The following is a 57671-nucleotide window of genomic DNA, read 5'->3' on the forward strand; positions in this document are numbered from 1 at the left end:
CAATTGAGAGGCTAGGACTTTTGTCCCAGCCTACTTCTTCACATATTGTTCAACTGGATAATCCGCTGGATCTAAGCGCAGGTTTCCTCCTACCACGAGTTGGGCTAGGTGCCAACCAATAAGCGGCCCTGTTGTAAGGCCAGACGAACCAAGTCCACTGGCGACATAGAGGCCTGCTTGATCAGGAACAACTCCCCAAAATGGTGAAAAGTCACTGGTGTAGGCCCGGGTTCCCACGCGCTCTCCGATAACTTCGGCTTGAGCTAGTTCTGGATAGTAGGCCAAGGCTTCTATTTCCATCTGATTTAGCAGAGCTTGATCCACTGTCAGGTCAAAGCCCATCTCATTTTCATGAGTGGCTCCCATACTGATCTTGCCTTGCTGGAAGGGAATGATATCCAGCTCTCCTTCTGGCATGACCACAGGAAAGTCATCAGTATCTCGGTCTAGCTGATAATCCCGTAGTTGACCCTTTTGCGGACGGACATCGACTTGGTAACCAAGTGGCTCGAGGATTTGCCCCAACCAGGCTCCTGTTGCTAGGATAACTTGGTCATAGCTCTCTCCTGCTATCTGATAGCCATGATCCGAGACTGATAGAGCAACCTCTTCCTTGATCACTCTAGCGCCACTGGCTTTAAGAAGGGTTTCCGTCAGAAGAGCTCCTTCTACATGGGCTCCACCTGATGCATAGAGCAACTTCTCAAAACCTTGCAGCCCTGGGAATTGCTGGGCCACTTCTTCCTTAGTCAAAATCGCCAAGTCTCCAATCAAGGGAGATTCTTCCCGACGGCTCAGCGCCAACTGATAGAGTTCGTCTAATTTCTCCTCCTTTTTCTTGAGGAGATAGACGCCGGTCTGCTGGTAAAAATCTGTTTTAATTCCGTCCTTGGCCAGGTCTGCTACCAATTCTTGGTAAAAATCAGCTCCCAGACGAGCCAGGCGATACCAGGCCTTATTCCGTCGTTTGGAAAACCAAGGGCTAATAATGCCTGCCGCTGCCTTGGTTGCTTGGCCGACTCCATGGTCATAGACGGTCACATCCACTTGTGCTTCTTTGGATAAATAATAGGCGGCAGTGGATCCCACGATCCCTGCACCGATAATGGCAACTTTCATCATGACCCCTTAGATATGATAAAAAGGATTGGTACTGGCTTGACTGCCAATCACCTCAATATCCCACGCTTCTTCAGCCTTCCACTGATTGAGCTTTTCTACTAATTTTGACACAAAAAGAACCTCGATATGGTGTCCTGGATCTAAGGCCAAGAGCCCATCGCTCAGCATGTCCTGAGCCGTGTGGTAGTAGATATCTCCTGTGATATAGACCTCTGCTCCCTTGGCGAGAGCATCCTTGTAAAAGGACTGACCACTTCCTCCACAGATGGCGACACGCTTGATGACCCGTTCCAAATCCGCCTGATCATAGCTAACCAAGCGCAAAGCATCTAAGCCAAAGGTTTCTTTGACCTTGTCAGCCAACTGGCCAAAAGTTTGGGCGGGCACCTGACCAATGCGACCGATTCCGAATCCTTCCCCAGTCAAACTGAGGGGCTCTGTATCTTCAATGTCCAAGAGCTGGCAGAACCAATCGTTGAGACCATCTGGGACAATGTCAATATTGGTATGGCTGACGTAGACTGCGATATCATGCTTGATCAAGTCGATATAGATCTGATTTTGGGCCCGATCAGCTACCAAATCCTTGATGGGACGGAAAATCGGCGCGTGCTTGACGATGATCAAGTCCACCCCATGGGCGATAGCTTCTGCCACCGTCTGCTCGCGGATATCCAGAGCCACCATGACCTTTTGGATGTCTTTTTGTAGCGTGCCGACCTGTAGGCCACAGACATCTCCCTCCATAGACAATTCCTGTGGACAGTAGGCTTCATAGCGTTTGATGACTTCACTTGCTAACATGTAGAACCTCCTTGATGTGTGCGATGCGCTCTTCTAACGATGCTCTGGCAGATTGATTCTCAACTGGGACCTGCTCCAAGGCAAAGGTCAATTTCTCCACTTCCTTGAACCACTTTTGGACAAAGGCTGGAGCTTGTTCCTGCATCAAATAGGGACCAAAGCGCAGTTCCTTGGCTGACAACTCTTGAGAACCCTGTTCCACCACAAGGATCTCATAGAACTTCTCATTCTCTTCCAAGATCGCTTCATCAACAATGCGGAAATCATGGTCGACTAACCAAGCCCGCAGTTCATCTTCACGATTATTGGGCTGTAGGACCAAGCGAGAGACATTGGCTAATTTCTCAAGACCTGCGGCTAGGATGTCTGCAATCAAGCGTCCTCCCATACCAGCAATGGTGATACAGGAAATGCCGTCTGCTGGTTCAAAGGCAGCCAAACCATTGGCCAGGCGGACCTCAATCTTGTCCTCTAAACCATTATCGGCGACATTTTGGAGGGCAGATTGATAAGGCCCCTCTACCACTTCACCAGCAATAGCAGCCTCAATCTTGCCTTCTTGTAAGAGGGCGATTGGCAGATAAGCATGGTCACTCCCCACGTCCAACAGACGAGCTCCAGCTGGGACGAAGCTAGCCACCAAGTCCAATCGATTTGATAATTTTGTAAATTCCATGTGCTACTTTCTATACTTTTATTCCACCCTTTAGTATACCATGTTTGCACCATTAAAAAAAGGCGCAACGGCGCCTTGTCTATTATGGAAAGGTATTACTTTAGACTTTCCTTAGGTGAGTCCGGACGTCAGCGAACTTCTTCAAAGTTCCATGACTAAGTTTTGAGTCTAATGTCTCAAAACTTCCGGGCACATGAAACTTATACGTTTCATGTGCTATACTCACGGCGGAAACTCTCGCTATCATCCTCAACAAGCCGATATTAGACTTTAGTCAATTTCCTTATAGTCTACTTCCAAGCCTCGTTGCACTGCTGGGCGATTGGCAATTTTCTCTGTCCAAGCTTGCAGATGCTTATATTCCTTCACATCTAAGAAAATTCCTGCACGGTCCCAGACCTTGTCTTGAGCTAGACGGCCATACCAAGACCAGATGGCAATATCTGCAATGGTATAGTCATCCCCTGCGATATAAGGTTTAGTGGCCAATTCTTTGTCCAGTAAGTCCAATTGACGTTTGGCTTCCATGGCAAAACGGTTGATGGCATACTCGATTTTTTCAGGAGCATAATGGAAGAAATGGCCAAATCCTCCGCCTAAAAAAGGTGCCGCACCCGTCTGCCAGAAGAGCCAGTTGAGCACTTCTGTCCGCTTAGCCCGATCTGTCGGGATCAATTTGCCAAATTTCTCTGCTAGATACAAGAGAATATTGGCCGATTCAAAGACCCGAATCGCTTCCTCTCCTGATTGATCCAACATAGCTGGAATTTTCGAGTTTGGATTGATGGCTACAAAGTCACTACCAAACTGATCTCCCTCGCCAATCTTAATCCGATAAGCATCATAACCAGCTTCCACTCCAAGCTCTTTCAATTCTTCCAGCATAATGGTCACCTTAATCCCATTTGGTGTCGGAAGGGTATAGAGTTGGAAAGGATGATCCCCTTTTGGAAGAGTTTGTTCAAAGCGGGCACCTGCTGTTGGTTGGTTCAAGCCACCCCAGGCTCCTCCCATCTGGCTCGGTGCTTCCCATACTTCTGGTAATTGATAGTCTGACATCTCTTTTCTCCTTTGTCTATGTTACTACTAGCATATCAAATCCAGTCGCTAGTTTCAAAAATCTGCTACGCTAGCTTTACTTGACTTTTCTTGCCAAAATGATAGTATAGAAAAAATACATTTTTGAAGGAGAAAAAACATGTCCACGATCGACTTTCATAGTTTGGCAAAGACAGAACTACACTGCCACTTAGACGGTTCCTTGTCGCTTCCGACCATTCGCCAATTGGCAGCCATGGCCAATATTGACCTCCCTGCTAGTGATGAAGAGCTCAAGCACCATGTCACTGCACCTGCCCACTGTGAGAATCTTTTGGACTATTTGGAGGCCTTCGACTACATTCGCCCTCTTCTTCAGACCAAGGAAGCCTTGACCCTTGCTGCTTATGATGTGGCCAAGCAAGCTGCTCTCGAAAATGTCGTCTACATTGAGGTTCGTTTTGCCCCAGAATTGTCCATGGACCAAGGCCTCACCGTTCCAGAAACAATCGATGCTGTCTGTGAAGGACTGCGCCAAGCCCAGGATGAATTTGGCATTGTTGCAAAAGCCTTAGTCTGTGGCATGCGCCAGTCAGACCAAGAACTCACCTCTCGCATTCTAGCAGAAGCCAACCAAGTTAGCGATCAGGATTTTGTCGGTTTTGACTTTGCCGGAGATGAGCACAACTACTCTCCAGAAGATATTCGACCTTTAATCGAGCAAGTCAAGAGTTACCATCGGCCCATGACGCTTCATGCAGGTGAGTGTCATTGCCCACACTTTGTAGCCCAATCGATTGCATTTGGCATCAAACGCAATGGCCACGTGACGGCTCTATCTCATGAACCGGCCTTACTCCAATCCTTTATTGACAACGGGGTCACCGGAGAGCTCTGCTTGACCAGCAACCTTCAAACAAAAGCAGCACCGACTATAGAAGATTTCCCTTATCTGAAGATGAAGGCAGCCGGTGCTCGCATTAGTATCAATACCGATAACCGAACAGTATCTGATACCGACCTCACCAAGGAATACACCCTCTACCATCAACATTTCCAAACCAAGGAAGCTGACTTTTACCAGCACAATGTCCATGCCATCCAGGCTTCCTTTGCTAGTGACGAGGAAAAACAAGAACTCCTTAGTAAACTAGAAAAAGCCTATGCTGATTATTTATAAACATTTTAGCTAGCATTTGAGCTTAAGATTGAAGACAGAAACTTATTAAAAACTTTCCTTAGGTGAGTACGGACGTCAGCGAACTTCTACGAAGTTCCATGACTAATTATTGAGCCTAAGGTCTCAATAATTCCGAGCATCTGAAACAATAGTGTTTCAGATGCTTTTCTCACAGCGGAAAGTTCCAATATTCGCTTGTCTGATGCTAAAATCACCCTTATATTTTTGTGCCATTTAATTCTAAAAAAGTTTGTTTACATTCAAAGAGGCTGGGACAAAAGTCCTAGCCTCTCAATTATTTTTGGTTTGTCGAGCAAGACGCAGTGGTTGAGCGAGCTCTACTACACTGGTTTCATCAGCTTTTACAGCCCTACTCAACTGTGCGGAGGTGTGACGACGAAATCGAATTCTAACGAATGACCAATTTCTGTCCCACTCTCTATTTCTATTTAGAAACTGATTCATACAAGGCTACATCTCCAGGAGTCAACAAGCCAGTATAAAAACCGTCAACATTTACATTCGCATACTTAGTTAAATCATCATAAGTATGGATAGTATGAATGTAAATACGTTTTCCAAGTCGATGAACTGCATTTATAAAGTCTGGATTAAAGCGAGGATCAGCAAATGAAATCGTTACTGCCTCGATTTCATCATGTTTTGAAATGAAATCGATAACCTCTTCTGCACTATCTGGTGAAGCATACAAGGTATAGATAACATGCTGGAAAGGATAAATAGCTTCAATTTCTCCAAACATATCTTGATTATAGACTTGTGGAATCACACGATCCAATAGTTCCTTGTCTCGCTTTTTCGCTTCTGAAACAATGTCTTGAAATTGAATGATCATATCTTCTTTGGGAATTTCCATAGATTTAGTATCTGTGATCAAAACCATATCTTTATTGATCACCATTTGATCCAAGACATCTCCCACCAACATCGTCGTGAAACGACTTGGTGTTTCTGGAGAACCATAAGCCTTAAATTTTTTCCATTCATCAGAAGAAAGAGCAACATCATCTTTGTTTCCAAACTGATTCCAATCATGAACAGCAGCCAATTTTTTATCACTTGTCAGATAAAAATCCATTTCGAACAAGCGATGACCTAAACTATAATTCTGTTGCAAAGCTTCTAAGGAATTAGTATAAAAGGTGTTGTATTCTTTTTCTCGAATCGCACCACCCGCATGGGCTACCAATCTAGGAGAATCCTTTAGCCACTCCTTCTTTTTAGATTTTGTGTAATGAACAAAGCCAAATTGATTCGATAATTGACCATTTGTTAGTGTTTCAAGTACTTCCTTATCAACATAATCTTTCGATAAGAAAGTCGTATCCTTGTCTACTTTAAAATGATAGTGATTCTTATCAAATTCTTTTGTTTTTTTATTCCATTTTATCTGGATCGTCACGTCAGCTTCTTTTTTTGTATAGCCATCTTTTGTTTTTGAATAGCCTGCCTGTACTAGGCTATCTTCAACCGGATACAGACCTGATGACAATATACTTGTACGCGCAAAATAATAGCTGACGACACTAAATAGTAAAATCAGCCCAACTACAAGTATCGTAGGATATAACCATCTATATTTTCTTTTTTTATCTCCCCGTTTCATCCTTTAAGACATCTCCTCCTAATCCTTCCACAAATCCATGGCCTTCAAGAAATCGTCTGAAACCGTTACATTGCGTGGGTTGGCTTGCTCGCGTTCTTGTAGTTTCGCTTCTACTTGGGCCAGGCTGTTGATGCCTTCACTGCGCCAGTTGCGTAAAATGGCTTGGATATATTTCCAGTGAGGCTTGCCGTTAAAGACAGCTTCTCGTAATGCTGCCTTGATCACATCTGGATCTGTCTGATCCTCGCGCACAGTCTTGGTCAGGTCTTCAATCTCAAAAGGTGTCAAGAGTCGTCCCAGTTCTTGTTGGAAGGTTTCCACCAAATCCTTGATGACATTTCCCTTAGCGGGCGCGCTCTGTGCCTTCCCTTGTAATTGGGATTCTAAAATCTCATCCAAGCGCTCCAGGGCAATGGTCGCATCAAAGATGGCTTCAATCTCGCCATTGAGCTCAATAGTCCGGTACTGAAGGAGTCCCTTGGTGGTCAGATTGGACATAATCCGATTGACCTCTGTCACCGTTTTTCCTAGATGACTAGCAATCTGATTGGGAGTTAAGGCCTCTTGGCCAGTCGTATTTTGAAGGAAGAAAAACTGCCAAACCAAGTAGTCATCTGCTTGGTCAAATAACTCATGATAATGAAAAAGTAAGGCACTTGGAAGAACCAAGTTGCCATACTTAAATGCTTGTGAATATGTCATAATTCCCCTTTATAGGTAACCATAAAATGAAATATCTTTTTCCAATTCTTCCAAGCGGTAAGGTGTTTCTTGATAAACCGCATAGTTGATCCAATTACTAAAGAAGGTCGTCGCAGCAAGATTCCAACGAATGCGAGGTTCTGTATTGGCATCATTCTCATCAAAGTAATTTTTTGGAAGGGCTGGATCCAAGCCTGCCTTGACATCTCGGTGGTATTCTTTCGCCAGCGTATCGCGATCATACTCCAGATGGCCAAAGCTATACACCTCACGCATGTCCGGACTAGCAATGATGGACAACCCAACCTCATTTCCCTGAGCGATCACCTGAAGATTGCTCTTTTCAAGGACTTCCTTCAAAGGAATATCTGTATAACGAGAATGAGGGGCAAGGAAACGGTCGTCAAAGCCTCTCATGAGAAGACTCTCAGGACGCACCACTACCTGGTCATAGATGCCAGATAATTTGTCACAGAGCTCAACTTTTTGAATCCCGTAACGGTGGTACAGACCAGCCTGGGCTCCCCAACAGAGGTGCAGGGTAGAAAAAACATGACGCTTGGCCCATTCAAAGACCTGGGTCAACTCTTCCCAGTAGTCCACTTCCTCAAAGTCCATCTTTTCGACAGGCGCCCCCGTCACAATCAAGCCGTCATAGTAATTATCCTTGATATCCTCAAAAGTCTTGTAAAAACTCTCCATATGCTCGGCCGCTGTATTTTTAGACTTATGGCTCGCCATATAGAGGAAATCTACATTGATCTGCAAGGGCGTATTGGCCAGGAGGCGTAGCAGTTGAGTCTCAGTTGCTTCCTTAGTCGGCATGAGATTCAAAATCAGAACATTTATAGGACGAATATCCTGGTGAGTTGCTCGAACATCATCCATGACAAAAATATTTTCTGAACGAAGAATATCTACTGCAGGTAATTTTTTATCTAGTGTAATTGGCATAAAAATCTCCCATCGTGCAAGTTCTTAACTAACATTATATGATAGGAGCTTATAGTTTTCAATTATGGTTTTTCTGTATCCAGTTATAGTATTAGGCTATATTAGTAATGCATCAAGACTTTGTAGTCGTAATCGCCGATCGCTTCGCGACCTTTCAATTCATCCAACTCGATCAAGAAGGCACACCCTGCAACGACGCCACCGAGTTTTTCGATCATTTCGATGGTTGCTTTAACGGTACCACCCGTAGCCAAAAGGTCATCAACGATGAGGACGCGTTGGCCTGGTTTGATGGCATCTGCGTGCATGGTTAAGGTATCTACACCGTATTCTTTTTCGTAGTCAGCAGAGATGACTTCGCGTGGCAATTTGCCAGGCTTACGAACAGGTGCAAAACCAATTCCCAACTCAAAAGCGACTGGGCATCCAACGATGAAACCACGCGCTTCAGGGCCGACGATCATATCGATCTTCTTATCGGTCGCGTATTGAACGATTTCACGAATCGCGTAACTATAAGCATTGCCATCTGCCATCAAAGGGCTGATATCACGGAAGGTAATTCCTTCTTGTGGATAGTTTTCAATGCTTGCAATGTAATCTTTTAAATTCATGGTTAACTTTCTTTCATAAAAAATTTTTTACATTCCATTATATCATGAATTCCACTAACTTGCATCATTTTTTGCCAAATCATTTTCCCAAGCTCCCGCGTCAAAAGCAAAAATCCCACATTCAAAAAAGATGTGGGATTGGGTTCGAAAAAAATCTCTTACTTCTCTTCTAACAATTCATTGTACTGGATTTTCATATCACCTAAGTTTTTCAGGGAATATCGGGAGCTTCCATTTTTGAACCAGGTGCCAAGAATGTATTGTTCGGCGACCTTCTTACTTTGTATTTTCAACCAAGCACGGTCTTTGCCATAGGTGGCAAGCTGCTCAAGGAGTTGCTGGTCTTTGTAGCTTGTCTCATTGATTGTCAGATAGAGGTCACTTTGGTAAAAAATCTTTTTAGAGGCCTTATATTCAAATATCAGATTAACTGAGGTACTTTCATCTAATTTGTATTTGTACAGATAGAACCAATCTGCAGTCCCTCTAAACATAGTAACAGCTAGATGCTCCTTTCCACCAACGATTTTATCAGAATAGGGAAAAGTCTGAAATCCTTCATCTTCCTTACAAGGAGCTTCACTTCCGATTGTTTGAGTGTAGGACTTGACAATCATATTTCTCATCATCCCACCATTTTCAGAGTAAACGATCTCTTCCATGGGGTTTTTGAGACTCAGGTAGATTCCCAACCAATAAAGAGCAACAAGCAGGAAGGGGCTGAGCCAGAGGAATTTTTTTAGGTGTTTTTTCATGAGGCCTGTCCTGTCAGATAGTCGTAGATTTCACGAACCGTTCCAAGGGCCATCAACTCCTGCTCTTTCACCGTTTGTCTGAGGTTTTGGTAGATGCTACTTTCTGCGATTTCGCGTTTTTCTGCTTCTTTATTAACCTTCATGATGCCATTTTCAATGGTCACAAAGCCCAGCTCTTGGAAGATCTGAATCATTTTGACCAGGAGGATCTGCTGGATCTTGAGATAGGCTGCTAGGTCTTTGAGTTTATAGCGGACATCAAACTCTGGGTACTGGTAGATGGTTTTATAGAGTTTGGCATACTGGTCCCTGCTACCGTATCCTGTCAGATAGTAGGCTTTGGCGATCTCATTTTTGAAATAGACAGCCTGGAAATCATGCTCTTGGAAAATTTTCCGTAATTCCTCTAAATTCTCAGGGATATTTCCAACCACTACAGCAGATGCCCCAGATAGATCTGGCAATTCTTTAGTAAAATCCAGAACGGGAACACCTGCGGGGAGGCTGACATTTTTAGAGCGGATATTAAAGAGCTGCACGCCGTCCACACGCGCATCAACCAACATGAGCTGAAGGGTTGTTTGGCCATTCCATTGGTTGACCGACAACTGCACGGCTAGCTCTAGGTCTTGCGCTTGCGCAAACTCTGCCTCTAAACTTCCCAAGCCAAAGGCAACCACCTCAAAGGTCGCATCTTCTTGAGAGATCTTGAGTTTCAAGTGGGTATTGCCAGCTCCCATCGAGCGTGCCCCTTCTACCTTGAAATTACGGAGCAGAAAGACTGGTTTTTTATTGTCCATGCCAAAAGGACTCAAGCGATCAAAGCTTTTCAAGGTCTCAAGCGTTAGTTCTGTTAGATGCAGTTCCTCGTCGATCGCTAGGGTGGATTTGCTGCTGAGATCAATCTCTTGTTCTGCAATGTAATCCGTAAGAGCCTGAGACAAGGCAGGAAGTTGGTCCACCTCCAGCGTCATCCCTGCTGCTCCGGCATGTCCTCCAAAGGCGACAAAGAGCGACCGGTAGGGATCGAGGGCTTCAAAGATATTGACCGACTCAGGACTCCGAGCGCTCCCCTTAGCTCGTCCATCTTCGATGCTTAAAACAACGACCGGCTGATGAAGCTCTTCCAACAAACGACCAGCGACAATACCAAGGACCCCTGGATTCCAGCCTTCTTTGGCCAAGACCTGGGCTGACAAACTTGGATCCACCATGGTTTTAGCTTCGTCATAGATAGCTTGGACAATTTCTTTACGTTCTTCATTCTTCTGATGAATCATGAGGGCAATCTCGTGCGCCTCTTCATCGTCAAATCCTGTCAGTAGTTCGATAGCTGGATTAGGGTCATCAAGGCGGCCAAGAGCATTGAGACGAGGAGCAATCTGAAAACCAACCGTTTCTTCATTGACATCCTCCGGACGAATCCCTGCGATCTCCAAGAGCTCCTGCAAGCCCATGCGCTGGGTATGTTGGAGAACACCCAGACCGTATTTGACCAAGATCCGATTCTCGTCCGTCAGACTGACCATGTCTGCAATAGTCCCAATGGCTACCAAGTCTAAGAGATCGACTGGTACTTCCTCAAGGAGGGCACAAGCCAACTTAAAGGCCACACCACATCCTGCTAGATAATGGAAGGGATAATCCGCATCAGGATGCTCCGGATGAATGATCGCATAAGCATCAGGCAAAACCTCTGGCATAGAGTGGTGGTCGGTCACGATAACATCAACCCCCATCGCTTGGGCCATGGCAATGGCTTGATTGCCCGCTACCCCATTGTCCACCGTGACAATCAGGGAAATGCCTTGTTGCTCGATAAAGTATTTGTAGACACTCTCATTGGGACCATAGCCGTCTGTGAAGCGGTTGGGTAGGTAGACTTGCACCTCTGCTCCCATCTGCTCCAAGGTTTCCTTCATAATGGAGGCTGAGGTCATCCCGTCCGCATCATAGTCTCCGTAGATGAGGATCTGCTCATAATCTTCGATAGCCCGTCGGATGCGCCCCACTGCCTTGTCCATATCATGGAGCAAATAAGGGTCATGTAGCTTCTCCAACTTGGGTTCTAAAAAGTCTTCTAAATCCTCTTTGGTTTGAATGCCACGCTCATACAGCAAGGTTGCTACGGACGCTTCCAGGCCTGCTTTTTTGGCAAGGGCTAAAAAGGCCTCATCTGCACTTGGCGAAGCTAACTGCCAATCGTATTTTGAAGTGATCATCTAGCTTTTGGTCTCCTCTTTTTCTTATCTGAATATTATATCATGAAAGGTTAAAATGGCGGGAAATAAAGGGTTAGGTAATAGTTGGAACAAAATGAACAATATCCTCTATTTTTGTTGCATTTAGCTTGACTTATCACACTAAAAGAATATAATAAGTATGATAATAATCTTTTAAAAATGTAATGGGATGATTATTCTGTTAAGTTTGCACTGCTTATTATCATTTTATATTATGAAGCGTAAATTTCTTCCGTTTTTCTATCGAATCATTGTTTTTAGAAAGTTTGTTTCAGGTCCAACCAATCCTCTAGTATGGACAGACTAAAGATAGGATATTGAGGTATGCTCCCATATTTTCTCTATAGAGGTAAGGTCCTTCTTCTCTAAATACATGTTCAAATAAAGCAACTGATTGTATGGAGCAAAGATCAGGAGTTTTTCAGTTTTAGGAGATATCACTATATAGAAAAACTTTACGAAATTTATGCAAAAGAAAGGAAATGAGGCCAATTGAAATTTCTATATAAAAAGATAGTTGCATTTGTAGCTATCATCGCCGTGGTAGCCTTAGGCTTGTCTGTGATCAAACCTGTTAGCGCGGCTACTGTTTCACCAACTGTTACCAATTTAAAGGCTCAGGCAAGTGGACAAAAAGTTACCTTTTCATTTGACTGGGATTTAACTGGGAAGTCAGTTAAAGAAGGCGATACGTTTACCATTGATGCTCCAGAAGGTGTCAATATCACTGAAGTTGCAACTCAATCACTCCAAGCAAATGGAGCTGAAGTCGCAACCATTTCGATGACAAACAAAAAGATTACTTTTACTTTTAAAAAAGCAATCGAATCCATGAACCAAAACGTTAAAGGGGGCTTCTCATACAAAGCAGAATGGGACAACACTCCTGGAAATCCCGGCAACAAGACTGCCACTTCTAAGGTTGGTTCCGAATCCGTTGTCATCACACGTCCTGATGGTCCTGGAGTATTTGAATCTGTGTTGAACAAGTACAACCTTACTGGTGACTATGTAGCTAAGCAATTCAAACTTGACGCTTCTGAAAACTATGCCTGGATGAATGTTGGAGATGACTACTATCTGACAAAATGGTTCATCCGTATCAACGGAGATGGTAAGAAACAAGCCATCACAAACCCTGTTGTGTCAGATAAAATCCAAGCTCCAGCAGTCGATTACTCAAAAATCACTTTTGCTCCTGCTGCTAACCACGCTGCAAATGAATTCTTTGTGGGAACTTACTTGAAACCTTCCTTTACTTTGAGAAAAGGTGGACAAGTGGTTGCTTCTGGTTGGGACTTCTGGAAACATGTGAAATTCGATGCTGACGGCAATGGATTTACCGTGAATTTATCAGATGTCAGTGATGTCTTTAAAACAGCATCAAGCGATGAATTGATCGTTGAATACCAAACATTAATTCCTAAGACAACCATTCGCGTTGACAACAATGCAACCTTGACAGCTGATGAAATTACAACACCTCAAACTGACCCAGCATTCTGGAACAACAATGAGTTGAAATTCTGGGTATCTGGTGACAAGACTGTTACAGTTCAAAAAGAATGGGTTGGCGATAGCGAATCTGATCGTAAAGACATTACTGTTCAATTATTGGCCAATGGTCAAAAATTAGATGGAATGACTAAAACATTAACAAAAGATTCTGGTTGGTCTGCTGAATTTTCTAAATTACCAGGGATTAAAGATGGAAAACCTATTGTTTATACGGTAGAAGAAACGAATACACCTGATGGTTATACTTCAAAAGTTGAACCAATCAATGAATCGAATGTTATTAAAGTTGTAAACACTTCAAACAAACCAAAAGTTACTGAAACTACTGCAAATCTTGTTGTTAAGAAAGCTTTCGAAGTAGCCGGTGATCAGGAACATACACAACTTCCGATTACAGAAGGTCAATTCGAATTTGTCTTGAAAGACGAAAACAACAAAGTAGTCGAAACTGCCAAGAACCAAGCAGACGGCACTGTTAAATTTAAGTCACTGACCTTCAATAAGGAAGGTAGCTATACATACGCTATCACTGAAAACAAGGGTACTGATGCTACTATCAACTATAGTACTCAAGCCGTTAAAGCTACTGTTGATGTGAAAAAAGAAAACGACAAACTCGTCGCTACTGTCACTTACTCAGGTGGAGATGGTGAACAAAAAAATACGATCACCAATACTCAAAACAAACCAAAAGTTTCAAATGCTAAGGTGACCTTAAAACTTAAAAAAGCATTTGAAGGTGGCGAACTCAAGGGTGATGACTTTGAGTTTGTTGCGAAAGATTCAAACGATCAAGTTGTTGGTACAGCTAAGAACAACAAAGATGGTTCGATAACTTTTGATAACATCACTGTAGACAAAGCAGGGACATTCAACTATACCATCACTGAAACAAAAGGTAGTGACAAGACCATTACCTACAGTGATAAAACCATCACGGCTACAGTTGTAGTGGTTGAAAAAGACAAGGCCTTGGTTGTAGAACAAATCAGCTACTCTGATGGTCAAACTGAGACAAATACGTTCACCAACAAAAAAGAAGCTCCTAAAACAGAAAGTGTAACAGCTACACTTCAAGTGAAAAAGCTCCTTAAAGAAGGTGAAACAACCTTACCGTTGACAAACGATCAATTTGAATTTGTCTTGAAAGAAGGAAACAATACCCTTGAAACGGCTAAAAACAAAGCAAATGGTACTGTAAGCTTTAAAGAACTTTCTTATACTGAAGAAGGAACACATACATACACCATTACCGAAAACAAAGGTACGGATGCTTCTATCAACTATAGCACACAAACCATCACTGCTACAGTTGATGTGAAGAAAGCAAACGATAAACTCGTCGCTACTGTGACTTACTCAGGTGGAGATACTGAGAATGGTGATATGTTTACAAATACGAAGACACCTCCAACTCCTGTTCCTCCAACAGTGAAACCAACGACAGCTCAATTCAAGGCTAAAAAAGTATTGGCGATCAATGGTTCGAGCGATCGTACATTGAAAGCCAATGAGTTTACTTTCCTTCTCAAGGATCAAGCTGGTACGCTCGTTGACACCAAGACAAATGGTGAGAATGGGGATATTCTCTTCAATCCAGTAAGCTTTAATGAAGCTGGTACGTTCACCTACACAATTGTTGAACAAAAACCAGCTACACCAGAATCAGCTATTACCTATGATGAAATGGTTCATACTGTAACAGTAACTGTTACAAAAGACGAAAATGGACAATTGAATGCGGATGTGCAATACGACGGTAAAAAGGATACTCCTACTTTCACCAACACGTACACACCTCCAACACCTCCAACTCCAAGTGAAAAACAAATTACCACAAGCAAGATTTTAGAAGGTCGTGACCTTCAAGGTGGTGAATTTAGCTTTAACCTCTTGGACGAAAATGGAACTGTTCTTCAAACAAAACAAAATGCTGCAGATGGTACAGTGACATTTGATGCGATCGCCTACACGGAAGCGATGATTGGTACTCATAAATATACCATTAAAGAAGTCCTACCAGCTGATCAGGCAAATATCCAATATGACGAAGGTCAAGTGGATGTCACAGTGACCGTCACAAAAGATGAAGCATCAAACGCTATCCAAGCAGTTGTTTCATACGGTGCGAAGAAAACCTTTATCAATAAGGTCATCCCACCAACTCCACCAACAGTGAATAATCCTGAATTGAAACTTTACACCCTTAGAGTTCGTAAGGTAGATGAAAAGGGTGATTACCTTGCCGGTGCGGTATTTGGACTCTTTGAAGCGGATGGTGTGACACCTGTTGCAAATCCTTATGGTCAAGGCCAAGCACAAGCGATTTCTGGTCAAGACGGACTTGCAAGCTTCGTTGGATTTGAAGCTAAAGAGTATGTCATCAAAGAGCTCTCAGCTCCAAGTGGTTACCAACTTTCAGATACAACCATCAAGGTCTCTGCAAGCGACTTTGCTTCTGCAACAAACCTTGTCGTTGATAAAGGAAACGTGGTGAATAAACTTCTTCCACCTCCACCATCAACAGATATTCCAAATATACCAACACCAAGTAATAGCAAACCTAAAACTCCATCACCAAATGGAGATAAGCCTAAGCCTAGTGACAAACCTAAATCTAGTGAAACTCCTAAATCTAGTGACAAGCCTAAAGAAGGTAAACGATCTCTTCCTTCAACAGGAACTGCAGATCATTTAGGACTTCTTGTAACTGGTTTGACATTCGTCGCTACAGCTATTGCTTCTATGACACTTAAGAAGAAGGAAGACTTCTAAGCAACATGAAAGATCTAGTCAAACACGACTAGATCTTTTTTTGTATCTGCTTCTCTTATTCTGGTTTGTTTTGATCTTCATAAAAAAACAACTTTCCCATCTTTAACCTTGAATGAGTAACTAGTGGAATCGGCGTAACAGCCTTTGGAATAGTAGAAATCATAGGCACCATCCGGTAGTTTGCTAGCGTCTAATTTTTTGGCTGCTGCTTTTAAGTCTTGTTCCTTAACGGATACACCATCCTTTATATAAATAGTCATACGGATTAACTCTTGATCGATTAAGGTCTGAAAAGGGATTTGATAGTAACCAGCAAAGTCCTTTTTCCCTTCTTTGAGATTTTGACTTGCGATACTATCTAGAATTTGCTCCTTCTCATCACGGTTGGAGTTAGATAAAAAACCAAAGAAACTAATATGAAGACCTAGAGATTGCTTCTTTAATTGTCCCTCAATTTTCTTCTCCTTCTTTTGGACAGATTGCTGCTTCAAGTACGCTTCCTTATACTCTGGAAGATGGTCACTAGTTGTATCTGTCCAATCATTATGAAACACCGTATCCGTTTCTAATGTCACTGTTTGTCCATCATAGGTTTTCTCAGAGTAGGTATAAGACACATGATAAGTTGGGATTTCCAAAGCAGTCCAATCCAGTTTGTTTATGGTCACATCCCCATGCAGACCAACCTTAGCAAGCTCACTGCTGACTACTTCCTTCGCCTTTTTATAATCACTCGGTTTCATGATCTTGCAACTGGAAAGAAGAAAGAAACAAAGAATAAGTGGAATTCCTGCGAATAGTTTGAAATAGTTGGGCTTCATAGCCTGACCTCCTTGCGAAATTCAACCTAATCGATTAATTTTTTACAGCAGTCATATCTGAACAACCTATGAACCGATTGAAAATTCTAATGATAATTGAGAAGTTCCTATTATATGACATGACTATTTTTGAACGACCCATTTTGCATCACCATAAACAACCGTAAATGGTCCATCCCCATCTGTTAAATAATTAATTTTATATTTACCCGACTCTCCTGCCTCAAGGACTGTTGGCTGTTTGTAATTTAAAGTATTATTCAACATATAAGCAGATTTGCCATGGCCATCATAGAGATCTACATTTGTATAATCCGGAGTATTTTCAATACTGAGAGGTGTTGTATTCGATATGGTGAATTCGACGATCAATCGATGTTGTTTTTTCCTTGTATCGATACGGTCTTGATCATCCTGAACATCCAAATTTGGATCGTCTGTTACACTATTCAGTGTAACTTCTAAGCCATTAGCAAATACAACTGGCTCTCCAATTGCATAACTTTTAACAGGATTTTTGGGATTAAAATTCTTTAATTTTTCTTTTATCTTTTGTCCGTCATTATTATTTCCAGATGGGATGGTCCAAAAGATATTATTCTCATCTTGCTTACCATACTGATTATCCCCCTTCATTTGTTGAGGGATTTGTAAGAGAATAGCCAAGTTTTTTAAATCAATTCGAACATCACCTTGATTTGTCACTTCCATTTCAACCGTGAATTCCGTAGGCGAAGTTTTACTATAAGCATAACCGGATAATGAGGTTGCCTCGAAATTTTTGTTAACTAACTGTTGTAAAACTGTTGAAAGCATGATATAGGAAATATGATCATCTCGATTTATTTCTTTTTCAGCATACCTTTGATGGAATTCATCGAGCCAATCATAGAAGGCTTGATTGAAATCTGACTCATTAGGATTTTTATAATATTTATTCCCTCTCGGTAAAAGCTCTGGGAAGTACGTTGGTACCTGAATGCGAATAAATACTTTGTTTCCCTTAACTGCATAGCCCTTTAATTCATATTTTTTTCCAAAGCTCAATGCATTCGTCATGAGCTTCAAATACATGGGACCATATATTTTGAGGGGGTACTTCTCACCAAGATATTCCACATAAGTATTTGGATCAAAAGTACTACTGTTTTTTTCAATTTTAGGGATAATATAATCGTTCCAGAGTCGAGTATACATATCCTCTTGATTTTTTGCCCCATTGGCCTTGATTACTGTGTCTATTCCCCTTGGATCTACATAGATTCCTTCAACGACCTGCAAAGCTTTTTGAACTCTTCCTTCCTCAGATAGAGAGACTTCATTCGGTTGCTGTCCATATATTGAAATACCATCGCTATCATCTGACCTCATATATTGTGGAAGTTTTTCAAACGTTATGTATCTGATACTGTTCTTTGCATCCCAATCAAATGTTGCTGCAGGTCCTGTCTTGTCAAAATGAATGTTTTTTCGATCGATTTTCTTCTGTACTTCTTTATTCGAAGAACCTTGTTTTTCTACAGTTCCTTGTTTGCAGGCACTCAAACATACTGGTATAAGTACCGAACATAAGAAAAGGCCCCATTTTATTTTCTTCTTCATTCCATCTCCTCCTAATCTCATCCTCATTTTACCATCAATCACCCCTTTTGTCAGTCAAATAGATAAGAGGCTGGGACAAAAGTCCTAGCCTCTCAATTATTTTTGGTTTGTCGAGCAAGACGCAGTGGTTGAGCGAGCTCTACTACACTGGTTTCATCAGCTTTTACAGCCCTACTCAACTGTGAGGAGGTGGGACGACGAAATCGAATTCTAACGAATGACCAATTTCTGTCCCACTCTCTATATTTCATATAGATCATCCCTGTACAGGCTTGCTCTGAAAGTTCAACAAAGCCCAGGGATTGGTAAAAGGCTAGATTTTTCTCGCTACGTTCAGTGACTAGGAGCCGTTGATAGACAGTGGGGAAGGTCGCTAAAGCCTCTTCTAAGAGTTTCCTTCCGATGCCTTGGCGCTGGTGATCTGGTCGTACCAAAAGGTCCTGCACCAAAAGGACAGAGTGGCCATCTCCTACTAAGCGGATATAGGCGACGAGCTCTTTCTCATCATAGACAGCCAACTGCCAGAGACTGGCTTTGACAGCCTTTTCTAGCATAGCTGGGTTGTTGGTATAATTGGTCCAGCCAACCGAGCCGTAGAGTGCGAGTAGGTCTGTCATCGCTGGAATTTCTTTTTTATAATGTAACATCTTAACTCCTTTTTAATCTATAGTGCTGGAAAAAGGCGATATCCCGGTAAGGGGACTCTTGGCAAACAGCTAGCTCCATCTTGAGCATAGACTCTCGCCAGCCTTCTTGGCCCTTGAAGTGGTTGTCCTGCAAGGCATAAAAGACACGGATTCCTTGGTAGTCCTGAACTTCGAGGGCTAGATCGTCTACTGCTCTATCTAGATCATAGGCCTGAGCCAAGCCCATGGAGTGAGTTTCCAAGTCCTGACCTGCTAGGAGATCAAGCGCCTTCTGAGTATCATTTTCAAAGACCACCGTCTGCAGAACGCGGCCAACCTCATTGTGCTTGACGATAGAGAGCAGGCCTCCTGGTTTCAAAAGACGGGTGAATGCCTTGAGAACCACCTTGCGATCCTCTACATACTCCAAGACATTGTGACAGAGGATGACATCAAAACTAGCATCTTCAAAGCTCTCTATCTGGTCCAGACTTCCGACGAGTTGCTGGTAAGGATGACCCTGGACCCGCAAGGCTACCATTTCCTCATTAGGCTCCACAGCAAGGACTTCATTGTCTTGTGCCAGGTGGTTGGCCACGAGACCGAAGCCACTGCCAAAATCAAGCACTCGCTTGCCTTTGATGTCTTTCAATTGTTCAAAAAGGATATCATAATAGATCTGTCCCCAGGGTTGCTGGAGGTTTTCTAAATAGGCTTGAATATTCGCCGCCATCTATCTCCTCCTATTTGAAATTGAACATCTTGCAGGCTAGCTTGTCTGAGATGCGAGGGAAAAGGGTATAGAGCTTGTGGGTCAGGTTCAAGAGCCAAGGAAGATTGAGCTCGCGTTTTGCTTTTCCAAAGTTCTTCACGATTTTCTTGGCCACAAAGTCCGGTTCCAAAATATAGCGATCCACAGCTTTGACATAGCTTCCGTCAGGGTCTGCCTGATCAAAGAAAGTGGTCCGGATGGGGCCTGGATTGACCGTCGTCACATGAATACCAAAGGGCATCAGTTCTAACCGCAAGGAATTGGAGAAGCCGATGGCTGCAAACTTAGTAGCTGAATAAAGGCTGGATTTGGCTGTTGCGACGAGACCCGCCATGCTGACGATGTTGACGATGTGCCCCTTGCCTGCTTCCTTCATGCGGGCACCCATCAAGCGTGAAAACTGCATGAGGGCAAAGGTATTGACCTCAAACATCTCCTGCACCTGCTGGTCAGAAATGCGATCAAAGGCCTCAAAAATCCCATAGCCTGCGTTGTTGACCAAGATATCAATCTGCCCGTAGCGCTGATAGAGCTCTTCTACCAAATCTTGGACGGCTGAGGAATCAGTGATATCGATCCCGATGCATTCAGCTTGGGGATGACTGGCATAGAGCTTTTCCAGTTTTTCTTGATTTCTACCTAGGAGAATCAGCCGATCTTCAGGGAGGAGCTTGACCATTTCTTGGGCCAAGCCTCCACTTGCTCCTGTTATGAGAATAGTTCGCATCTTAGATCTCCACTTCTTCCAAATCTTTGACGACATAGACATTTTCAAAAATGGTGGACGCATCCTTGCGCAATTGGCTGATGTCTTTTGATAAGAAGCGAGCACTGATGTGGTTTAAAAGAAGGCGCTTGGCTCCAGCTTCACGCGCCACTTCTGCTGCCTGCATATTGGTCGAGTGGCCGTGTTTACGAGCAATCTTCTCATCGCCCTTGCCATAGGTAGACTCATGGACCAAGACATCCGCATTGACCCCGAGGCGGACGCTGGCATCAGTCTTTCTGGTATCTCCAAGGATCGTGATAATCTTACCAGGCCGAGGGGCTGAAATATAATCCGCTGCAATGATCTTAGTCCCATCTTCCAGGGTGACATCTTGGCCATTTTTGACCTGACCAAAGAGCGGTCCAAAGGGAACACCCGCTGCCTTCAGCTTATCTGCGTCCAGCGTCCCTTCGAGGTCTTTTTGCATGATCCGGTAACCCACACAGAAAATGGTGTGGTCCAAAGCCTCCGCATAAACCGTGAATTTATCAGTTTCTAAAATCTTACCTAGAGAATGTTCATCGAATTCATGAAAATGGATGCGGTAAGGTAGCCGAGAGCCTGATACACGAAGACTAGTCATCACAAAGGATTTGATCCCTACTGGTCCATAGATATCCAGATCCGTCTGCTCTTCATTGGCCTGAAAGGCCCGACTAGAGAGGAAACCTGGCAAACCAAAAATATGGTCTCCGTGTAGGTGAGTGATAAAGATCTTGCTAACCTTTCGCGGACGAATGGTCGTTTCTAAAATTTGATTCTGTGTCGCTTCGCCACAATCAAAGAGCCAGACTTCATTAATCTCGTCCAGCAATTTGAGCGCTAGGCTCGATACATTACGGGCTTTTGAGGGTTGCCCAGCTCCCGTTCCTAAAAATTGAATGTCCATTGTCTACTTTCTATCTATATAAATCATGGCCGTCCGGTTCTCTGAACGGAAAGAAAGGTTGCCTGGGTAGGCTTGCGCTAGCTCGAGAAGCTCCTCTTGGTTATATCCTGACAGTTTCAAGCGTCCATCTTCCAAGGTCATCAAGTCAGTTAGGGCTGAGAGGGCTTCTGTTTTAGTGACCCCTTCTGGTTCAGCCTCTTGCAAGCAGATCTTGCCATCTTTTTCAAAGACCAAACAATGTGGAAAGATCTCTGCAATTTGGAATAAAATGGCAGGGGTGATATCCTCTGTTGGATGTTCAGCAAAGACACAGGCTAGCTCTTCATTTACGTAAGCCAAGCCATAAGACTTACCCGACAAGTTGAGGCGAATAAAGGGCTTTCGTTCATCAAAGGTTTGCTGAACTGTGAATAAGTCAAATGCCCGGCTCAGGTCCAAGAAATAATCCATTGCCTCCTTGGGGCTCTTCTTTTGGTAGAGCTCTGCAAAATAGGCGTTGATCACACTTGGGGGAGGCGTAATCACACGGAGACGCAATTCCTCAGGGATCGTGCTTAAAAGATTGGTCAGATAGACCCGATCGAGGCTGGTATAGCCTCCATATTTTATTGCTAAATCAACGTAATCCGTCATAAAATTCTTCCAACTTCCACTTATTTTTCTCTGCGATATAGCCTTGAATGACCTCGACATCCTCTTCAAATTCGCGCTGGTCAATGATCACAACCGTCTCTAGGTCATGGGTCCGATAGGATTTTGAAAAGGGAACGCGAATGGTAAAGGGAACAAAGAGTTCTCTCAATTTTTCTAGAAGCAAAGCCTGGAGATCTTCACGGGCTGTCTCAGAGCGCGCTGAAATCAGGCTAAAAGGTGTCTGGGTTAGTGTAAAGTCTGCAACTTTATCTGCTTTGTTGTAAAGCGTCAAGCGAGGGATCTCCAGCATATCCAGGTCCTTCATGATCGAAAGCACGGTCTTTTCATGCTCTTCATGATTAGGATCAGACGCATCGATGACATGGACCAGGAGGTCTACATTCTTACTTTCTTCCAAGGTCGACTTAAAGCTCGATACCAACTCTGTTGGTAGATCTTGGATAAAGCCAACCGTATCGGTCAGCGTCACTTGCAGATTGCCTGTTAGATGGATGCTCTTGGTTGTGGCGTCCAAGGTCGCAAAGAGTTCATCGGCTTCATACTGGCTCTTACTGGTCAACTGATTCATAATAGTCGACTTTCCTGCATTGGTATAGCCGATCAGACCAATCTTGAAGACAGGTGATTCCAAGCGTTTTTCACGAAGGGTTTCCCGGTTCTTTTCAACTGCCTTGAGCTGACGCTCGATATCGGTGATTTGATTGCGAACGCTCCGGCGGTTCAACTCCAACTGACTTTCCCCTGGTCCACGAGAACCAATTCCCCCAGCCTGACGGCTGAGCATGATCCCTTGACCGACAAGGCGTGGCAAAAGGTATTTGAGCTGGGCCAAGTGCACCTGCAACTTCCCTTCATGACTCCTAGCCCGCATGGCAAAGATATCTAAAATCAGCTGCATCCGGTCAATGACCTTGACCCCAAGGATTTCTTCTAAATTGACATTTTGACGGGGGGTTAGGCGGTTATTGACCACTACCGTCGTGATCTCATCTGCTTCGACCATTTGAGCGATTTCTTCGAGTTTTCCTGAGCCGACAAAGGTCTTGGTGTCGTATTTCTCCCGCTTTTGTGTATAGGAGCCCCGGACATCTCCACCGGCTGTTTTAGCCAGGCTCGCCAACTCCTCCATAGACATATCAAAATTGTCCATGCCTTGAAGTTCCACACCGACCAAAAGGATGCGTTCTTGTTTTTTTTCTGTTTCAATCATGCTGTAAAAACTCCTTTACATCTGCAAGAACCTGCTCCTTGAAGTGGGGGGCAGAAATGGCATAAAATTTTACTTCCATCCGATTTCGAAACCAGGTCAGCTGCCGTTTGGCAAAACGACGCGTATTGCGCTTGAGGATCTCACTGGCTTCCTCAAGGCTCTGTTCTCCCTTAAAGTAAGGAAAGAGTTCCTTGTAACCAATGCCTTTAGCTGCCTGAACTTCCGGATGGTCATCATAGAGCCACCGAGCTTCATCCAGCAAGCCCTCCTCTAGCATGCGATCTACTCGGCGATTGATGCGATCATAGATCAAGGACCGTTCATCATCTAGACAGATGAGATAGGGTTCATAATCGGTCTCTTCGTTTGCGAGGTCCTGCCCAAAATGCGCAATTTCAAGAGCCCGCATGGCCCGACGTCGATTGAGTTGAGGAATCACAAGTCCTTGCTCCGCCACTCTTTGGTACAAGTCTTCGTCCGACAGCAAGTCCAATTGAGCGCGATAGGCCAGAATCTCTTCATGAGGAACTTCACCACCTAGATGATAACCTTCGAGCAGACTTTGGATGTAAAGACCCGTCCCACCTGCAATGATAGGAAGCTTGCCTCGAGCTGTGATATCCTCAATCGCAGCCTTAGCTTCTCTTACAAAATCAAAAGCCGAGTAAGACTCGGTCACCTCCCGGACATCGATCAAATGATGGGGAGCTGCAGCTTGCTCTTCTGGTGTCGCCTTGGCTGTTCCAATATCCAGCTTGCGATAGACTTGTTGACTATCGCCACTGATAATTTCACCATTGAGAGCTTGTGCCAAATCGATCGCAAGAGCTGTTTTTCCAACAGCAGTCGGTCCCACAATCACAATTATCTTGGTTTTCATCGTTTTTCCTTGCAAAATTCACGTTTTTTCGTTACCATATATTATAACATAAATATTTAAAGTTCAGAAAAGGAGAAATTCTCATGGCTAAAGGATTTGGTAAAGGTTTTGTTACTGGTGTTGCTGGTACAGTTGCTGCTGTCGCAGGTGCAGTTTACACATTCAAGAAAAAAGTAATCGAACCAGAAGAACAAAAAGCAGCTTTCATCGAAGAAAACCGCAAAAAAGCAGCACGTCGCCGTGTCTCACACTAATCATTCAAAAAGCTCCGGAAAACCGGAGCTTTTTTTGCTGAAGAAAAAGTCCATTTTGGAAAATTTTCTTTTACTGGTAGGATTTGTTACGATATGCTAACACAAGTAATACTAAAAAAATTAGAATGATATATATTATGTTTGATTCAAACATATACTGAAACTTTCCGCCGTGAGAAAAGTGCTAGAAACACTTTTGTTTCTAGCACTCGGGAGTTTTGAAACTTTAGGTTCAAAACTAAGTCATGGAACTTCGTAGAAGTTCGCTGACGTCCGTACTCACCTGAGGAAAGTTTCTTTGTTGATGTTTATCTTCAATTTGAAAGCTCCGGAAAACCGGAGCTTTTTTGTGTGGTTCAAAGAAGTTTAGATTGAAATTTCACCGTTCTTTGATCATCTTCGTTGCGATCTCCAAGAGTTCCACTCCCATCTGAAAATGCTCGTCTAACAAATCATAGACGGCATCTTCGGACAAGACACCACAAGGAAGATCGGCTGGAAAGTCAGCCTGATTGGACAAGTCCAAGTCATCAAAATAGGCCTGACTACTATAATAATCGCGCAGTTGGATATAGCTATCTTGATGCTCTCTTAGCTGATCCACTGCTTTTTTGGTTTCTTCCAAAGTCTTGGCATAGTCATTCAAATAACCTTCCATTCTTTGGATCCGTTCGATGTTTTCCTGTGCAATTGCCATGATTTACTCCACTTTCACCACTTCTAGATGGGGGCCACCTAGAAGCACGAGATATTTTTCTACTTGCTCTTTGCCATAAGAACGACGAAGAGCTTCTGCATAGAGATCGAGCTGATCCCGGTAGCGTTCGACCAATTGGCTAGGAACCTTGTAGTGATCCGTCTTGTAATCAAAGAGCAGAATCCGGTCTTCTAGCACCAAATAACCATCCAAGATCCCCCGCACGACAAAGTCCTCTCCACTTGCAGGATCTTTCTTCAGCATGGCAAAGGGAGCTTCGCGACGGACTCGAGAGGCTTCTTTTTGAAGCAAGGTCCCCAAAGGCGTCTCATAGAAAGCAAGGATGGCCTCTAGTTTGATACGGGCTTTGACCGCTGGCTCTGCTTGAACTTGCTCTAAGGCTTGATGCAACGTATCCAGCGTGATTTCTTCTCCAAGAGGCACGCGCTGCATGAGTTCATGGACAGCACTACCTACCTGGGCTCCTGTCACAGCTTTTTCTTGCCCAAAAGTTGGAAGCTCAAACTTAGGCGCAACTAGCTTTGCATCCATGATCTGGACGCCATTGGCATCCATGACCGGCTCGTAGAATTTCTTGATCTGACTAGGTGTACGGACACTTGGTAAATGAATAGCCGGAGCATAGAGCTGATTGAGCCGATCAACATTTTCCAAGATATCCAAGGCCCGACGAATATCCTCTGACTGACGGATATCCTTGAGCTGATCGAAGCGGGAATCCTTCTCCTTCTCTAGTGGCTCAAGCTGGTCTGGTGTCAGGTCTTCGTCTGTCACAAAACGTGTGTCATAGGCCAGGGTATTCTTGGTAAACACATCTTGAATAGCAAAGAGCCAGTCCTGATAAGAGGTCCATTCTTTTCGTTTTTCCGGATCCAATTTGCCATTGCGACTAGTCCCCCAATCGGTATCACGCAGTTTGTCTTCACGGCCTTTTCCGACCAGATAGAGCTTGAGCTCAGCCCGTGTCATAGCGACATAAAGAAGACGCATCTGCTCCGAAATCGTGGCCAATTTTGTTTCTTCCACATTGCGTTGGTAGCAAGGCGTTTCGATCTGCAGGCGAATGGTTTCTGGAGCAGCAGGATTTTCTGTCTCAACTGGCAGATTCGCAACATATTTAAAGCCAATCCCTTTTTGACGACTGAGAATGATTGGCCCCGATTGATCCTTACGGTTAAAGGCCTTATCCATATTGAGTATAAAGACATACTTGAATTCCAGCCCCTTACTCTTATGGACGGTCATGAGCTGGACGGCATCTTTTGGCGCCGCAAGAGGGACGCTGGCCAAATCGTGTTCATTTTCGATCACCTTGTCAATCATGGCAATGAAGCGCGACAAGCCCTTAAAGCTGGCTTTTTCATAATCATTGGCCCGAAGCGTCAATGCATAGAGGTTGGCCTGGCGCTGGGCGCCATTTGGAAGGGCGCCGACATAGTCATAGTAATAGCGATCCTCATAGATTTTCCATAGCAAATCATAGAGCGAAGAGGTCTTGGCAGCAGCGCGCCAAGTAGATAACACTTTGAGGAAGTTCTCGATTTTAGCTAGGAGCTTGGCATCAATCAGATTTGCATGCTCTGCAGTCTTTTCAAGGGCTAACTGGACCTTGTGGTAGAAGGCCATTTGCTTTTTCTCTGGAAGGGTCTGCAAGGAAATCCGTGCCAATTCATCTTCATCAAAGTCAAACATGGGGGATTTCATAAGGGCCACTAAGGCATAATCATGCAAGGGATTGTTAATGGTCCGCAAGGTATCCAACATGACCATCACTTCCAGCGACTCAAGATAATGCGCCTGTCCGCTATCTGCCACAATCGGGATACGATACTGGTCAAAGGCTTCCAGAATCGCGTCATTTCGAGTTCGAGTCGCGGTCAAGAGAGTGATCTCTTTAAAGGGCACTTTTTCTACCCGATGAAGGCGTAAAATTTCTTTGATGACAAGGAGAATTTCTCCCTTGGAAACCGTCTCGAGTCCAGAAGCAGCTTCCTCGTCTTCGTTCTTTTCTTCCTGGTCTTGGGTGCCATCATAAAGCAAAAATTCTGCTCGATGTTGTGGCAAGGCCATCCGCTGCTTGTCGCTTCCTGCAACTAGATAGTGGGTTTGATTGTAGTCAATCTCGCCCACCTCTTCGTCCATCAAATGGCGAAAGACATCATTGGTCGCGTCCAATACCTCCACATGACTCCGGAAATTTTCCTTGAGGAGGATCAACCGCCCTTTCGCCCCTTCTTCTTGGAAGGCTTTAAATTTATCATTGAAAATCTGTGGATCTGCCTGACGGAAGCGGTAAATGGATTGCTTGATATCCCCCACCATAAAGCGATTGTGGCCATTTGACAGCAAATCCAACATCCGCTCTTGGGTGTGGTTGGTATCCTGGTACTCATCGACCATGACCTCATGATAGCGCTCTTGATAGGCTTGTCTCACCTCTGGGAATTGCTCTAAAATTTGAATGGCAAAATGACTGATATCCCCAAATTCATAAGCTTTTTCTTGGATTTTTCGTTCCAGATAAGCGTGAGAAAAGTCTCTGATAAAGTCCCGGAGCAAGGAGAGCATGGGGCCTTCTTCTTGGTGGTAGGCTTGTTGAAATTCCAGCTGATAGAGCTGATTTTCCAAGTCTCTGAGGCGGTTGATATGTATGGTTTTATCCTGGTTATAAGCCGTGACTAACTCTTTCAACTCTTCTTTTCGGGCTCTGTTGGTCAAGGCTCCCCCATTTGAAGCCCGACTAATCGCCACGACCGCCTTTAGGACAGAGGTCAATTGCTCTTTATTGGTGCGACCTGTCAGGCTTCCAATCTGATCGAGCACCTCTTCGACAGCTTCCAAATATTTGGCCTTGCCAAATGCTTGACCTTCATTGGACAAATGAAAGGCAAAAAAGCTCTCTGCCTCATAAAGGGCCTGCTGGATGCTCTCCATCAGAGTAGCTTCCACCTGGTCAAAATCGGTCTCTTCATAACCTTTTAGGAAATGCTCTTCCAGCCATTTCTCCGGATCACTGGTCGACTGAAGAAAGTCATAGATCTGGTAGATCTGTTCTTTAAACAAGGATAAATTTTTGCGCTGTCCCGTGAAATTCTTGACCATCTGGACAAAGGCCTCTTGATTTTCCCCCTGGTAATAGCGGTCAAAAACAGCTTGAAAGACTTCATTTTGTAAGAGGCGCTGCTCACTAGAATTTTGTAAAATGCGAAACTGAGGCGCCAACCCAAGCAAATAGCCATAGCGCGTTAGGACCTTTTGGGTAAAAGAGTCCATGGTTCCGATATCGCTGGTGGCGACATCTGCGATTTGACGGGCCAGGTGTTTCTTGAGCTCTGGGTCATCGCTCGCTTGCAGGGCTTTTCCAAGTTCACTTTCCAAACGCTCCTTGAGCTCTCCTGCTGCCTTGACCGTAAAGGTCGAGATAAAGAGCTCCTTAATCGAAATGCCACGCTGCATCTGATCCAGTATCCGCTGCACCATGACAAAGGTCTTTCCTGATCCCGCAGAGGCCGACACCAAGATATTGGTTCCTGAACTATAGATGGCATCGATCTGTTCTGGTGTCCGCTTTTGTTCTTTGGTAGAAGCTGCCTCTTGGGCCTGAAGGGCCTTGATTTCTTCTCTTGTCAAAAATGCTTGTTTGATCATTTGTTCAAGACCTCCTTCATCTTCTCGATCCAAGCGGCTTTCACTTTTTCACCGCGTATGCCTTTTTGGTCTAGTTTGGTCAAGAACCGTGCCTGACCTAGGTGACGATCGGCTTCAAATCCTGTGATAGATTTAAACTGCTCCACGAATGGTGCGATATTGCGCCCATTTTCACTATAGGGATTGATGGCAAATTGTCCCTTGAGAATCCCTTCTGCTGCTGTTTTATAGAGATAAGCGTTGTACAAGAGGAGCAAGTCCAGTTCTTCCTTACTCAGCATCATGGCCTTGTTTTTATCATAGGCCTCGCCCAGATAAGGCGCCTGATCTGCCATAAAGAGTCCCTTGTACTGTTGACTTTTCATGGTTTGGTTAATGGCATCCTCTACTGTCTTGCTCTTTTTCAGATCCACTACAGGATCTCCCATTTCCAAATACATGGCCCCGAAAATCCCCTGCTCCTCTTGGTATTCCTTCAAATCCTGAATCGCAGAAAGATAGGTCGGCAATTGAGAATTCAGGCCATTAAAGAACTTGTCATAGTGGAACTGCGTCAGACTGGACTTGTAGTCCACGACTCCGAGGGCTCCCCGATCCCTCAATTGATCAATGCGATCCACCTTGCCTCGTAGCTGCAGGAGACGGCCATCGGACAATGGATAAGAGGTGTGGGTACTTCCACCAAAGAGGGTCTCCTCACCGATGGTCTCGATACCATTTTGCTGGGCGAGGACACGCCCTGTTGTTTTCGCGGTATCAAGAAGCAAGTTGCGAATAAACTCGGTCTCTCCATTTTCTCCATACAATTGCTGGAACTCTGCTTCTTGGCTGGTTTCTCGAATCGCCTCGTTTAAACGCCGATCAAACGCTTGATCGGAGCTATCTTTTAAGACTTTTTCAAAGATCCGGTGCAAGAAATTCCCATGACTGCGGGCATCTGGCCGGATGGTTTCATCCTCTTGTAAGCCCAAGACATAGCGCAGATAAAAGGCATACTGGTGCTTGTAGTATTCATTCAAGGCAGAAGCGGATAAGGTCAAGGCTTTGCCCTCTGGATAGAGCGCTTGAAGCGTATCCGACTGAAGCTGACGGCTCTTTAATTCTGTTGAAATCTGAGGAATCTGGATGCCTTCAGCGGCTAATTTCTTGCGCAAGACCCGTACCGCCACACCCCAAAAGCTGGCTTCTTCAGGAGACAGCTCACTCGTGATCTCCTCTTGGTGGAGTTCGATCACGCGCGCTAAGAGGGCTCGGTAGGTCCCGATGTCATCACTCGAAGCTTGGGCTTGTTTGGTTGTCCACTCGATAGCAATGGGCTCCTTGGCCAATTCGACAAGGTAAGGAGAGACACTATCTTCCATTTCATTGACCAAGCTAGGGGCCGATAGGACCAGTTGGTTGGTCGCCGCATTGAGAAGCGAAACTGCCACAAAGCGATTTTTCTTGAGATTTTCGCTGGTCACCACCTGGAGCTCTGCTCCTTCTTGGGTGGCCTCATTCAGTTGCTGGCGCTCTTCTTCACTGAGCAGAGAGGTGTTCTGAGCAATTTTTGGAAAACGCTCCTGGGTCAGCCCGATCGCGTAGACATAAGGCGCTGTCAAGGGTTCAATCAAGTCATAGGACTGAACGGTCACCACATCAACAGTAGCAGGAACTGTCCGGTATTGAGACAATTGCATCCCCGATAAGAGGAGAGCTAGAAAGTCATCCACTGTCAGCTCTTGGTCCTCAAAGACCACATTCAACTCTTCTAAGACATGGAGGAAGGCCTTCCAGACCTGGTCATAGCGCTCCTGCTCCTCCAAGGCTAGATCCTTGATCAAAGCTTGTAGATTCTGAGAAAGTTGAGCCTCTTGCAGAAACTCTGTAAAGGCGGTTAAGAGATGGGTCACCTTTTGTTTGCGCTGTGAAAAGAAAGGGACTAGAGGTTCTACGACGCGTTCTCGGAGAGTATTGAGCTCTTCCAAATTAAACTTGCTCCGACGATTGCTGGTAAAAGGCTTGTGAAATTTTGTAGCACCCTTTACTTCCGCAAAGCGAAGGTACTGCTCAAAAGCATCGACTTCTGCTTGCGTCAGATCACTATACAGACCCGTTTTCAACAGATTGATGACGTCTTCTGTCTGATAATTGAACTGCTTGATCCGCCCTAGCGATTCAATGACCTGAATCAAGGGATGGTGGACCATGGCCTCACTTCGTCCCAAGTAAAAGGGAATCTGATACTGATCAAAAATGGTCTTGAGTTGCAGTTGATAAGCTTCCACATCGCCTAACAAGACCCGAATATCCCGATAGCGGGCCCCATCATGAAGACGCTGACGGATGGATTTGGCAACAAATTCCAACTCTTCTTTTTGCGTATTGGTCTGCCAGAGTTGGATAGCTGTTCGATCTTGGTCCTCCAGCTCATTTTCCACTTGTGAAAAATCGTAGCGCGCTTCTAGCATGCGGGTAATGCGACTAAAAGAGTCTTCGATCGCTTGCCCACAATACTGAGGCTGTACCTCAAAAGTCTTTGCCAGCTGGAGGAGAAAGTCAACACTGGCCTGGTAAAGATTGCCCTCTCTAAAACTTGCCCGATAGGCTTTTTCACTGGCATAGACCCCGATGACAATCTCCACTCCTTTTCGGTGAAGGAGATTAATCAAAGCCTCTTCTTCTGCAGAAAAACGCGTGAAGCCATCGACGACGATCGCCACATCCTGTAATTGCTCTTCCAGCTGCCCTTCTTCGACCTGATTGAGGAAAAAGGCCATCTTGGACTGGGATTCATACTGGTGCTGGACCAGCATCTCAGAGACCGCTTCAAAAATCGCCAAGAGGTCCTCTCTTTTTTCAGCTTCCTCGAGCAACTCCAAATCTGTAAAATCCATCTGGGCCGTCTGCAATTCATGACAGAGCTGGACCAGTTGCTGGATAAACTGTGGATCCTTACGCAGGGCCCCGTAAACTTTAAGATCCTGCTCCTTCATCTTGGAAAGAGCTTTAAAAAATAGCATGCCTAGACCGATGTCATCTAAAGGTTGCTCCTCAAAAACCTGATTCAGGATGAAATAACGGGCCATTTGCGCAAAGCGCGTGACGGTAATGGCAAAAGAAGCCTGACCTTCTAAATAGGATAAGACCTTGGCTTCTTTTTCAAAGGAAAGAGAGTTGGGCGCAATGTAAAACACACGCTTGCCATCTTCTACTAACCCTACGGCTTCTTGTGTCAGGACCTGGGTCAAGGGGGTCCGAACATCCGTATAGAGTAATTTCATCCGATCCGTTCTCCTTTTGACATTTTCTTGAGAGCTTGTTATCTTCTTATTATATCATTTTCACAGGAGGGACTAAAGCAAGAAGTCATGCTCCTCTTGGCCCAATATTAGGAGATTTGTGCTACAATAAAAGCTGAAGAGACAGAAAGGATACCACCTATGAACAGCATTTATGATTTTTCTTTAGAAAACCAGAATGGGGAAGAGATTCCACTTTCTCACTACCAAGGTAAGGTCCTCATCGTGGTCAATACAGCAACAGGCTGTGGCTTGACCCCGCAATACCAAGGACTGCAAGATCTCTACCTGCGCTACCAGGAAAAGGGGCTGGAAATCCTAGACATTCCCTGTAACCAATTCATGGGGCAGGCACCAGGAACTGCAGAAGAAATCAATAGCTTCTGTAGCCTCAACTACCAGACCACCTTCCCACGATTCGCTAAAGCCAAGGTCAATGGTAAAGAAGCCCTTCCTCTTTATGACTGGCTCAAAAGCCAAGCAGCTGGGCCACTGGGCAAACGCATCGAATGGAACTTCGCAAAATTTGTCATCGACCGACAAGGCCACGTCGCCCAACGCTTCTCCTCAAAAACAGAACCAGCTGCCATGGAAGACTTGATCCAAGAATTACTTGAGAAATAAGCAAAAAAAGCCTGAGCCAACGCTCAAGCTTTTTTTCTTTAATCAATTTCAAGTCCACCGGTGTACAAGCGGTAATAGGTGCCACGTTCTGCCATCAAGGAAGTATGGTTGCCTCGCTCGATGATGCGTCCGTGGTCCATCACCATGATGACATCGGAATTGACAATTGTCGATAGACGGTGGGCAATGACAAAGACTGTCCGACCTTCCATCAAGCGGTCCATCCCTTCTTGCACCATCTTCTCTGTCCGTGAGTCAATAGAAGACGTCGCTTCGTCCAGGATCAAGACAGGCGCATTGGCAAGGGCTGCACGGGCAATGGCGATCAATTGTCGTTGACCATTTGATAGACCAGCCCCATCATCCGTCAAGACTGTCTCATAGCCCTGATCCAAGTGCTTGACAAAGGAATCCACATTGGCAATCCGAGCTGCTTCAAGGATTTCTTCCCGTGTTGCATCAGCACGGCCGTAAGCGATGTTTTCTGCAATCGTACCAGTAAATAAGTGGGTATCTTGAAGAACGATTCCAAGGGAACGACGCAGAGAATCTTTCTCAATCAATTTAATATCGATCCCATCATAAGTAATCATTCCGGATTGGATATCATAGAATCGGTTGATCAAGTTGGTAATGGTTGTCTTTCCTGCACCAGTCGCTCCGACAAAGGCCACTTTTTGCCCCTTATCCGCGTACAAGTTGATGCCATGAAGGATTTGTTTCTTCCCATCATAAGAGAAATCAACATCATCAAAGACCACATTTCCGACCATCTTGACAAGCTGGTAATCCCCATTTGGACGTGGGTGTTTCCAAGCCCATTTGTTGGTTTTCTGATCAGTTTCGACCATTTCTCCATCGACCAGTTCATAATTGACCAGCGTCACTTTTCCTTGGTCGACTTCTTCTTCTTCGTCCAAAAGATCAAAGACACGATCTCCACCAGCCAAGGCCATGAGGACAAAGTTCAATTGTTGAGAGACCTGGGCAATGGGACCTGTGAAGGAACGGTTCAATTGCAGAAAGGCCATAAGACCACCAATGGTTAAACCACCGACGCCGTTTAGCGCAAAGAGGCCACCGATCAAGGCTGTTAGAACAAAGGAAACATTTCCCAAGTTCCCAAGAATCGGCATGAGGACATTGGCATAGCGGTTAGCCTGGTAGGAAGACTCAAAGAGTTGATCATTGATGCGGTCAAAATCCTCAATGCTTTCTCTTTCATGCACAAAGGCCTTGACCACTTTTTGACCAGACATCATTTCTTCAATAAAGCCGTTCTCAATCCCCAAGTTCTTTTGTTGTGCCCCGAAGTAACGACCTGACTTGCCAGAGACATCCTTGATGATAAAGACCATGACGATGACCATGATAAGAACAATCAAGAACAAGAGCGGACTAACCGTCAGCATGGTAATCGTTACCCCAAGAATGGTAATCGCTGAGGATAAGAGTTGAGGAATGGATTGTTCAATCGCTTGGCGAAGGGCATCAATATCATTGGTATAGATAGACATGATGTCCCCATGTTGGTGGGTATCAAAGTAACGTACCGGCAGTTTTTGCATGCGGGCAAACAACTGATTTCGAAGACTTCTAAGTGAGTCTTGTGAAACAGTCGCCATGATCAAGGTAAAGCCATAGTTGGCAAGTACCCCGATCAAACAGATCAAACCAACCCGTGTCAAGAAGGACAAGAGCGGTCCGAAATCATGGCTGTTTGACGTTAACATGGGCTCCACATAGACGTCGACCAAGGACTGAATCGAAGCTGTTACATTGACCGTCGCAAGAGACGATAGAATGATTAAGATAAAGGAAACAATCAAGGATACCTTGTAGTTTTTCCAAAGGAAGTCGAGCAGGCGAAGGATAGAGCCTAGATTTGCTTTTTTCTTAGTTTTCATCTGCTTCTCCTTTCCCTTGTGTTTGCATTTCATATACTTCTTGGTAGATGGCATTGGTCGCAAGCAATTCCTCGTGACGACCGATCGCATCGATTTGGCCATCATTCATCACAATGATGCGATCCGCATCTTGAATAGAGGAAATCCGTTGACCAATGATGATTTTGGTCGTCTCTTTCAAACTGGTTGCCAATCCTTGACGGATTAAACTATCCGTCTTGGTATCGACCGCCGAAGTCGAATCATCCAAGATCAAGATCTTCGGATTCATGAGAAGGGCACGCGCGATACAGAGACGCTGGCGTTGGCCACCGGAGACATTGGATCCCCCACGCTCAATCATAGTGTCATAGCCATCTTTGAAATCTTGAATAAATTCATCGGCTTGGGCAATCTTACAAGCTGCGATGATCTCTTCATCTGTCGCATCCTTATTTCCCCAGCGCATATTTTCTTTAATCGTACCAGAGAAAAGGACATTGGTCTGAAGAACCATGGCCACTTGCTTACGAAGGGAATCCAGATCGTATTCTTTGACATCGTGGCCTGCTACTGTCACCCGACCAGACTCGACATCATAGAGACGAGGAATCAACTGCACCAAGCTTGATTTCCCTGATCCTGTTCCTCCCAAGATACCAATCACTTCTCCTGAACGAATGGAAAGATTAATCCCTTGTAAGACATGGGTCTTGTCCCCATTTTCATCAGTATAAGCAAAGGTCACATCCTCAAAGTTGATGGATCCATCAGCGACTTCTTTGATCCCATTTTCTGGAGAGTCAATCGTCGTTTTGGTCGTTAAGACTTCATTGATCCGCTCGACAGAGGCCATGGAAATCGACAACATGACAAAGATCATCATAAACATCATGAGCGACATAAGAATGGTCATGGTGTAGCTAAACATAGAAGTCAAATTCCCAGTAGAGAGTTGACCACCAACGATCAGATGAGCCCCGATCCAAGAGATCAAAAGGAAAGAAGCATACATGGAAAGCATCATAGCTGGGCTACTCAAGACAACGACACGGATAGCCTTCATAAACATGTTATAAATCAAACGTGAAGCCTTCTTGAATTTAACGGTTTCATCTGCTTCCTTAACGTAAGACTTGACCACCCGCATATTGGTGATGTTTTCTTGGATACTGTTGTTGAGATTGTCATAAGCTTCAAATACTTCTGTGAAGAGCGGATACACAATCTTCATGATGATGCTTAAGACAGCTGCCAAAAAGATGGTCACATAGACAAAGATCATGGCCATTTCCGCATTGATCATGAAACAAGCCACAATGGCAAAGATCAAATTGAGTGGTGCCCGTACACAGATCCGGATCACCATTTGATAGGCATTTTGCACATTGGTCACGTCCGTCATCATCCGAGTGACTAACCCACCTGATGAGAACTGATCAATATTCTCAAATGAGAAGGTTTGAACCTTTTTGAAAATGGCCCGACGAAGGTTTTTGGCAAAACCAGCCGATGCATAGGCGCCATAACGGGCAGACTGCATCCCACAAAAGAGGGAGAGAAAGGCACAGACCAGCATGAGCCCACCGTAAAACAAAATATTGTTCATGTTTCTTTGTTGAACACCTTGGTCCAAAAGACTCGCCATGACAAAGGGAATCGAAATCTCAAACATGACTTCAAAGACCATGAACAAGGAAGCCAAAATCGAGGGCTTCTTGAATTCTTTGATCTCGGAAATTAAGGATCGAATCATTATTACCTCCAATGTTATTCATACTTTTTCCTGCGGTAGAAGCAAAGCTTCTTTCCATCGAAAATAGGTCAAAACACACAAAATTCCCTGAGGGAAAGACCCTAGGGATTACGCGTTTTTTATAGTCTTCATTGTAACCTAAATTGCAAAAAAATGCAAGATTTTTAGACAGCATCCGTTTTTCTGTTGATCTAGTACAAAAGAGGCTGGGACAAAAGTCCTAGCCTCTCAATTATTTTTGGTTTGTCGAGCAAGACGCAGTGGCTGAGCGAGCTCTACTACGCTGATTTTATCAGCTTTTACAGCCCTACTCAACTGTGCGGAGGTGTGACGACGAAATCGAATTCTAACGAATGACCAATTTCTGTCCCACTCTCTTTTCTATTTATTCAGCTAAGAGCACTTCTTTGATGGTTTGCTTTTGGAGTTTTCTGTTGGATAGATAAAAGAGACTTTCATAAACCACAGCAAAAGCAAGCAAGGTCCAGAAGCACACATTCCCATCAAAGTGATGCTCAATCTTTTCAGGAACCGTATCTTTGATCACACCGATCAAGATTTCCATGATGCCGTATTGATAAGCCGTCCCAAGAACAAATCCTAGATAGGCCCAGAAACGATAGGGAGCTAGAATATGCCCTTGGCATTCACGATCGGTATAGCCAAAAGCCTTCATAAGAGCCAAGGTTTCGCGACTTTCAGAGACCACAATCCCCAATGACAAAAAGAGAATCGAGAAAGAAAGGATCAAGCCAATCATGATCATCATGGTTTGGATGATATCATCTGTGTAATCCCTGAGGCCAAAGGACAATTGAACCATGGCCGCAAAACACATGGATCCAAAGACCACAAAAAACAAGATCGATTTTCTCCCCCAAATCAGCGATGAGGACAGTTCTTTTAGGAAGTCCTTCTCTTTCTTGGGAGCCCTCTTTCTCCTTTTGACCTTGATCGGACTTGGAGACTTTTTCAATAAGCGAAGTGCCGGCGTTTGTAATTGTCTTCTAGCATAGCCAATCGCGAGAAGCATAAAAAATGTCGTTGGCAGGATCACCAAAGCAAGCAAGAGCTGCCAGTGAAGGTGAATGGTAATTTCTGGCAAAATCCCCTTCTCATTACGGAAGTCGTAAAAATGTCCCATCATGAGAAATGAAGCGAAATAGCCAAGAAGCGCTCCAGCTCCAAAACTAAGTCCAAAGGCCCAAAATCGTTTCGCCAACTGGCCATTGCTGTAGCCCAAAGCCTTTAAAATTCCTAATTGTTCCTTGTGGTCATCGACAAATTGTTTGATATAAAAACACATGAGAAGGACCGACGTCAAAGACAAGACGACTCCACTGACCATGGCCACCATCCAGGAAAGCGAAACCTGGGCATTATAGTAGGTCTGAATCATCGGATTGGTTTTCGAAATCTCCAACTGCTCGATATCCAGGTAAAAATTCAAGAAGAGATTGGCCACAAAGACCGCACAAGCCCCAATGATACTAACGACAACTAATTTTCGAATATCTTTTACTGAAAACATGGCTTACCATCCAATCTCATAGGCAGTCTGAGGTTGATCATTGGTCACAACTTCGGTAATCTTGCCACTATTGACACGAATGATGGTTCTAGCCATATCCGCAATATTTTGGTTGTGCGTCACCATGATCAAGGTAAAGCCTAGCTTTTCCTTTAATTTCCAGATATAGTCGAGAATCTTGCGCCCTGTTTCTTCATCCAGGGCTCCCGTCGGCTCATCTAAGAAGAGAATCTCTGGCTTTTTGGCCAAGGCCCGAGCAATAGACACTCTCTGCTGTTCCCCACCCGACAATTCACTCGGATACTTGTCCAGCTTATCGCCAAGCCCCAAATCCTCGATAATCTGCAAAAAATCATGATTGTTTGCCAAATCAGCTCCCATCTTTACATTTTGTCTGACCGTCAGATTCGGCAATAGATAATACTGCTGGAAAATAAAGGCAATCTTCTCACGTCTAAAGGCTGTTAATTGAGCATCCGTGAGTTGCGATAAATCCTGTCCTTGAATGAGGATATGTCCCTCATCAACCTTTTCTAAGCCTGATAACACGTTTAAGAGAGTTGATTTCCCCGATCCAGAAGGGCCAAGGATAACCACATCATCCTGGTCTTGAATCTGCAAATCAATCCCCTTTAAAACCTTAGTTTGGCCGTAACTTTTGTGCACATTTTCTAGTTGAATCATTTCTTTCCTACCATTTCTTTGATGAGAGATTGACAAACCTCTGTCAGTAATCCAATCACTTCTTCCATGCTGAACTGATAAATACCAGAAGCAACCATAGAGGCCATCCCGTGTGAGTAGATAAATAGATGCTGGTACAAGCGACTAGCCTCCTCTATAGTCAAAGGATAGTCTGTGACAATCGAATCCAGAACCAATTGGTAACTATGATCCTTCATGGGAAGAAAATCCTGAAAGCGACGAATCGGATCTTTGCTAGGATTTTGGAAAAGCAACTGAAAGAGTTGGGGCTCTTTTGAGGCGAAAAGGATATAAGCAACCCCGACAGATCGAAAAGGTTTCTCATCTTCTAAGGCCTTGCGAATATACTCCACCACGACCATCTCCGCAGCACCAATAACCTCTGCTTGTAACTCGGACATATTAGCAAATTGCCCAAAAATGACTCTCGGTGTGGCTCCCAGTTTCTCCGCTAATGCTCTAGCAGTTAAACTAGCCATTCCCTCTTCTCTCACCAATTGTAAAGCTGTCCCAATGATAGCCTCTTTACTAAATTTAACCTTGGGTGGCATAAGACTCCTTTCACGCAACATTCGTTGCGCAACACTTGTTGCATAAAAGAATACCATAAAAATGAAAGACTTGTCAAGAAAAATCTGAAAACCACAAAACAAAAAACCAGACCACTGATAAGAGTGGAGTCTGGTTTGACCACAAGATTCTAAGGCAAATCATTTCCCGCCGCCAAGTAGATTTGGTACCATTCCTTGCGTGTCAAAGTGACTGTTGCTGCTTTCCCCGCTTCAAGGACATGCTGGGGTTTGGTCGTTCCAATGACAGCCTGCATCTTACCTGGATAGCGAAGGACCCAAGCAAGGGCGATAGCTGTCGGTGTGACCTGGTATTTTTTCGCCAAGTCATTGAGGACATGATTGAGGGCTGCAAACTCTTCTTTGCCGACAAAATTCCCCTTGAAATAGCCATGCTGGAGGACAGACCATGCCTGAATCACCGTATCAGTTAAGCGACAATACTCAAAGACACTGCCATCTCGCACGGCTGCTTTTGGGCCTTCCATATTGACATGAAAACCAGCTTCAAAGCTCGGTGTAAAGGCGGCACTCAACTGCAGCTGGTTGACCTTGAGAGGTTGTTTGACAGCCGTCTTAAGCAATTCCATCATCATGGGATTTTGATTGGATACCCCAAAATGACGGACCTTGCCAGCTTGCTCCATGTGATCAAAAGCTTCCGCCACTTCTTCAGGCTCCATGAGGGCATCCGGTCGGTGAAGAAGGAGACTATCTAGACGCTCGATCTGCAGACGTTCAAGGATACCGTCGACAGAGTCTAAAATATAGTCCTTAGAAAAGTCAAAATAGGTAAAGCCGTCTTTGCGAATCCCGCACTTGGACTGGATCCACATCTGGTCCCGAAGATCCGGACGGCGCTTGAGGACCTTACCCAGCAGGACCTCACACTGGCCATCGCCATAGATATCTGCCAGATCAAAAGTGTTGATCCCAATCGACAAGGCCGCCTCCACCAAGGCCTCCACCTCATCTTCACTCATCTGACTGATCCGCATCATCCCAAGGACAATCGTGGACAGACGCTCATTTTCAGCAAACTCAATATAGTTCATGTCCGCCTCCTTTTCTGTAGTTCTATTGTAGTGAAAAGGCTTGCAAAAGTCAATTTGAAATCAAAAAGCCCCCAGCTGTAACTGAGAGCTCTATGGTTGAAATAGAATTTCTTAATCTTCCTCATCATCCAACTCCACTTCACCATGGATTCGGATGTATTCTTCATTTCTGCGGTCATCTTCTTCCCAAACTGGGTCTCTCACATCATCCATAAAGGGGATTTCCTCAAGACTCAGCTCATTAGCCTCTTCATAACTCATCGAGAGGATATCTTCATGCCGATTTTTAAATTCCTCCACACTTAACCAGCTCTCTTTATCATCTTCGCTAATCTGACCCTCAATGGCAGTCGCAATTTCAATCGCCATAATATAGAAAGCACGTTTATCAACGGTGAGCAGATCCAGGTGGGTAGAAGCTAAACGAAGACAGTCTCCTTTTTCTCGATAGTCTGTTGCTGGATTATCTTCAAAATCTAATTCAAGATTTTCATATTCATAACTTCCAAATTTGTTGGTAATGCCTTCTTTCAACCGAACGTTATTCCATCTATTATCATGCATCCACTTATTTAATTTTAAGTGAATAGAGAGTTTCTCGATTGATAAATCTAGATACCCCGCATAGAACAAATCTGGTTCTATTCCATCTTTTTTCTCAAACCACATCCTCTTCGCTAGTTCTAAGTAATCGAACGGAATTTCTTTGGTGTAATCACCTTTGATATAAATTCTCAATCTTCTTCCTCATCGTCATAAACACGTTCACCATGGATAGCGATGTATTCCTCACGTTTTCGATCTAATTCTTCCCAGATGGGATCATCAATAGCATCAATCGTCTGAATTTCCTCCAGACTCATTTCATTTGCTTCATCAAAGGTCAGAGATAAGATATCTTGATGCTTTTCCTTAAACTCATCGATTCTTAGCCATATTTTCTTATCATCTTCACTAATTTGCCCATCAATCGCAGTCGCAATTTCGAGTGCCATAATATACATAGCTCGTTTATCAACTGTTAGTACATCCAGGTAATTCGAAGCGATCCTTAGATATTCACCCTTTTCTCTACCGTCGCTTTCATAACTTCCTTCATAATCCAAATCAATATTTTCATATTTTTGAGAATTAATTGCACTGCCACCTTTAACCTTGACATCTTTCCAACGAGAACCACTTGCTCCCCACTTATCTAACCGTAAAGATAGATAGAAGTCATCTTGTAGCATTTCATCATCTCCGACATTTGAGAAACTTATTTCTTGACCATTTCTTTCTTTAAACCACATTTTCCATGCAAGTTCTCTGTATCCAAAAGGCACTTTTCTACTATAGTCACCTTTAATATATAATCTCATTCGTCATCCTCATCGTCATAAACACGTTCACCATGGATTTTGATGTATTCTTCACGAAGTCGTTCTTCTTCATCCCACATAGGATCTTCTACAGGTTTCAAACTTTTCAGTTCCTCCACGCTGATATCGGTTGCTTGATCGTAACTTAGTGATAAGACATTCTTGTGCAACTCCTTAAAAGTCTCTACATCCATCCAGGTCTCTTTGTCATCCTCGCTGATCTGCCCATCAATCGCACCAGCCACCTTGATTGCCATGATATACATAGCACGTTTATCAACTGTTAAAACATCTGTATGAGAGGTTGCAATACGTAGATAATCTCCACGTTCTCTCCCATCCGTAATAAAATCATTTTCAAATTCCAATTGAATGTTTTCATCAGAAAACGAATTCCATGGATCATTCTTGTCATATGGTATATGATTCCACCGTCCATCCTTAAATCTCCATTTATCGAACTTCACTCCAAAATAAAAATCATCTTGTAACATCTCATCATCACCGACGTTTGAGTATGTAATTGGGTGACCGTGCCATTCCTTAAACCACATTTTCCAGAGCAACTCTCTTGTCGTAAAGGCTATTTTTTTCTTAAAATCACTTTTGATATAGAGTCTCATTCGTCTTCTTCTCTATTCTTTTTATTCCCATTCATCATATCATAATTTAATAAATAATACATGTTCGCATAAAGGAAGATCGTTTTAAATAGTCCACCGATAAATTTCAATGCATTCTAAAAGCCCTCAGCGATAACTGAGAGCTTGTTTGATTAGCGATAGCTAAGAGCATGTTTGATGGTCTTCCATGGTCCGAGGTCATCGGTCTGAAGGATCAGGCTCGCATAGATACGGGCGATGAGAACTGTTCCCACGATGGTAAAGAGAACCGCAATTCCCAATGAAGCCCAAGATTCAAGACCAGTCGCGTAGCCATTAATGGTACGGAAAGGCATGAAGAAGGTTGAAATGAATGGAATGTAGGAACCGATCTTCAATAAGAAGACATCACCGGCACTTCCCAAGGTGGTTACCCCAAAGAAGCTAAAGAGGACTAACATCATTAGTGGCGAAATCGCTTTTCCTGAATCTTCAGGTCGTGCTACTGTGGAGCCTAAGAAGGCAGAGAGCACCACATACATAAAGACCCCAAGGATAATGAAGAAGACGGTATTGAGCGAGATCGCTTCTGCTAGATGTTGGGTAATTGGAGAGTTTGGAGCGAGAAAATCCTTGACAACAGGGATATCTGCTCTAAAGATCCAAACAGCTACTAGCCCAACTACATAGACAAAAATATGGGTAAAAATCACACCGAAGAGTCCGAGCATGCGTGCGAAGAAATAGTCGGTTGCTTTGATACTAGAGAAGACCACTTCCATGATCTTGGTTCCTTTTTCACTGGCCACTTCTTGGGCTGTGATACCAGAGTAGAACATCAAAATCATATAAAGCAACATTCCTAGAGCACCTGCAACCATGGTTTGCACCATTTTCAAGCCTTCTTTTTTCTCATCAATTTTTTCTTTGAGAGAAACCTGTTGAGACAAGGCTGTCAGTTGCTCTTTGCTTAGATTAGCATGCGCTAGATTGATTCCTTGTTGGACTTGGCTTAATTTCGCAGCGACAAGCGATTTCAAATCTGTTTTCATGGCTTGGTCGCCCACATAAGTGGCTTCTAGCTGGCCATCTTTTTCATCGACCGTTAGGTAAGCAGCTGCTTTCTCATCCTTGATGGCTTTTTTAGCTGCAGCTTCATCCTTGTAGTCCAAGGTCAAGCCATCAGTTCCTTTGAGACTTTTTTTGACAGCTGGAACTTCTGTCACCAAGGCCACCTGGTTTTTGGCATCTGTAGAAGAACCTGTCAGATAACCGATTCCAATGCTCAATCCTAAAAAGAGGAAGGGACCGAAGACCATGAAGAGGAAACTCCATGATTTCACTTGTCTGATATAGGTTTCTTTCATTACGACAAACATCTGTTTCATACTTCTACTCCTGATTCAAGTTTAAAGATCTCATCAATAGTTGGGGCTTGGTGGTCAAAGGTTGCTAGGTAGCGACCCTTGCTCAAGCGGTCAAATAATTCTGGACCAGCTGACGCATCATCCAAGATCAACTTCCAAGTACCTTGCTTGGTCATAGTCACCTTGGTCACGTGTGGCAGAGCTTCTAGCTCTTCTTTGCTAAAGTCGTTAGAAACAAAGAGACGAGTCTTGCCATAGCTATTACGGACCTCTTGGACTGGCCCTGAAAGGACAACCGAACCATCACGGATCATTAGGATATCATCACACAACTCTTCGACATTGGTCATGACGTGGTCAGAAAAGATAATGGTTGCCCCACGCTCTTTTTCTTCAAAGATGACCTGCTTGAGCACTTCTGTATTGACCGGATCCAATCCGCTAAAGGGTTCATCTAAAATGATCAATTTTGGCTCATGGATCAAGGTGATGATCAGTTGCACCTTCTGTTGGTTCCCTTTTGAGAGGCTCTTGATTTTATCGGTCAATTTCCCTTTTACTTGGAGTTTTTCCATCCAGATCGGTAATTTTTCCTTGACCTCAGCAGTGCTCATTCCTTTTAAGGCAGCCAAATAGCGGACCTGCTCAAAAATCGTGAGTTTTGGCATGAGACTACGTTCTTCTGGCAAATAGCCAATTTCCTTGTAGGTTTCTTGTGTAATCGCTTTGCCACCTAGACGAATCTCACCGCTGTAGTCCAAAAAGCGCAAGATACTGTGGAAAATAGTTGTTTTACCGGCACCATTTTTCCCAACTAAGCCAAGGATATGCCCTTGTTGAGCTGTCAGATCTACTCCGAAGAGAACCTGCTTATTCCCAAAGCTTTTTTCTAAATTTCTAATTTCTAACATGGATGACTCCTCTAATCTTTATAATAACGTTTGGTAATCTTGTATTGTGAGACCAAGATATAGACATAAATCAGTGATACCACTACTAATGCTAACAAGATATCTGTATGGAAAGCAATGCCAACTAAGAATATCGCAATTAAGGAAATCGGTAAGATATAATTGCTTAACTTAATGATAATTTCATAGTTTTCCTCGTAGCTAATCTGCTTTTCTGCTTCATCCATCATACTCATCATAAATTCACGCACTTCCTTGGCATTAGCATTGCGGGGAATCGGTTTTCCATAAATCAGATGGAAGGTCTTGCGAAAGAAGATATCCGATAGGAAAAATAGGGCAATCAAGACAAGAAAGAGATAGAGCATGGTAAAGTCTCCAAAGATAAAAGCCATGTCCCCAGCGCCAGGTCTATCTAAGTAAACCAATTGACTATAAAAAATGACGACTAAAAAGTAGGGCAAGATCATGATGCCTTTAAAAATGGTCGCTAAGCCATATAGTTTTTTCTTTTGAAGGTCATAGTGATAGGCTTCATCATCGTCTTCTATTTGGAGCATTTTTTGATGGACTTTTCTCGCGCACATCAGTAAGGTTATCGTGAGTATAAATGCAACCAGGAATAAAACTGCTGAGCCCAAAAGAAGTGCTTCTTTACTAAAGAAGAATTGGATTTCTAGGGGCTTTTCAGATCCGAACATTCCTGTCAAAAATCCTATGACTCCTCCTATCAAGCCGGAAACTGTAATGATTCCGACATTTCTCCAAAAACGGTAACGTGGGGTTCGTTCTTGTTGTTGCTTTTTCATTGTTATTCCTCTTCCTCTACTAGACTAAAGACATTTTCCACCGGTTCCTTGAAAATCTGGGCGATGGTGATGGCAATGATAACCGAAGGGGTGTATTCACCCCGCTCCAAGAGACTGATAGACTGGCGCGAGACTCCAGCTAGCTTGGCTAGCTCAGATTGGTTGAGACCATCACGCGCCCTCAGCTCTTTCAGTCGATTTTTTAAAATCATGGCTTTCGCCCCCTTATAGTTGAATATCCTGAATATCTTCGATACGGACTAATTTAGTTTCTCTTTGTTGTTTATTGGTCTCACGACTCAATTTGACCCAATCTTCATCGATATCTATAATCTCATATTCGGTTCCAAATCCATTTACTGTCACCTTGACCGTTTGGCCTTTTAATTCTTCTAAAAGTCTAGACATTTCTTGATTTCCTTTCACTTGTTTTTCTAATCTTTTAATACGTTTGTTCAACTTTTTTATCTTCTTTTCTGAGCTTGCATAAATGATAACCAGAAAAGGGATAAATAGAATCCATATAGCTCCCATAAGAATACCTCCCCTTCTTTCAACTAAAATTATTGTAACACTTCTTTTTCTTTTTGACAAGTATACTTGTCAAAAAATAAAAATATTTGTCAAAAATAGAAGGATGGTTGACATGGATATTTTGAGGTAAGAAATAAAAGGCCCGCATTTGCGCACCTTTTAAAGATTCTTTTCTCCCTGCTATGAATCTGAAAAGACTTCCATAGTAAGAAATATGACTTTGGTCGCTACAAGATAATCTTACACGTGTTTAATCTCGATGAAGTCTAAACTAGTAGGACTAGGCTAGCTCTGATCATTTTCATCATCCTTGTTCCCTGCATCTTCCACAAGCCACAGCAAAGTAATGATCAACTCATCAACTTAAAAAACTTATCTACCACTCATATCTAGGAGGTTACCATGTCAACTATTCTTATTACCGTCCTTATTTTTTTAGCTGGACAAGGTCTTCGCTCCTACCTCAAGGGAAAAGGATCCTGCGGAGACTGCGAGTGTTCCTGCCCTATCAAAGACGAAATGCACCAATCGCATCGCCATCAGCAAAGAATAGGTGTGTACCAGAAATCAGAAACGTAAAAAACCATTGGTCAATTGAACCAATGGTTTTTCTATCCTCCTATTTAATTCTCTACGATATTAAAATCTTGGGGAGCTTTGACTTCTTTTATCTGGTTAATATCTCGATAAGTAAATTCAAAATGGTCTTCATTGTTCACCGTTCGCCCTTTATCATTTTTCAATTTGGTATCTAGTTGAATCCTAGCCTCGCTAGGAACTAATTTTTCTTCTTTATTTGAGGAGTCTTTCTTCATAGACAAATAAATGTGCAACTTGACGGACTGAATCTCATTTTTCGCTTTGGTGTAGAGCTCACTATCTAACAAAGTACTTTGAAATTCTCCAATTTGATCAATATCTTTCTTAACATCTCCCTTAAATTCAAGATAGATATACTGACCATCGATAGTTTTTTTAAATCGATCCGCATATTTTTCATAAAGTTTCAAAATGAGTTCATGACGTCCCACTTCTGGATCTTTTATATTTTGATATTTCAGGGCTGGTTCTGTAACTTCTTCCACTCTATCCCAAGTCCAACTATCGTCTCCCTTCTTTATTTTTTTATACAGAACCCCTTTTTCAGGAGAATATAGTCTCAAAATGGTATCCCCATATCCTGTAGAACCTATTTTATTGGCAAGACTTCGAAAATGGTCTGAATCACTGTCTGTCGTAGATCCATTTCCTCCATCTTTCGTATAAAATTCATTATATACTTGAGGGTCAAACTGAATTTTCCCATGTCGTAAGGTTGTTTCATACATTAGTGATTGTGAACCTTTTACCTCAAGTAGATTCTTTCGATAAATTTTACTGACATATTCCATGTTTTTTGCATCTCTCATGGCTTGGATATACGTTTTCACATCTTTACTCCCACTATCTTGTGTCGTATCCTTTGAAGGGGTTTTAGCCGATTTACAAGCTGAAAGGAATAGACAAGCAAGAAGAGATAAGAAAAACACTAATAATTTTCTTTTATGTTTCATATCTTCACTCCTTTTGAACTAAATACCACCTAATTTTTCAACAGCCTCTGGTACTTCTACTTGGACACCAGTATTTTGTTTTGAATAGGTAATTTTACACGTTAATTTTTCTTTCGCAAAAGATGAATTAGAAGTACAAGTATAAGTAACACCTAAAGGTGTCAAGTTCTCCTTAGAAACGATGAGGTCTATCTGGTAGCTCCCTTCTGAATTTTCAAAATAACTAACTCCTATGGGAACAGGGCCTTGTAACACGGCGTTATTTGGTTCTAGTAAATGATTTACATCCTTACTCTTATAGGTTAAGACATACTGGTCCTTTTTCTTGGTCACTTCAAACTTGTCTTTCTGTGTCTGAAAGAAGCGTATGGCTTCTTGATTTACCCCCACAGGTTGTTTATTCTCTTGAGAATAAGAAAACATTTCCCACTCTGATGAGTCTTTTGGTCTAGAATACTCATGAAAGGCATCGTAATACTCTTCTTGACTCGTACCGTTGTTCGTATATAGTCCACGTACCCTCACTGGTTTTAATTCAAAGGATCCTTCAAAAGTCGGAGTATATACTGCGTGTGTATTCCCATCACTTGTTGGTTCACTAAACTTTCTCTCAATCTTACTCTCCAGTTTGATTTCGCCATTTTTCAAGTGTTCAAAGGCTTCTAACCCCTTTTCGATGATTTGTTCTTGGCTTAGTTCCTTTGAATTTCCCTTCTTGCCCTCAGCCTGTTGACATCCAACTAGACTAACTACTGCCAATAAACCAACAAGTGACAAGATAGGTTTTCTTATATTAAACATCCCCATTTTCCTTCCTTTTTTCAGTAAATCTACTAATGTTTATTCTTCTATTATAAACGATTCTATGATCTTTGTAAATCCTTTCACAAGCTTGTAAAAAGATTGTAATTTTTTAAATACAAAACAAAAACAGCTAAGAGCATGTCTCAACTGTTTTGATCTATATCTTAACGCACTTCTGCATTGACTTTTTCTTCAAGTGAAGCTTGGATTTTTTCCATATAGCGTGCGACTTCTTCATCCGTCAAGCTATCTTCTGGATTTTGGAAGGTCAAACTGTAGGCCATAGACTTCATGCCAAGTCCTAGTTTTTCACCTGAGAAGACGTCAAAGAGTTTGATGTCTGTCAAGCGTTTCACGCCAGCAGCTTGAATCGCATCAACCACTTCTTGGTGGGTCACTTCTGCTTTGAGGAGAAGGGCGATATCACGGCTCACGGCTGGGAATTTAGTGATTTCCACAAAGGCTGCGGCTGGTTGAAGAGCTGCTTCAATAGCAGATAAGTTCAATTCTGCCACATAGGTTTCTGGGATATCATAAGCCTTAGCTGTTACAGGGTGGACTTGTCCCAAGACCCCAATCACCTGATCACCAAGTGAGATCAAGGCTGTCCGCCCTGGGTGGAGACTCTTGATTTCTTGTGTTGCTGTATAAGTCACATCAAGACCCAAGCGAGCAAAGAGAGCTTCCAAAATTCCCTTGGCATAGAAGAAGTCAACTGGAACAGCTGCAGTTTGGAAGTCTTTTTCAGCGACTAGACCAGTTAAAGCAAAGGCAAAGCTGTTGATTTCGTTTGGCAATTCTTCTTTTGGATTGCCTGTCTGTTCAAAGACTTTTCCGATCTCGTAGAGGGCCAAATCTTTGTTCTTACGAGCGACGTTGTAAGCTACGGTATCTAAAATCCCTGAGATCATATTTTGACGGAGGACTGAACGATCCACAGTCATTGGCCACATGAGCTCTGTTAAGTTACTTGGGGCAGTCGTAAATTCGACGGCTTTTTCAGGAGTTGTCAGAGCGTAGGTAATGATTTCAGTCAAGCCTGCTCCTTCTGCAATAGTCCGAACTTGGCGACGGAGTTTTTGAGTCGCTGTCAATTCACCTGCTGTCCCGTCATCTTTTGGAAGAGTTGCTGGTAATTTGTCATAACCATAAATCCGAGCGATTTCTTCAAAGAGGTCCGCTTCGATGGTGATGTCCCAACGGCGACGTGGAACGCTGACAGTGAAGCTTTCTGCATTTCCAGAAAGACCAAATCCAAGACGACGGAAGACATCTTCTACGTCTGCGTAGGAAAGCTCTGTTCCAAGGACACGGTTAACGTCTGCAAGTGTAGAAGAAACTTCAACATCAGAAGTATCGAGCTGGCCTGCTGAAACGATGCCTTTACGCACTGTGGCACCAGCCAATTCTGAAATCATACTCGCTGCCGCATCAAGGGCTTCATTGACAGTTACCACGTTGATGCCTTTTTCAAAGCGAGAAGATGACTCTGAACGAAGGTTAAGGCGACCGCTGGTCTTACGGATTGATTTGCCATTGAAGACAGCTGCTTCCAGGACAACACGAGTAGATTTTTCAGAGATTTCTGTAGCTTCTCCACCCATGACACCTGCAAGTGCTACTGGTTTGTCAGCTACTGTAATCACGAGGTCAGTTGTCTCCAACTCACGTTCTTCACCGTCCAAGGTTACTAATTTTTCACCAGCACGCGCTTCACGCACACGGATATCGTTTCCTTCGAAGGTATCCAAGTCAAAGGCATGCATAGGTTGACCAAAGTAGAGCAAGATATAGTTGGTTACATCGACCACGTTATTGATCGGACGGATGCCTTCGTTCATGAGGAGATTTTGCAACCATTGTGGACTTTGTGCGATGGTCACATTGTCCAAGATACGAGCTGCATAATAAGGAGCCTTGTCTGTATCAATGCTGACAGAAAGAGTATCGGCTGCAGCTTGGTCTGTTTCAGTCAAAGCAAAGTCTTTGAAGTTGACTGCCTTGTCATAGATCGCGGCTACTTCGTGCGCTACCCCACGCATAGAAAGAGCGTCTGCACGGTTAGGAGTGATGGAAAGTTCTATGATTTCATCATCCAAGTCGAGGTAAGAGAAGACTTCTTCTCCTGGAACAGCATCTTCTGGCAAGATTTGGATGCCATCTGCGAATTCTTTTGGTACAACAGAGTCAGAAATCCCTAATTCACCAAGTGAACAGATCATCCCAAGGGATTCCAAACCACGGATTTTCCCTTTTTTAATCTTGTAGTTCTCCGCGATGCGAGCACCTGGAAGAGCCACCATAACCTTGATGCCTGCTCGAACATTTGGTGCTCCACAGACGATTTGACGGGCTTCTTCTTCACCCACATTGACTTGGCAGACATGAAGATGAGTTTCTGGCACATCTTCGCAAGACAAGACTTCTCCGACGACAATTTTTGAGAGACCAGCAGCAGGCGATTCCACACCTTCTACTTCGATCCCTGTAGTTGACATTTTTTCAGCCAACTCTTCTGATGGCACATCCACGTCCACCAATTGTTTTAACCATTTATAACTAACTAACATATGTAAGATACCAAGGGCTAAGCAGAAATCTAGATATCTTTCCTAGATTTCCATCCACCCTCGTTTTGATCCTTTCATTTTGTGTTTTCCAGCTCGAGGCTGGCTTAGGAAGGTCTAGTAACCTCCCTTTCTCTAGAATAGAAGTTTCTCGTCCATTCTAGATCAATTTCTTTCTCAACAACCAGTCTATATCAACCGTATCACCGGTAGGATACTCGTGTTCACTAAATCGTTCAAATCCAAAGCGATAGTAAAAATCTTGCGCCTTAAAGTTGCGTTCCCAGACGCCCAGCCAAGCCCACTCAAATCCACGGCTCTTGGCTTGATCCAGCGCAAAGCTAAACATTTCCTTGCCAAAACCAGCCCCATGAAATTTCTTTTTGACATAGATCCGTTGGATCTCAAAGGACTTATCCATCTCTACTGGCTCGGTTTGCGCTTGACCCCAATTGATCTTGAGAAAACCACAGATTTCTTGATCTTCATTGAGGACAAAATAGGTTTCAGATTCTGGTTCTAACAGATCCTTCTCGATTTGCTCCAAAGAGAGCACTGTAGAGAAGTAATCTTCCAAATCTTTCTCAACAATATAGGGACCAAAGGTATCTCGGTAGGTTTCCACCTCTAGGTCACGTAAGATCTGTGCCTGGTCGATTTTTACTCTAACTAACATGATTATTTAAATTGTTCTGAAAAACGGATATCCCCTTGATAGAAGCCACGGATATCATTGATTCCGTAACGAAGCATAGCCACACGCTCTTGACCAAGTCCAAAGGCAAATCCTGAATAGACTGTTGGGTCAATACCACTCATCTCAAGGACGCGTGGGTGAACCATACCAGCTCCCATGATTTCAATCCAACCAGTTTTCTTACATACGTTACATCCAGCTCCACCACACTTGAAGCAAGAAACGTCCACCTCAACCGATGGCTCAGTAAATGGGAAGTAAGAAGGGCGCAAACGGATTTGACGTTCTGCCCCAAACATCTTTTGCACGATCAATTGAAGAGTTCCTTGAAGGTCTGCCATTGAGATGTTCTTCCCAACGACCAAGCCTTCGATCTGATGGAATTGGTGGCTGTGGGTCGCATCATCAGTATCCCGACGGAAAACACGCCCTGGAGAGATCATCTTCAATGGTCCCTTGCTAAAGTCATGCGCATCCATTGCCCGCGCCTGTACTGGTGAGGTATGGGTTCGAAGCAAGATTTCTTCTGTGATATAGAAGGTATCCTGCATATCCCGCGCTGGGTGATCTTTAGGCAGATTCATACGTTCAAAGTTGTAGTAGTCTTGCTCCACTTCGAAGCCATCCACGACTTGGTAGCCCATCCCGATAAAGATATCTTCGATTTCTTCACTGGTTTGGGTCAAGATATGACGGTAACCACTAGCAACCGGACGACCAGGAAGCGTCACATCGATACTTTCGCTAGCTAGTTTAGCTTGGACTTTCTTTTCTTCCAAGAGTTTGGTTGTTTCTTCAAAGGCAGCCGTCAAGACATCGCGGGCTTCATTGACGTGTTTCCCGATAACCGGACGCATCTCAGCAGAGACATCTTTCATCCCTTTGAGGATCTCAGTCAGAGATCCTTTTTTCCCAAGGACAGAGACCCGTAGTTCTTGCAATTCTTTTTCATTTTCAGCAGAAATCTGCTTCAAAGCTGCCAGCGTTTCTTCACGAAGCGCTTTTAATTGTTCTTCAATCGTTGACATATTTCCTCCATCATGGTCCCTCTACAGACATAGAAAAAACCACGCGCCAACACCCACATTCGGAGCGTTGACACGCGGTACCATCCGTTTTTATCTGTAAACCAGACCTTAATTTCTAAATCCTTTACGCAAGTGAATTCACTCAGCTTTCATGCAAAGAGCTTTCAGTCACGGCTCTTCTCCCTGTCGCACTTCCATTGAGATACTAGTCTTGCAGATTTCTATTCGATTACTATCTAGTTTAGCAGATTTTTTGTTAAAAAACAAGTTAGATGAGACTAATTTCAATAGACAAAGGAACAAGAGGCAGTGCATTATCTATTTGCCTTGTCTGTTTCATCTGCTTGCCTCTTCAATAGAAGAGTGGCTGCTTGGTTAAAACCATCACACCAGTTATACCATTTTGCTTCATACTCATCTTGAGGTAAGATACGATGTTTTAAATCCAAAACAGAGGATATCTTTCTTTCCTCACAAGCTTGCGCATAGAGAGCATACAATTCATCGCCACCATCTCTATCAAACTCAGCAGAAATCATATCCCGACCTGCCAATAAAGCCTGATAAGCCCTGTGATGCCCGTCTGTAATCAACAAGCTATCTCCAAATGCAAGAACACTAATTGGATCCTCATTGATGATTTCTGCCGACTGATCAAGCATCTGGATATCATGTAACTTCTTTTCTGATAAATATAGTTGGGTCGGATGAAGATCTGTTATCTTGACTTCCACTTCTTTCTCCTCTATCATGAGTAACAAAGCTGGTCGTGAGCACTGGTAAACATTTTTAAAGGTCACGATTTAAAGACCTACCAATGCTAAATTCCCCTGCCATTCTTGTGATTCGTTTCCTTTTTATTTAATGACTTGTCCAGCATCTTTCAAGACAGATTCTGGAATAGTAATACCCAATTCATCTGCTACTTTTTTATTGATCACAGATTTTCCTTGGCTAAAGATTTCAACTGGTGTATCCGCAGGTTTTTGACCTTTCAAGATCTTCGCAGCCATTTTACCAGTTGCTACTCCAAGATCATGTTGGTCGACAACGACTGAACCAAGACCACCAGCTTCTACCATAGCTGTCGCACTTGGGAAGATTGGTTTTTTAGCTGTTTTGTTGGCTTCGACAACTGTTGAGAAAGCTGAAGCGATGGTATTGTCGATTGGAACCCAGATGGCATCCACTTTGCCTGACATTACAGACACGGTAGAAGCAATTTCATTTGTAGAAGGAACAGAATAAGGAACCACCTTGTAACCAGCTTTTTCAGCTAATTTTGTAAATTCTTCTACTTGAGATTTGGAATTATCCTCACTGGTTGAGTACAGGATCCCGATTGTTTTCACGTTCGGAGTCAACTCTTTGATCAATTTCAACTGTTGCTCAGTTGGATTATGGTCAGATACCCCAGTGATATTGCCACCTGGTTTTTTCAAATCTTTGACCAAGTTTGCGCCGACCGGATCAGTGACAGCTCCCATAACGATTGGTTTGTCTTTGGTTGCACTAGCCAAACCTTGAGCAGATGGAGTTGCAATTCCAATCAAGACTTGGTTATCCTGGTCTACCAATTGTTTACTCATGGTTGCAACTTTGTTTTGGTCGCCTTCAGCATTAAGGAAATCAATGTCCACTTTGTCCTTGTCATAACCTTCTTCAGCTAAACCATCTTGAATCCCCTTGTAGATCAAATCAAGCGAAGGGTGGCTGACCAACTGCAAGACCCCAACTTTAGCCTTTTCATTGCTGCTTGCTGCCTTGTTGTCTTTGCCTGCTGTAGCTGAATAGATCGCTGTCCCAATGACTGCTGCTGCAATCAAACCAATAATTCCCATTAAACGTTTATTTTTCATTTTTAATACCTCTTCTATTATTTCATTTTCTTCTTTTTTTCCATCATCTAAAGACTGCGACGCCATCGTTTCTTCATATCTTTTCTCCCTTCTCATCTAAAACAAAAAACACGCCCACACATAGCAAAAGCTATGTGAGGACGTGTCATCGCGGTGCCACCTCACTTATGGGATAAGGATAGTCTCCCCCATATCTCTGTCTTGTCTAGCAACAAGTTGCACGATAAGGTGTGCCAACCGAATTTTTATTGTTTCAAATTCATCTCATCATTAGTCCAATTTCATAAACTGCCGCTACCCACTCTCAGCAACCGTAGGCTCTCTTGAAACTTTCATTTACTACTTTTCTAATTTCTTACATTTTAAAATTTTCTTTCAAAAATGTCAATACTTTTTCTGCATTTTTTTGAAAACGTTCGCATTTTCTATTGAACATTCTCTTGCTTCTTTCTGGGATTTCCGCTCTATTTTTGATATAATTTACTAGAATAATCGCTAGAATGATGAGGAATCCCATGTCTTTTGATGGATTTTTTTTACACCATATGGTGCAAGAATTGAAGGCCGAACTCTTGAGTGGCCGCATTCAAAAAATTAACCAACCCTTCGAGCAAGAATTGGTGCTCCAAATCCGAGGCAATCGAAAAAACCAAAAACTCTTGCTCTCTGCCCATTCTGTCTTCGGACGGATCCAACGGACCCAGACCAACTTTGAAAATCCTGCCTTTCCCAATACCTTTATTATGGTTATGCGCAAATATCTTCAAGGCGCTGTCATTGAAGGGATTGAGCAAATGGAGAACGACCGGATTCTTGAAATCCGTGTCTCCAATAAAAACGAAATTGGAGATGCCATTTCTGTCAGCCTCATGATCGAAATCATGGGCAAGCACAGTAATATTATTCTCCTGGACCGCACCAGCAATAAAATCATCGAAGCCATTAAACATGTCGGTTTCTCACAAAATAGCTACCGGACCATTCTCCCTGGATCAACCTATGTAGCTCCTCCGAAAACCGACGCGGTCAATCCTTTTACAATTGGAGATGAATCCCTTTTTGCCCTTCTTCACAAGGAAGAGTTAAGCCCAAAAAACCTTCAAAAATGTTTCCAAGGTTTGGGGCGAGATACGGCTCAAGAATTAGCCAAGCGACTTGAGACGGATGAAAAATTAAAAACCTTCCGTGCCTTTTTCCAAGCTTCAACTGAGCCTCGCCTAACGACCAAATCCTTCTCGGCTATCCCCTTTGAGGATGCGACCAGTCAAACCTTTGAAACACTTTCCGATCTGCTGGATGACTATTACCGAGACAAGGCTGAGCGCGATCGGGTGCAACAACAGGCCAGTGAATTAATCCGCAAGGTTGAAAACGATCTTGAAAAGAACCGGAAAAAATTAGCCAAGCAAGAAGCGGAATTAGCGGCAACCGACAATGCGGAAGAATTCCGCCAAAAAGGAGAATTGCTGACAACCTTCCTCCATCAGGTACCAAACGACCAAGACCAGGTTGTCCTGGACAATTACTATACCAACGAGCCCATTACCATCCAACTCAACAAGGCCCTGACCCCCAATCAAAATGCCCAACGCTACTTTAAACGCTACCAGAAGTTAAAAGAAGCCGTCAAACATTTGACCATCCTCATTCAAGAAACCAAGGAAACCATTTCTTATCTTGAAACGGTTGAAACAGCCCTTTCTCAAGCGAGCCTAGCTGAGGTGGCAGAGATTCGAGAAGAGCTAATCCAGACCGGCTTTATCAAACGGCGCAACCGTGAAAAAATTCATAAACGGAAAAAACCCGAAAAATACCTGGCTAGTGATGGAAAAACCATCATTTTAGTGGGTCGCAATAATCTGCAAAACGATGAACTGACCTTTAAAATTGCTAAAAAAGATGAACTCTGGTTCCATGCCAAGGATATCCCGGGAAGCCACGTCGTCATTACCGGAAATCTCGATCCGACGGATGAAGTGAAGACCGATGCCGCAGAGTTGGCCGCCTACTATTCCAAGGCCCGTCTCTCAAATCTGGTCCAAGTAGATATGATCGAAGCCAAGAAACTCAATAAACCAACCGGCGGAAAACCAGGCTTTGTGACCTATACCGGCCAGAAGACTCTGCGGGTTACCCCAGAAGAAGAAAAAATCAAAGCCATGAAACTAACAGATTGATGTCAAAAATAAAAGGTTGAGCAACGCTCAACATGTCATATTGAAGTTAGCCTGTCTCAGAAACTTTCCTTAGGTGAGATCGGACGTCAGCGAACTTCAAAGAAGTTCCATGACTTAGTTTTGAACCTAAGGTTCCAAAACTCCCGAGTGCTAGAATCAAGATTATTTCTAGCACTTTTCTCACGGCGGAAAGTTTCAATATATGTTGTATATGTTGAATGAACCTAAAAATATACCTCATTTTATTTTTTCAGCATACTTAGAACAGTTTGTCTACATTCTAAAAGGTTGAGCGACGCTCAACCTTTTATTCTGCTTTATTGATGTCTTCTTTGACCTCATCGACATTGAATTTGGCAAAGAGGTACTGACGGTCTTGGACTGGGAAACGTTGATCCAGCTGATCAATAGCTCCCACCTCTACAATCCCTTCTGAGATGACAAAATCCATGACATGGCCACCAAAGGTGTGGTCATCTGAAATAAAGTGCAAATGGTATCCTGCCACACTCACGCCATGGAAAATTTCGGGTGTCCAAAAACCGACGATGGTTCCAGTGACATTTTCCCGTGTATACTCTGGCTGATGGGTGGCAACCTCTGCAAACTTCATTTCAGGTGTTGATTTTGGAATCATACGGACATGCATCTTGGCAAAGTCACCATGAATCTTAATGGAGCGGAAAAGATTTTCCCCATCATAATAAGACTCAATACGAGCTTCCAATTCCTCGTCTGTCATTTCAAAGCGTTGGCGGAAAATCACTTCTGCTTGGTGAGGAACGACTGCTGCATAAGGAACCTTGGCATCCGGAGAAACTTCGACTATTTCAGGATGGTCCCCTGATCCCTTGGCCTGATATGCCTTACCATCTAATACGATCAACTCTCCATCAATAGAATCAAGCGTCCCAACTCCTAGATCTCCGTGTTCCAAGAGTTCTCCAATCGTAAATGAACCCCCGTACAGACCCGCCATTAGGGCACCTAAGGTATTGTATTGAAAAAGTTTCACTGGTTCCATGTTTTTCTCTCCTCATTCTATCTTCTACCAGTATACCACAAACTATTCCGAATCTTCACGATATGGTTTTGATTAGAGGCTATCATAGAGGGTTTGCATCTGCACATCGTCTGGTACGAT

General features: G+C 43.5%; 49 protein-coding genes and 2 pseudogenes (1 of these 51 cut by a window edge). 6 read left to right on the forward strand and 45 right to left on the reverse strand.

All coding sequences use genetic code 11. From position 1 onward, the window contains the following. Positions 1-30: 30 nt before the first annotated feature. The 4 genes from HMPREF2918_RS07085 to yghU form a co-directional block, all read right to left on the reverse strand. Positions 31-1122 (reverse strand): NAD(P)/FAD-dependent oxidoreductase, encoded by a 1092-nt coding sequence (locus HMPREF2918_RS07085; protein ID WP_070595010.1) that lies wholly within the window; start codon positions 1120-1122, stop codon positions 31-33. Positions 1123-1128: 6 nt separating this feature from the next. Further along, positions 1129-1926 carry a Nif3-like dinuclear metal center hexameric protein gene (locus HMPREF2918_RS07090; RefSeq protein WP_070595012.1) on the reverse strand — a complete coding sequence of 266 codons (798 nt, stop codon included), beginning with the start codon at positions 1924-1926 and terminating at the stop codon, positions 1129-1131. Continuing rightward, positions 1913-2602 carry a tRNA (adenine(22)-N(1))-methyltransferase gene (locus tag HMPREF2918_RS07095; protein ID WP_070595013.1) on the reverse strand — a complete coding sequence of 230 codons (690 nt, stop codon included), beginning with the start codon at positions 2600-2602 and terminating at the stop codon, positions 1913-1915. Before HMPREF2918_RS07095 ends, HMPREF2918_RS07090 begins: the two co-directional genes overlap by 14 nt. A 270-nt stretch (positions 2603-2872) precedes the next feature. Next, positions 2873-3661 (reverse strand): glutathione-dependent disulfide-bond oxidoreductase, encoded by a 789-nt coding sequence (gene yghU, locus HMPREF2918_RS07100; protein WP_070595015.1) that lies wholly within the window; start codon positions 3659-3661, stop codon positions 2873-2875. A 139-nt stretch (positions 3662-3800) separates the two neighbouring features. Here yghU and add point away from each other — a divergent pair, with 139 nt between their 5' ends. Continuing rightward, positions 3801-4820 (forward strand): adenosine deaminase, encoded by a 1020-nt coding sequence (add, locus tag HMPREF2918_RS07105; RefSeq protein WP_070595017.1) that lies wholly within the window; start codon positions 3801-3803, stop codon positions 4818-4820. 445 nt (positions 4821-5265) lie between these two features. On the opposite strand, the gene HMPREF2918_RS07110 is transcribed toward add, so the two are convergent. The 6 genes from HMPREF2918_RS07110 to recJ all read right to left on the reverse strand — a co-directional run bounded on the left by HMPREF2918_RS07110 (position 5266) and on the right by recJ (position 11694). Then, positions 5266-6447: a glycerophosphodiester phosphodiesterase family protein gene (locus HMPREF2918_RS07110; RefSeq protein WP_070595018.1), complete on the reverse strand. Its 1182-nt coding sequence runs from the start codon at positions 6445-6447 to the stop codon at positions 5266-5268. An 18-nt stretch (positions 6448-6465) separates the two neighbouring features. After that, positions 6466-7149, reverse strand: coding sequence for a DnaD domain-containing protein (locus HMPREF2918_RS07115; protein WP_049472318.1), 684 nt, complete (start codon positions 7147-7149; stop codon positions 6466-6468). Positions 7150-7158: 9 nt separating this feature from the next. After that, complete coding sequence (gene metA / locus HMPREF2918_RS07120) at positions 7159-8103, reverse strand: homoserine O-acetyltransferase MetA (RefSeq protein WP_049483310.1); 945 nt, start codon at positions 8101-8103, stop codon at positions 7159-7161. Positions 8104-8204: 101 nt separating this feature from the next. After that, on the reverse strand, positions 8205-8717 hold the full coding sequence (locus HMPREF2918_RS07125; protein WP_023022957.1) for an adenine phosphoribosyltransferase: 513 nt from the start codon (positions 8715-8717) through the stop codon (positions 8205-8207). Positions 8718-8875: 158 nt separating this feature from the next. Beyond that, on the reverse strand, positions 8876-9472 hold the full coding sequence (locus HMPREF2918_RS07130) for a TipC family immunity protein (RefSeq protein WP_070595019.1): 597 nt from the start codon (positions 9470-9472) through the stop codon (positions 8876-8878). After that, positions 9469-11694: a single-stranded-DNA-specific exonuclease RecJ gene (gene recJ / locus HMPREF2918_RS07135; RefSeq protein ID WP_070595020.1), complete on the reverse strand. Its 2226-nt coding sequence runs from the start codon at positions 11692-11694 to the stop codon at positions 9469-9471. The genes HMPREF2918_RS07130 and recJ overlap by 4 nt, the downstream gene beginning before the upstream one ends. Positions 11695-12207: 513 nt before the next feature. Here recJ and HMPREF2918_RS07140 point away from each other — a divergent pair. Next, positions 12208-16008 carry a Spy0128 family protein gene (locus tag HMPREF2918_RS07140; protein WP_037585721.1) on the forward strand — a complete coding sequence of 1267 codons (3801 nt, stop codon included), beginning with the start codon at positions 12208-12210 and terminating at the stop codon, positions 16006-16008. Between the two features lie 77 nt (positions 16009-16085). On the opposite strand, the gene HMPREF2918_RS11685 is transcribed toward HMPREF2918_RS07140, so the two are convergent. The 9 genes and pseudogenes from HMPREF2918_RS11685 to miaA form a co-directional block, all read right to left on the reverse strand. After that, complete coding sequence (locus HMPREF2918_RS11685; protein WP_241672454.1) at positions 16086-16829, reverse strand: hypothetical protein; 744 nt, start codon at positions 16827-16829, stop codon at positions 16086-16088. A 123-nt stretch (positions 16830-16952) separates the two neighbouring features. Next, the gene (locus HMPREF2918_RS07150) at positions 16953-18431 is read right to left on the reverse strand and encodes a hypothetical protein (protein ID WP_241672453.1); all 1479 of its coding nucleotides are present in this window, start codon (positions 18429-18431) and stop codon (positions 16953-16955) included. Positions 18432-18682: 251 nt separating this feature from the next. Next, positions 18683-19078 (reverse strand): annotated as a pseudogene (locus tag HMPREF2918_RS07155) (GNAT family N-acetyltransferase); the annotation flags it as partial. A gap of 1 nt (position 19079) precedes the next feature. Further along, a complete protein-coding gene (locus HMPREF2918_RS07160; protein ID WP_070595022.1) occupies positions 19080-19790 on the reverse strand; it encodes a class I SAM-dependent methyltransferase in 711 nt (236 codons plus the stop codon). Between the two features lie 10 nt (positions 19791-19800). Beyond that, positions 19801-20556: an SDR family NAD(P)-dependent oxidoreductase gene (locus HMPREF2918_RS07165; protein ID WP_070595023.1), complete on the reverse strand. Its 756-nt coding sequence runs from the start codon at positions 20554-20556 to the stop codon at positions 19801-19803. Between the two features lies 1 nt (position 20557). Further along, positions 20558-21487 (reverse strand): ribonuclease Z, encoded by a 930-nt coding sequence (gene rnz / locus HMPREF2918_RS07170; protein ID WP_049483030.1) that lies wholly within the window; start codon positions 21485-21487, stop codon positions 20558-20560. 3 nt (positions 21488-21490) lie between these two features. Then, positions 21491-22120: a cystathionine beta-lyase gene (locus HMPREF2918_RS07175; protein ID WP_070595024.1), complete on the reverse strand. Its 630-nt coding sequence runs from the start codon at positions 22118-22120 to the stop codon at positions 21491-21493. Then, on the reverse strand, positions 22104-23351 hold the full coding sequence (hflX, locus tag HMPREF2918_RS07180) for a GTPase HflX (protein WP_070595025.1): 1248 nt from the start codon (positions 23349-23351) through the stop codon (positions 22104-22106). The genes HMPREF2918_RS07175 and hflX overlap by 17 nt, the downstream gene beginning before the upstream one ends. After that, complete coding sequence (gene miaA, locus HMPREF2918_RS07185) at positions 23344-24231, reverse strand: tRNA (adenosine(37)-N6)-dimethylallyltransferase MiaA (protein ID WP_070588853.1); 888 nt, start codon at positions 24229-24231, stop codon at positions 23344-23346. The genes hflX and miaA overlap by 8 nt, the downstream gene beginning before the upstream one ends. An 83-nt stretch (positions 24232-24314) precedes the next feature. On the opposite strand from miaA, the gene HMPREF2918_RS07190 reads away from it, so the two are divergent. After that, positions 24315-24485 (forward strand): DUF3042 family protein, encoded by a 171-nt coding sequence (locus HMPREF2918_RS07190; protein WP_003002781.1) that lies wholly within the window; start codon positions 24315-24317, stop codon positions 24483-24485. A gap of 379 nt (positions 24486-24864) precedes the next feature. Here the strand turns inward: HMPREF2918_RS07190 and HMPREF2918_RS07195 are convergent, their stop codons facing one another. Genes HMPREF2918_RS07195 through rexB form a run of 3 tightly spaced genes read right to left on the reverse strand, consistent with a single transcriptional unit; the run spans position 24865 to position 32114 of the window. Further along, on the reverse strand, positions 24865-25182 hold the full coding sequence (locus tag HMPREF2918_RS07195) for a DUF4298 domain-containing protein (RefSeq protein ID WP_070595026.1): 318 nt from the start codon (positions 25180-25182) through the stop codon (positions 24865-24867). Between the two features lie 3 nt (positions 25183-25185). Beyond that, complete coding sequence (gene addA, locus HMPREF2918_RS07200; RefSeq protein WP_070595027.1) at positions 25186-28851, reverse strand: helicase-exonuclease AddAB subunit AddA; 3666 nt, start codon at positions 28849-28851, stop codon at positions 25186-25188. Continuing rightward, entirely contained in the window at positions 28848-32114 is a 3267-nt protein-coding gene (gene rexB, locus HMPREF2918_RS07205; RefSeq protein ID WP_070595028.1) for an ATP-dependent nuclease subunit B, read from the reverse strand. Before rexB ends, addA begins: the two co-directional genes overlap by 4 nt. Before the next feature lie 159 nt (positions 32115-32273). Between rexB and HMPREF2918_RS07210 the strand changes: the two genes are divergently transcribed. Then, a complete protein-coding gene (locus tag HMPREF2918_RS07210; RefSeq protein WP_070595029.1) occupies positions 32274-32756 on the forward strand; it encodes a glutathione peroxidase in 483 nt (160 codons plus the stop codon). Positions 32757-32794: 38 nt separating this feature from the next. On the opposite strand, the gene HMPREF2918_RS07215 is transcribed toward HMPREF2918_RS07210, so the two are convergent. The 14 genes from HMPREF2918_RS07215 to HMPREF2918_RS07280 all read right to left on the reverse strand — a co-directional run bounded on the left by HMPREF2918_RS07215 (position 32795) and on the right by HMPREF2918_RS07280 (position 45842). Further along, positions 32795-34663 carry an ABC transporter ATP-binding protein gene (locus HMPREF2918_RS07215; protein WP_049506113.1) on the reverse strand — a complete coding sequence of 623 codons (1869 nt, stop codon included), beginning with the start codon at positions 34661-34663 and terminating at the stop codon, positions 32795-32797. Further along, the gene (locus HMPREF2918_RS07220) at positions 34653-36398 is read right to left on the reverse strand and encodes an ABC transporter ATP-binding protein (RefSeq protein WP_070595030.1); all 1746 of its coding nucleotides are present in this window, start codon (positions 36396-36398) and stop codon (positions 34653-34655) included. The genes HMPREF2918_RS07215 and HMPREF2918_RS07220 overlap by 11 nt, the downstream gene beginning before the upstream one ends. Before the next feature lie 385 nt (positions 36399-36783). After that, complete coding sequence (locus HMPREF2918_RS07225) at positions 36784-37929, reverse strand: FtsX-like permease family protein (protein WP_049506263.1); 1146 nt, start codon at positions 37927-37929, stop codon at positions 36784-36786. 3 nt (positions 37930-37932) lie between these two features. Continuing rightward, positions 37933-38613, reverse strand: coding sequence for an ABC transporter ATP-binding protein (locus tag HMPREF2918_RS07230; RefSeq protein ID WP_004182281.1), 681 nt, complete (start codon positions 38611-38613; stop codon positions 37933-37935). Then, positions 38610-39185 carry a TetR/AcrR family transcriptional regulator gene (locus HMPREF2918_RS07235; protein ID WP_070595031.1) on the reverse strand — a complete coding sequence of 192 codons (576 nt, stop codon included), beginning with the start codon at positions 39183-39185 and terminating at the stop codon, positions 38610-38612. The genes HMPREF2918_RS07230 and HMPREF2918_RS07235 overlap by 4 nt, the downstream gene beginning before the upstream one ends. A gap of 149 nt (positions 39186-39334) precedes the next feature. Further along, positions 39335-40258 (reverse strand): aldo/keto reductase, encoded by a 924-nt coding sequence (locus HMPREF2918_RS07240; protein ID WP_070595032.1) that lies wholly within the window; start codon positions 40256-40258, stop codon positions 39335-39337. A gap of 111 nt (positions 40259-40369) precedes the next feature. Further along, entirely contained in the window at positions 40370-40996 is a 627-nt protein-coding gene (locus HMPREF2918_RS07245; RefSeq protein WP_070595033.1) for a hypothetical protein, read from the reverse strand. Then, positions 40993-41619, reverse strand: coding sequence for a hypothetical protein (locus tag HMPREF2918_RS07250; RefSeq protein ID WP_070595034.1), 627 nt, complete (start codon positions 41617-41619; stop codon positions 40993-40995). The genes HMPREF2918_RS07245 and HMPREF2918_RS07250 overlap by 4 nt, the downstream gene beginning before the upstream one ends. Then, entirely contained in the window at positions 41616-42242 is a 627-nt protein-coding gene (locus HMPREF2918_RS07255) for a hypothetical protein (protein WP_070595035.1), read from the reverse strand. Before HMPREF2918_RS07255 ends, HMPREF2918_RS07250 begins: the two co-directional genes overlap by 4 nt. A 152-nt stretch (positions 42243-42394) precedes the next feature. Beyond that, positions 42395-43609, reverse strand: a complete 1215-nt coding sequence (locus HMPREF2918_RS07260; RefSeq protein WP_070595036.1) for an ABC transporter permease — start codon at positions 43607-43609, stop codon at positions 42395-42397. After that, on the reverse strand, positions 43606-44499 hold the full coding sequence (locus HMPREF2918_RS07265; RefSeq protein WP_070595037.1) for an ABC transporter ATP-binding protein: 894 nt from the start codon (positions 44497-44499) through the stop codon (positions 43606-43608). Before HMPREF2918_RS07265 ends, HMPREF2918_RS07260 begins: the two co-directional genes overlap by 4 nt. A gap of 11 nt (positions 44500-44510) precedes the next feature. Beyond that, a complete protein-coding gene (locus HMPREF2918_RS07270) occupies positions 44511-45308 on the reverse strand; it encodes a DUF3169 family protein (RefSeq protein ID WP_070595038.1) in 798 nt (265 codons plus the stop codon). Between the two features lie 2 nt (positions 45309-45310). Continuing rightward, a complete protein-coding gene (locus HMPREF2918_RS07275; protein ID WP_023918610.1) occupies positions 45311-45520 on the reverse strand; it encodes a helix-turn-helix transcriptional regulator in 210 nt (69 codons plus the stop codon). Between the two features lie 13 nt (positions 45521-45533). Next, a complete protein-coding gene (locus HMPREF2918_RS07280; protein ID WP_003011369.1) occupies positions 45534-45842 on the reverse strand; it encodes a hypothetical protein in 309 nt (102 codons plus the stop codon). Positions 45843-46244: 402 nt separating this feature from the next. On the opposite strand from HMPREF2918_RS07280, the pseudogene HMPREF2918_RS11690 reads away from it, so the two are divergent. Then, positions 46245-46379: pseudogene (locus HMPREF2918_RS11690) on the forward strand (FeoB-associated Cys-rich membrane protein); the annotation flags it as partial. 86 nt (positions 46380-46465) lie between these two features. Here the strand turns inward: HMPREF2918_RS11690 and HMPREF2918_RS07285 are convergent. The 7 genes from HMPREF2918_RS07285 to trpX form a co-directional block, all read right to left on the reverse strand. Continuing rightward, positions 46466-47395 carry a hypothetical protein gene (locus HMPREF2918_RS07285; protein WP_070595039.1) on the reverse strand — a complete coding sequence of 310 codons (930 nt, stop codon included), beginning with the start codon at positions 47393-47395 and terminating at the stop codon, positions 46466-46468. An 18-nt stretch (positions 47396-47413) separates the two neighbouring features. After that, positions 47414-48196, reverse strand: coding sequence for a DUF6612 family protein (locus HMPREF2918_RS07290; RefSeq protein WP_141751592.1), 783 nt, complete (start codon positions 48194-48196; stop codon positions 47414-47416). A gap of 167 nt (positions 48197-48363) precedes the next feature. Next, positions 48364-50769, reverse strand: coding sequence for a phenylalanine--tRNA ligase subunit beta (gene pheT / locus HMPREF2918_RS07295; protein ID WP_070595041.1), 2406 nt, complete (start codon positions 50767-50769; stop codon positions 48364-48366). Positions 50770-50926: 157 nt separating this feature from the next. Then, entirely contained in the window at positions 50927-51442 is a 516-nt protein-coding gene (locus tag HMPREF2918_RS07300; protein ID WP_070595042.1) for a GNAT family N-acetyltransferase, read from the reverse strand. A gap of 2 nt (positions 51443-51444) precedes the next feature. Next, complete coding sequence (gene pheS / locus HMPREF2918_RS07305) at positions 51445-52491, reverse strand: phenylalanine--tRNA ligase subunit alpha (RefSeq protein WP_013903845.1); 1047 nt, start codon at positions 52489-52491, stop codon at positions 51445-51447. A 314-nt stretch (positions 52492-52805) separates the two neighbouring features. Then, complete coding sequence (locus HMPREF2918_RS07310; protein WP_070595043.1) at positions 52806-53225, reverse strand: ParB-like protein; 420 nt, start codon at positions 53223-53225, stop codon at positions 52806-52808. Between the two features lie 123 nt (positions 53226-53348). Next, positions 53349-54350, reverse strand: a complete 1002-nt coding sequence (gene trpX, locus HMPREF2918_RS07315) for a tryptophan ABC transporter substrate-binding protein (RefSeq protein ID WP_070595099.1) — start codon at positions 54348-54350, stop codon at positions 53349-53351. 515 nt (positions 54351-54865) lie between these two features. On the opposite strand from trpX, the gene HMPREF2918_RS07320 reads away from it, so the two are divergent. After that, entirely contained in the window at positions 54866-56527 is a 1662-nt protein-coding gene (locus HMPREF2918_RS07320; protein ID WP_070595044.1) for an Rqc2 family fibronectin-binding protein, read from the forward strand. Between the two features lie 307 nt (positions 56528-56834). Here the strand turns inward: HMPREF2918_RS07320 and budA are convergent, their stop codons facing one another. Beyond that, positions 56835-57551 (reverse strand): acetolactate decarboxylase, encoded by a 717-nt coding sequence (budA, locus tag HMPREF2918_RS07325; RefSeq protein WP_070595045.1) that lies wholly within the window; start codon positions 57549-57551, stop codon positions 56835-56837. A gap of 72 nt (positions 57552-57623) precedes the next feature. Then, positions 57624-57671: the final stretch of a tetratricopeptide repeat protein gene (locus HMPREF2918_RS07330; RefSeq protein WP_070595046.1), read on the reverse strand. The gene runs 1182 nt beyond the window's last position; 48 of the gene's 1230 nt are visible here — the last part of the coding sequence; the start codon falls outside the window, past its right edge; its stop codon occupies positions 57624-57626.

This window comes from Streptococcus sp. HMSC065C01 (assembly GCF_001813525.1).
Taxonomy (GTDB): domain Bacteria; phylum Bacillota; class Bacilli; order Lactobacillales; family Streptococcaceae; genus Streptococcus; species Streptococcus parasanguinis_V.

Excerpts from the sequence above, each read along its gene's own strand:
- HMPREF2918_RS07085 (WP_070595010.1), bottom strand. The coding sequence starts at position 1,122 with ATGATGAAAGTTGCCATTATCGGTGCAGGGATCGTGGGATCCACTGCC.
- HMPREF2918_RS07090 (WP_070595012.1), bottom strand. The coding sequence starts at position 1,926 with ATGTTAGCAAGTGAAGTCATCAAACGCTATGAAGCCTACTGTCCACAG.
- HMPREF2918_RS07095 (WP_070595013.1), bottom strand. The coding sequence starts at position 2,602 with ATGGAATTTACAAAATTATCAAATCGATTGGACTTGGTGGCTAGCTTC.
- yghU (WP_070595015.1), bottom strand. The coding sequence starts at position 3,661 with ATGTCAGACTATCAATTACCAGAAGTATGGGAAGCACCGAGCCAGATG.
- add (WP_070595017.1), top strand. The coding sequence starts at position 3,801 with ATGTCCACGATCGACTTTCATAGTTTGGCAAAGACAGAACTACACTGC.
- HMPREF2918_RS07110 (WP_070595018.1), bottom strand. The coding sequence starts at position 6,447 with ATGAAACGGGGAGATAAAAAAAGAAAATATAGATGGTTATATCCTACG.
- HMPREF2918_RS07115 (WP_049472318.1), bottom strand. The coding sequence starts at position 7,149 with ATGACATATTCACAAGCATTTAAGTATGGCAACTTGGTTCTTCCAAGT.
- metA (WP_049483310.1), bottom strand. The coding sequence starts at position 8,103 with ATGCCAATTACACTAGATAAAAAATTACCTGCAGTAGATATTCTTCGT.
- HMPREF2918_RS07125 (WP_023022957.1), bottom strand. The coding sequence starts at position 8,717 with ATGAATTTAAAAGATTACATTGCAAGCATTGAAAACTATCCACAAGAA.
- HMPREF2918_RS07130 (WP_070595019.1), bottom strand. The coding sequence starts at position 9,472 with ATGAAAAAACACCTAAAAAAATTCCTCTGGCTCAGCCCCTTCCTGCTT.
- recJ (WP_070595020.1), bottom strand. The coding sequence starts at position 11,694 with ATGATCACTTCAAAATACGATTGGCAGTTAGCTTCGCCAAGTGCAGAT.
- HMPREF2918_RS11685 (WP_241672454.1), bottom strand. The coding sequence starts at position 16,829 with ATGAAGCCCAACTATTTCAAACTATTCGCAGGAATTCCACTTATTCTT.
- HMPREF2918_RS07150 (WP_241672453.1), bottom strand. The coding sequence starts at position 18,431 with ATGAAGAAGAAAATAAAATGGGGCCTTTTCTTATGTTCGGTACTTATA.
- HMPREF2918_RS07160 (WP_070595022.1), bottom strand. The coding sequence starts at position 19,790 with ATGGCGGCGAATATTCAAGCCTATTTAGAAAACCTCCAGCAACCCTGG.
- HMPREF2918_RS07165 (WP_070595023.1), bottom strand. The coding sequence starts at position 20,556 with ATGCGAACTATTCTCATAACAGGAGCAAGTGGAGGCTTGGCCCAAGAA.
- rnz (WP_049483030.1), bottom strand. The coding sequence starts at position 21,487 with ATGGACATTCAATTTTTAGGAACGGGAGCTGGGCAACCCTCAAAAGCC.
- HMPREF2918_RS07175 (WP_070595024.1), bottom strand. The coding sequence starts at position 22,120 with ATGACGGATTACGTTGATTTAGCAATAAAATATGGAGGCTATACCAGC.
- hflX (WP_070595025.1), bottom strand. The coding sequence starts at position 23,351 with ATGATTGAAACAGAAAAAAAACAAGAACGCATCCTTTTGGTCGGTGTG.
- miaA (WP_070588853.1), bottom strand. The coding sequence starts at position 24,231 with ATGAAAACCAAGATAATTGTGATTGTGGGACCGACTGCTGTTGGAAAA.
- HMPREF2918_RS07190 (WP_003002781.1), top strand. The coding sequence starts at position 24,315 with ATGGCTAAAGGATTTGGTAAAGGTTTTGTTACTGGTGTTGCTGGTACA.
- HMPREF2918_RS07195 (WP_070595026.1), bottom strand. The coding sequence starts at position 25,182 with ATGGCAATTGCACAGGAAAACATCGAACGGATCCAAAGAATGGAAGGT.
- addA (WP_070595027.1), bottom strand. The coding sequence starts at position 28,851 with ATGATCAAACAAGCATTTTTGACAAGAGAAGAAATCAAGGCCCTTCAG.
- rexB (WP_070595028.1), bottom strand. The coding sequence starts at position 32,114 with ATGAAATTACTCTATACGGATGTTCGGACCCCCTTGACCCAGGTCCTG.
- HMPREF2918_RS07210 (WP_070595029.1), top strand. The coding sequence starts at position 32,274 with ATGAACAGCATTTATGATTTTTCTTTAGAAAACCAGAATGGGGAAGAG.
- HMPREF2918_RS07215 (WP_049506113.1), bottom strand. The coding sequence starts at position 34,663 with ATGAAAACTAAGAAAAAAGCAAATCTAGGCTCTATCCTTCGCCTGCTC.
- HMPREF2918_RS07220 (WP_070595030.1), bottom strand. The coding sequence starts at position 36,398 with ATGATTCGATCCTTAATTTCCGAGATCAAAGAATTCAAGAAGCCCTCG.
- HMPREF2918_RS07225 (WP_049506263.1), bottom strand. The coding sequence starts at position 37,929 with ATGTTTTCAGTAAAAGATATTCGAAAATTAGTTGTCGTTAGTATCATT.
- HMPREF2918_RS07230 (WP_004182281.1), bottom strand. The coding sequence starts at position 38,613 with ATGATTCAACTAGAAAATGTGCACAAAAGTTACGGCCAAACTAAGGTT.
- HMPREF2918_RS07235 (WP_070595031.1), bottom strand. The coding sequence starts at position 39,185 with ATGCCACCCAAGGTTAAATTTAGTAAAGAGGCTATCATTGGGACAGCT.
- HMPREF2918_RS07240 (WP_070595032.1), bottom strand. The coding sequence starts at position 40,258 with ATGAACTATATTGAGTTTGCTGAAAATGAGCGTCTGTCCACGATTGTC.
- HMPREF2918_RS07250 (WP_070595034.1), bottom strand. The coding sequence starts at position 41,619 with ATGAGATTATATATTAAAGGTGACTATAGTAGAAAAGTGCCTTTTGGA.
- HMPREF2918_RS07255 (WP_070595035.1), bottom strand. The coding sequence starts at position 42,242 with ATGAGACTCTATATCAAAAGTGATTTTAAGAAAAAAATAGCCTTTACG.
- HMPREF2918_RS07260 (WP_070595036.1), bottom strand. The coding sequence starts at position 43,609 with ATGAAACAGATGTTTGTCGTAATGAAAGAAACCTATATCAGACAAGTG.
- HMPREF2918_RS07265 (WP_070595037.1), bottom strand. The coding sequence starts at position 44,499 with ATGTTAGAAATTAGAAATTTAGAAAAAAGCTTTGGGAATAAGCAGGTT.
- HMPREF2918_RS07270 (WP_070595038.1), bottom strand. The coding sequence starts at position 45,308 with ATGAAAAAGCAACAACAAGAACGAACCCCACGTTACCGTTTTTGGAGA.
- HMPREF2918_RS07275 (WP_023918610.1), bottom strand. The coding sequence starts at position 45,520 with ATGATTTTAAAAAATCGACTGAAAGAGCTGAGGGCGCGTGATGGTCTC.
- HMPREF2918_RS07280 (WP_003011369.1), bottom strand. The coding sequence starts at position 45,842 with ATGGGAGCTATATGGATTCTATTTATCCCTTTTCTGGTTATCATTTAT.
- HMPREF2918_RS07285 (WP_070595039.1), bottom strand. The coding sequence starts at position 47,395 with ATGAAACATAAAAGAAAATTATTAGTGTTTTTCTTATCTCTTCTTGCT.
- HMPREF2918_RS07290 (WP_141751592.1), bottom strand. The coding sequence starts at position 48,196 with ATGTTTAATATAAGAAAACCTATCTTGTCACTTGTTGGTTTATTGGCA.
- pheT (WP_070595041.1), bottom strand. The coding sequence starts at position 50,769 with ATGTTAGTTAGTTATAAATGGTTAAAACAATTGGTGGACGTGGATGTG.
- HMPREF2918_RS07300 (WP_070595042.1), bottom strand. The coding sequence starts at position 51,442 with ATGTTAGTTAGAGTAAAAATCGACCAGGCACAGATCTTACGTGACCTA.
- pheS (WP_013903845.1), bottom strand. The coding sequence starts at position 52,491 with ATGTCAACGATTGAAGAACAATTAAAAGCGCTTCGTGAAGAAACGCTG.
- trpX (WP_070595099.1), bottom strand. The coding sequence starts at position 54,350 with ATGAAAAATAAACGTTTAATGGGAATTATTGGTTTGATTGCAGCAGCA.
- HMPREF2918_RS07320 (WP_070595044.1), top strand. The coding sequence starts at position 54,866 with ATGTCTTTTGATGGATTTTTTTTACACCATATGGTGCAAGAATTGAAG.
- budA (WP_070595045.1), bottom strand. The coding sequence starts at position 57,551 with ATGGAACCAGTGAAACTTTTTCAATACAATACCTTAGGTGCCCTAATG.